Source organism: Mucilaginibacter defluvii, assembly GCF_039543225.1.
In the GTDB taxonomy this organism is placed as follows: Bacteria; Bacteroidota; Bacteroidia; order Sphingobacteriales; family Sphingobacteriaceae; genus Mucilaginibacter; species Mucilaginibacter defluvii.
Genome location: NZ_BAABJI010000002.1, coordinates 57,672 through 114,216, shown reverse-complemented (window position 1 = coordinate 114,216; position 56,545 = coordinate 57,672). Strand labels below are relative to the sequence as shown.

The window sequence follows — 56,545 nt, the reverse complement described above, 5'->3', positions numbered from 1 at the left end:
GATGGCTTGGCCTTGCATTTAAACGCCGTTGCAGTGCATCGGCATCGGTGTGGTCAAATGCGGTTATAAGATACTGGATCATGGCAAATATTTTTGCGCAATGTAGGCATGTTTAGCCTGATGTGCAAGTGAGCCGCATCTGATAGATTATTGTTTATACTGACTGATTTGATAACTTTGGCCATGCGTAAATTAAAGCTTGATGAGCTAAACCGGGCCACCGTTGATGAGTTTAAAGAACAGGAAAAGCTACCCATAGCTGTATTGCTTGATAATGTGCGCAGTATGCATAATATCGGTTCTATATTTCGCACGTCTGATGGCTTCGCGGTAAAAAAGGTGGTATTGTGTGGAATAACTGCCTGCCCGCCCCACCGCGAGATAGAAAAGACCGCCCTTGGCGCCACCACGTCAATGGAATGGGAATATTATCAAACACCGCTTGAAGCCGTTGAAAAACTGCGCAGCGAAGGTTATAAAATAATAGCTATTGAACAGGCCGAAAACAGCCTGATGCTGGATACCTACCAACCTGCCCCAAATGAAAAGTATGCCCTCATATTCGGCAACGAAGTAAATGGTGTTAGCGATGAAGTAATGCAGGTGATTGATGCTTGTATTGAGATACCGCAGTTTGGCACCAAGCATTCATTCAACATTGTGGTATCGGCCGGCATTGTTTTGTGGGATTTTTTCAGCAAGCTCAACAAAAGATGATCAGCGCATTAGCTAAAAAACTACAGATGAAAGCCGGCCAGCGCTGGGTGTTGCTTAATGCGCCGGATGGTTATCTTACACTTTTGGAGGGTAACAATGAGATCATGATTAACTATGGATTGAATGAAAGCTTCGACGGCATTCAATTATTTGTTAAGAGCAATGCTGAATTGGCACGTGATATCGGCATCTTATCTCAAAAACTACAACCACAAACAACACTATGGATTATATACCCAAAGAAAACCAGCAATATCAGCACCGATCTGGAAATGATGGGCAGTTGGGATATAATGGCCAACTTTGGTTTACGGCCGGTAAGCTCCGCGGCGATTGACAAAACCTGGACTGCCCTAAGATTTAAACCGGAATCTTTAGTGAACAAATCAGCCTCCAGAAACGGAGCCATTCCACAAAACTATTACGCGCAGTACATCAATCCTGAGAAAAGATTAGTAACACTGCCCTTGGATGTACAGCAAACATTAAATGCACATCCTGCAGCTATAGAATACTTTAACAAATTAGCGTATACGCACAAAAAAGAATATGTAGTTTGGATAGTAAGCGCCAAACAAGAAAAAACGAGGAACGCCCGCATTATCAAAATGCTGCAAATGCTGCTCGATAATAAAAAGCATCCCGGAGATAAATAACAGGATAAAATCACTGTTCATCGTTTTGTAATATTATAAAAGCAACGAGTTAGTGTATTATTTACACCAATTAAAATTGTAATTTTGCATTATATTTTGGATTGGAGATGAACGATATAGCCATAACAGTTAACGCCCCGGTAAAAAGTGTGTCGCGCCTTGCGCACAGGGTTGCAGTAAGCGCGTTATTTTTTACGCAAGGTTTATGTTTTGCCAGTTGGGCCTCACGTATACCTACATTTCAGCAAAAGTTCCATCTCAATGAAGCCGAAGTTGGCGGGTTGCTTTTAGCACTACCGGCAGGTTTGATGGTAGCCCTACCCTTTTCAGGCTGGTTCACCGCAAAGTTTGGCAGCCGTAAAATAGTACTGGCAGCTACGGTAGTATACGCTTTAACGCTGGTTGTTATAGGCCTTTCGCCATCGGTATATGCGTTGTTGGGCGGCCTGTTTGCGTTCGGTTTTAGCGGCAATATGGTAAACATCGCGGTAAATACACAGGCTGTACAGGTTGAAGCCATGTACCGTAAACCAATAATGGCCTCATTCCATGGATTATGGAGCCTGGCGGGTTTTACCGGTGCATCCATCGGTACCATGATGATAGGTTTTGGGTTGATCCCATTTTGGCACTATGTAATCATTACATCCGCGGCGTTGCTGATAGCGGCTATCAGCTCGGGCTTTGTTATTAAAGATGAGGGCACGGTAGCAGTTGATCAGCCTGTATTTGCCAAACCCGATAAAGCGTTGATGCTACTGGGTGTCATAGCGTTCTCAGGCCTTATGTGCGAAGGTGCCATGGTTGATTGGGGCGGCATCTACTTTAAAGAAATTGTACACGCCGAAAAAGCCTGGATTGGTGCTGGGTATACGGCTTATATGTGTACTATGGCCGGTGGCCGTTTTGTAGCCGATTGGTTTACCGCACGTTTCGGCATGAAAACCATGCTGCAAATAAGCGGAAGCTTGATAGCTGCAGGATTATTGCTTTCAGTTATATTTCCTCACTTATACACCGCCATAGCGGGTTTCTTTATTGTCGGTTTCGGGGTATCATCCATCATACCACTTGTGTACGGCGAGGCAGGTAAATCAACCACTATGTCGGCCGGAGTAGCGTTAGCGGCGGTATCAACCGTGGGTTTCTTAGGATTTTTATTAGGGCCGCCAATTATTGGTTTTGCTGCCGCGGCAACAAATCTCCGGGTATCATATACTATTATAGCCGTGATGGGTTTGACGGTTACGCTGTTATCATCAAGGTTGAAACAATAAAAGCGAATCTTTAAGAATAAAAACCCAGTCGGAGATTAAAAGTTAATGCTATTATCATCGACAGTCTGCTCTTGGCCGCAGAGGCCAGTTATTTTGTCTTAGATACAAAGTAACCAAAAGTCAAGCCTGAAAAACCTTCCACCCACAGGCCATACTCCCTGGCCCGGTTTTCCGGCAGGCCTACGCACCTTTTTTTTGATTTAATTATTCAACATATAAATCGCGTCATTGCGAGGTACGAAGCAATCTCTTTAAGCTAATCACATCAGAATGTCCTTAAGAGATTGCCTCGTACCTCGCAATGACGTGATTTTTTAAGTCCTTACTTTCAGGTAGGACCTAGGAGAAGTTCGCCGGGTTATGGACGTAGATTTCTCGCTATCACTCGAAATGACAGGGCGGGAATTACAACAAAAAGCCGGACGTATAAAACGCCCGGCTACTCTTAATAAAATTTTGAAAGAGGCATTAACTGATCATCATTCACAAATAACTGATGACAAATGCCCGATGCCTAATAAGCCTGTTCAAATTCGTTAACGCCGTCTTTGCTCTCCAATATAGAGTGTCCCATCAGGAACTCATCAACCTTGCGGGCTGCTTCGCGGCCTTCAGATATTGCCCATACTACCAGGGATTGGCCTCGGCGCATATCGCCCGCGGCAAAAACCTTGCTTACGTTGGTACGGTAAACGCCTTCGGTAGCTTTAACATTCTTACGTTCATCAAGTTCAACGCCTAAGGTTTCAAGGGCACCTTCAAACTGCGGATGCACAAATCCCATAGCTAAAAACACGCGTTGGCAAGGCAGCTCACGCTCGGTACCGGCAACCTCGGTAAATTTAACCGGGCGGCCTAAAAAGTCAACTTCCCATTCCAGGTCAACCACTTTTACAGCACGCAGGTTACCATTTTCGTCACCTAAAAACTCTTTGGTATTAATGCTCCAGTAACGGTCGGCACCTTCTTCGTGCGAGCTGGTTATTTTAAGCACTGCCGGGCCGGGGAAACTTGGCCATGGCGTACTGCTTGGGCGTGAATCAGCCGGTTTGAACATTACCTCAAACTGCTTGATTGAACGCGCACCCTGGCGGTTTGATGTACCCACACAGTCTGACCCAGTATCGCCACCACCAATAACAATCACGTCTTTATCGGTCGCCAGGATATCTTCGGCAGTAAACGGACTATTGCCTACACGTTTGTTTTGCTGTTTCAGGAAGTCCATAGCGAAGTGAATGCCTTTCAGCTCACGGCCCGGTATTTTCAGATCGCGCGGAATGGTTGAGCCCCCGGCTAACACCACCGCGTCAAAACTACGGGTAATCTCGTCAGCAGCGATATCCTTACCTACCTCAGTATTGTATTTAAAAACCACGCCATCCTCTTCCATTACCTTTACACGACGATCAATCACCCATTTCTCTAACTTGAAATCGGGAATACCGTAGCGTAGCAAACCACCGGCACGGTCGTCGCGTTCAAAAACGGTTACACTGTGGCCAGCCTTTGCCAATTGAGCAGCGGCAGCTAAACCTGCAGGACCAGAACCTACAACCGCCACAGTTTTACCTGTTTTAATTAACGGCGCGGTAGGCTTAACTAAACTTTTTGAGTAAGCAATCTCGATAATGTGCTTCTCGATCTCCTCAATAGCTACTGCTGGTTTATTAATGCCCAACACGCAGGCCGACTCGCACGGAGCCGGGCAAATACGCCCTGTAAACTCCGGGAAGTTATTTGTTGATGATAAAATATTATATGCCTCTTCCCAGTTTTTTCGGTAAACGGCATCGTTAAATTCAGGGATGATGTTGCCCAGCGGACAACCTGAATGGCAGAATGGTATACCGCAGTTCATGCAGCGTGCCGATTGCTGGTTCAGCTTCTCATCACTATACAATCCTACAAACTCGTTATAATTCTTAACACGTTCGGCAACGGGTGTTTTAGCGGGAAGCTCCCTGTTAAATTCCTGAAATCCTGTTGGTTTTCCCATCTTATAATTATGCTGTAGTTTGGTATTTTGATTGTTCGATAACTTTTTTGTACTCTTTAGGATAAACCTTAACAAACTGGGTTGATACCTCGTTCCAGTTATCCAGTAATCCTTGTGCCAGCTTGCTGCCGGTAAGTTGTATATGCTTGCGCAGCAGGGTCAGTATCTCTTCCTCGTCGCTAACTGATAGTGGGTCAAGATCAACCATTTCGGTGTTGCACTTTTCGGCAAAGTCATTCTCCGGATTGTACACCCAGGCTAAACCGCCGCTCATACCCGCCGCGAAGTTGCGGCCTGTTGAACCGAGTATCAGCGCGCGGCCACCGGTCATGTACTCGCAACCGTGATCGCCCACACCTTCAACTACCGTTGTAGCACCTGAGTTACGCACCGCGAAACGCTCGCCAGCCATACCGCCTACAAACAACTCGCCTGAGGTAGCGCCATACAGTGCCACGTTACCGATTATGATATTCTCTGAAGGTTTAAAGGTGGCGTTTGCCGCCGGATAGATAGCCAGTTGCGCGCCTGAAAGCCCTTTACCGACATAATCGTTAGCCTCGCCTTCCAGCTCGAATGATACACCTTTGGTAGCAAATGCGCCAAAGCTCTGCCCTGCCGAGCCTTTGAACTTAAAGTTAATGGTATTGGCAGGTAAACCTGCTGAACCGTACACTTTGGATATTTCGTTTGACAGCATGGTACCGATGGTACGGTCAACGTTAACTACATTGAAAGATGCGTAAACCGGGGTTTTATCCTCTAATGCTGGTTTGGCGGCTTCAAGCAATTTCCAGTCGATGATGTTGCTCATGCCGTGATCCTGGCTTTCGCTGTTGTACAGGGTAGCGCCTTTAGCGTTAGTAACCGGGTGTAATATGCCCGACAGGTCGATAGTGCGGGCTTTCCAGCTCTTTACATTATCTTTTACTTTCAGGAATTGTACACGGCCAACCATCTCGTTAACGGTACGGAAACCTAACTCTGCCATTACCTCGCGGAACTCCTGTACCAGGAATTTGAAAAGGTTAACCACATGCTCCGGATCACCTGAGAACAGCTTGCGCAGTTCCGGGTCCTGCGTAGCCACACCTACCGGGCAGGTATTTAAATGGCATTTACGCATCATGATACAGCCGCCAGCAACCAGGGCAGCGGTGGCTACGCCCCACTCCTCGGCACCCAAAAGGGTAGCAATGGCAATATCACGACCGGTTTTTAGCTGACCATCTGTTTGTAGTACCACACGGCTACGCAGTTTGTTGCGTACAAGTGTCTGGTGGGCTTCGCTTAAGCCAAGTTCCCACGGTAAACCCGCGTGTTTTATCGAGCTTATTGGCGAAGCACCGGTACCGCCATCGTAGCCTGCTACCAGGATAACATCGGCATGGGCTTTTGCAACGCCCGCCGCGATAGTACCTACACCTGCTTTTGATACCAGCTTAACGTTGATACGCGCGGCACGGTTAGCATTCTTCAAATCAAAGATCAGCTGTGCCAAATCCTCGATGGAATAAATATCGTGGTGCGGCGGCGGCGAGATCAAACCTACACCTGGTGTTGAGTGGCGGGTTTTAGCAATCCAGTCGTCAACCTTATGGCCGGGTAGCTGACCACCCTCGCCCGGTTTAGCGCCTTGCGCCATTTTTATCTGTAATTCATCAGCGTTTGTAAGGTAATTCGAAGTTACCCCAAAACGTGCTGATGCCACTTGTTTAATTGCTGAACGCATGGAATCGCCGTTTGGCAGTTTCTCGTAACGCATTTCGTCCTCACCACCCTCGCCGGTGTTGCTTTTGCCGCCAATGCGGTTCATGGCGATGGCCAGGGTGCTGTGTGCCTCGTGCGAGATGGAACCGAACGACATGGCTCCTGTAGCAAAACGTTTCAGGATGCTTTCTGCCGGTTCAACTTCATTAATGCTGATTGGTTCGCGGTGATGGGCAAAGTCAAACAAACCACGAATGGTGTAATGCTTTTCGCCCTGCTCGTTAATCAGTTTTGAGTAATTTTTATAAACCTCGTAATTGTTGGTACGGGTAGCGTGCTGCAACAGGTGAACCGTTTGCGGGTTGAACAAGTGCGCCTCGCCCCTGCGTTTCCACTGATATATACCACCCTCGGGCAACAAGTGGGCGTTATCTTCCTTATTAATATTGAAACCGGCGCGGTGCTTGGTAAGTGATTCGCGGGCTATTTCATCCAAACCTAAACCACCTATGCGGCTAACAGCGCCAACAAAGTAACGGTCAACTACATCCTGGTTTATACCCAGTATTTCAAACACCTGTGAGCCGTGGTACGATTGCAGCGTGGAGATACCCATTTTTGAGAATATCTTCAGCAAGCCATCGTTAACCGATTTTACATAGTTTTTGTGCAGCTGGCGCAGATCAAGGCTGGTTTCCAGGCTGCCGTTGCCATGCATGGTTTCGATGGTTGACAAGGCCAGGTAAGGGTTAATTGCCGTTGCACCAAATGCCAGCAAGCAGGCAAAATGGTGTACTTCCCAAACATCACCGCTCTCAACAACGATACCTACCGCGCCACGACGGCCTTTTTTAATCAGGTGGTGATGCACGGCTGATACAGCTAATAACGACGGGATCGGCGCGTGCTCTGAATCCACAGCACGGTCTGACAGGATCAATACCTCAAAGCCATCGTCCACCGCGTCCTCCGCGTAGCGGCAAAGCCTAGCTATACCTTTTTCCAGCGAACCCGGCAGGCCATCAGCCTTAAAGTAGGTTTGCAGCGTTTTAGCGTGGAACAAACCAGTATCAATACTACGCAGTTTCTCCAGCTGGTGATTTTTTAATATCGGGTGCTTAAGCATTACGCAGTGGCAATGCATTTTATCTTCGTCCAGCAGGTTACCGTTGTTACCAATAAAGGTGGCAAGGCTCATTACTAAACGCTCACGGATCGGGTCGATAGGCGGATTGGTTACCTGCGCAAAGAATTGCTTAAAATAACTCGACAGGTGTTGAGGCTTGTCTGACAATATAGCCAGCGGTACATCTGTACCCATTGAGCCAATAGGCTCCTTGCCGTCCAACGCCATCGATTTGATGATCAGATCGGTATCCTCACGTGTATAACCGAACACTTTTTGGTAACGGTAAACCGAATCGGCACTTAATGAGGCAAAGGCTAACCGGGGCTCGGTAAGCTCGTTAAGGCGTATCTTATAATTCTCCAGCCAGCGGCCATAAGGCTGGCGCGATGCTACCTGGTGTTTTATTTCTTCATCAGTGATGATCTTACCTTTCTCGGTATCGATCAGGAACATCTTACCTGGTTGCAGGCGGCCTTTTTTAACGATGGTACTTTCATCAATAATCAATACACCCGCTTCCGAACCGGCTACTACCCTGCCATCGCTGGTGATGGCATAACGTAGCGGGCGCAGGCCATTACGATCTAACACCGCGCCTACCAGTTTACCATCGGTAAAGCTGATGGCGGCCGGGCCATCCCATGGCTCCATCAGGGTAGCATGGTACTCGTAGAAAGCCTTTTTTATCGGGTCCATCTGCTCGTTACCATCCCATGCCTCCGGTATCAGCATCATCATAACATGTGGTAATGAACGGCCAGTGTGCAGCAATATCTCGATGATATTATCCAGGCAAGCCGAGTCAGACTGGTTATTATCAATAACCGGCAACAGCATCTCCATCTCCTCATTAGTAAAGTATGATGATGCCAATGATTGCAGGCCTGAATAGAACCAGTTAAGATTACCTGTCAGGGTATTAATTTCTCCGTTATGCGCTATCAGGCGGAATGGCTGCGCCAGCTTCCATGACGGAAAGGTATTGGTTGAGAAACGGGAGTGTATCAAGGCAAAACCTGATGACACACGCGGATCAGACAGATCAGAGAAATACTTACGCAACTGGTACGTAGTTAGCTGGCCTTTATAAATAATGGTTTTGGCAGAGAACGAAGTAAAATAAAAGCTTTCGGCAGCTTTCGGAAACTGTTCTGTAACCGATTTATTAATATAACGGCGCAACACATACAACTTACGCTCAAAATCGTCAATATTTAATATATGGTGCGGCTTGGAAACAAATATCTGTTCAGTATCCGGTTCTACGCTGCGGGCGGTTTCGCCAATCACGCTATTATCGGTAGCCAGCTTACGGTAGCCCAGCTTATGCAGGCCAAGCTTTTCAACAGCCTTATCAATAATAGTACGGCAGGCTTTTTTCAGTGTCGAGTCCTTAGGAAAAAATATCATACCTACGCCGTAGTCTCCCGGTTCAGGCAGGCTAATCTCGAGGTTTGAGCACTCTTCCATCAATAATTCGTGCGGCAGCTGTATCAGTATACCGGCACCATCGCCCGATTCGGGATCGCATCCGCAGGCGCCGCGGTGCTCCATATTTTCCAGCATGGTAAGCGCGTCGCTTACTATCCTGTGCTCCTTATGGCCGTTTATATTAGTTATAAATCCGGTTCCGCACGAGTCGTGTTCAAATTCAGGCCGGTAAAGGCCCTGGTGGCTATCAGTTTGATTCATAATAAAAATTAAACCGTTTCAATTAGGGTGTAATTACGAAGATAATTAAATTGACAAACACTAAAAATAAGCGCATTATTTTTGCGACTTTCTTAATATAGCCAAGATAATATGATGTTAATTTAATAATTTTTTAATGAAAACTATTATTTATTACATATTTAAGCGAATATAGAATCATTCTAAAATCAGAATTTAATTTTGAAAATTAGAATATCGTAATATAGTATTCCGATTATCTCTACCTGAGGGCAGGTTTATACCGCTTACAGCAAAATTGCTGGTGCTTTATTGGGTCAGTTAAAATTTAATATTTGCTAATTTTGCAAAAAATACAAACAAATGCAAGAAAAGAATAAAGCAGTGTTCCTTGACCGCGACGGTGTGCTTAACCGTGAGATGGGCGATTATGTGTGCCGATTAGAAGATTTCCAGGTGTTGGACAATTTTGAGGCGCTAAAAACCCTGCAGGATAAAGGCTACCTGCTTATTGTGGCTACCAACCAGGGTGGCCTGGCTAAAGGCTGGTATACTGAGGACGAACTCGGCAAAATGCACCAACACCTGAGCGAAGTTTACCGTGAATATGGCGTAAAGTTTACTGACTTTTACTACTGCCCGCACCACCCCAACTTTACTGGTGAGTGCGATTGCCGCAAACCAAAACCTGGCATGTTGCTAAGAGGCATCGAGAAGTATAATATCGATCCGTCAAAATCATACTTTATTGGCGACCGAGAGCGCGACGTTGAGGCAGGCACACTGGCAGGCGTTACCGGTATATTAATTGATAGCGACCAGCCGATAAGCACCGTGTTACATTTGATAAACTAATTGCAGTTATTAATACATGCCGATAACCCGCTATTTAAAACATCTTGACACTTTACTATTCGCCATCGCGGGTTATTTTGCGGTTTACTTTTTTACAAAATACAGCGGAGTCGGCATATCGCCCGACTCCATTATGTATGCCAGCACAGCCGAAAGTATTTACAAGCACGGCAACCTGATCACCTTTAACGGCTCTCCCCTCACCTTTTTCCCGGTATTTTACCCGGCAGCGCTAAGCAGTAGCTTTTTGTTCGGGGTTGACGCGGTTGCCGCCGGGCCGGTAATTAACGGGCTGCTGTTTGCCGTGGTGATACTACTGAGCGGCTATTGCATCAGCCGCTTTAAATCTGCATCCATAATATATAAATGGCTGGCGCTTGCTGCTATATTGCTTAGCCCCGCCCTGCTGGAAATTTATACTTACCTGTGGTCGGAAACTTTATTCATCTTCCTGACCATCCTTTTTCTACCTTTTTTTAAGCGATACTTAGATTCACCGGGGGTAAAACAATTATTGCTTGCGGCGCAGATTGCCGGGTTAGGCTGTATCACCCGCTACGCGGGTATTACGGTGATAGCTACCGGGTGCCTGATGATATTCGCGAATCTAAAGCTTGATATAAAAAAGCGTATTATACACGCCGCGATATTTGGATTTGCGAGCGTATTGCCGTTGTTGGTTAACCTGCTGATTAATTATTTCTCTTCCGGCTATTCTACGGGCACGAGAAAACCATCCGTAACCATGTTTAGCGAAAACCTGCATTATTTTGGCGTTACCATTTGCGATTGGCTTGGGCTTACCGAAGCAGCTCACCCTTACGGCGCCACGTTAAGCGCGATAATATTAATAGCATTAATTACATGCTTTATTTGGCGGGTTATGCAAAAGGGCTTGAACCGGTACGAAAGTATTTTTTTAAGCTTTGCCGTAGTTTACGCAGTTTTTATTCTGCTGATCGCGACCTTCTCAAGGTTTGAGCAACTGAACTCAAGGCTGCTTTCGCCCATATATGTGCCTCTATTAATTGCCAGTACCAGTTGGGTACCTAATGTTATTAACTCGGTTAAAGCCGGCTACAAAAAATGGTTTGCCGCAGCAGCCATCGTTATCATGGTAGGCTTTCTGTACAACCTAACCCTTATAGATCTGAAACGCTACGACGATGAATTTGAATACGGCGTGCCGGGTTATAGCGATGACGACTGGAACACCTCCCCTTTTATCAACTTTTTGAAAAAGAACAGGCATATTTACAAACCCGGCATAACCGTTTACTCGGATGCCGACGAGGCCGTTTACTTTTTTACCGGCGGACATGCCAAACTCGTTCCGCAAAAATTTTTCAGGGATGATGTAGCTAAATTTGGTCAGCAAAAAAAGTTCTACCTGGTATGGTTTAACGCCATGGCCAATGCCGAACTGATCAGTCTTTCCGACATTGAAAAACAATTTCGTACAAAAAAACTTTATGGGTTTGATGATGGCGCAATCTACTTTGTAGAGAAGCCCTAAACTAAAAATAAAGTATTGGTTATTAATAAAATAACTAACTTTACAAAAATTTTCACACATGAAAAAAACCTTTTACCTTTTTGCATTAATAGGGCTTGCTGTGCTCTCTTGTAAAAAAGACGGCAAAAGCCCATCGAAACCTGTTCCGGAACCGGATAATAAGGAATACACAGTTAATTTTAACGTGGGCATTGATGCGGACAGCCAAAAAGTAGCAGGTGTTGCAGGTAAAAACGGCTTAACAACCAATGCTCTTGTTGATATTAAGTCGATAGCTACTTACCTGCAATACCGTGTGTACGATGCTTCAGGAAAAATTTTGGGATCATTGATACAACTTAGTAATCAACCCAACTTTGGCAAACTTGCAGACAGCTTCAAGACTGGTGAATACACCGTTGTAGTTTGGGCTGCAAGCGCCGAGCCTGATATAAAAGATGATAAAATAATGGGTGGTGGGCGCGATGTATTCTATAAAAGATTTACGCTAAAGGTTGATGCTACAACCGCAGTAAATCAAGAAGTGAATCTGCAACGAATTGTAGGCCAGTTGCAGGTTAAAATACTTGACACTATACCAAATAAAGTGTCGCACATCACATTAAACATAACCAATGACTATGGTTTTGACATACCTACCGGTGTATTATCCAATACACCAAGCTCATTCACACAAAGCTATTCAGCTACAGATTATAAAGGCAAGCCAGATTTTGTGGCCACAACTTATGTATTAAATACAGTCAGTCGGGTAAATGTTAAAATAACCAGCTATAGAGGCAATGACGTATTTACAAACACTACGGTTAACGGCGTAAAGTGCCTGCCAAACAAGCGTACTATATTATCCGGAAAGATATTTTCTAACCCAAGCGGCGTATTTAATTTCACATTTAACGACTGGGAACCTGTTGCCGACACTGTTGGCTTTTAATTTTACACTCACCTTAAACACATTGTAATGAAAAATATATTTAAAATGGCCGCATTACTATTGCTGGCATTTTCATCGTGCAAAAAGGATAAACCGGCTGCACCTGTAGCTGATGGCAAACTTCATAACGTGAACTTTACTTTTAACGCGTTTAGTGTTGAATATGCCAACACTCAAACTAATGATTTGAAAAATAACGCACTCGCTATACAAGCAATAGAAATAAATGAAATTCAAGTATTTATATATGACAGTAAGGGTAAACTTTACCGTGAATCAAATCTTAGAAGAGGTACTGATGGAAGCTACGCGAATATATCATACCAGCTACCTTCAGGCACATACACCTTTGTATTCATTAACCCAAATCCAATCAACGGTCGATATTATCTAAACAAAGACCAATTGAATACTGGTTATTTTTATTATGGTGGCACAAACGTTGACAGAGGCGAGTTTCGGGAAACATTTTACAAGCAATTATCAGTTACGGTAAATAACACTGATGTGTCAAACACTGTTGACCTGACGCGGGTGGTTGCCGGTTTAAAAATTATTATAAAGGATGCAATACCGGCAAATGTAACTAGCCTTATTTTAACTATTGATACCGTTTACACCGCGATGCAGATAAAAGATGGTTTGCCTTTTAAGTCAGATAAATATGTTGATGTTGCCTTTTGGGACCGTTACTATTTATCAGCAGGCGTTTCAAACTATACAATTACAAGGCAGCTTTTAAGTGGCCCCAATAACACCATCAGTGTAAGCTTAAAGGCGCAGAATACACGCCAGGAAATAATTGCAACAAAAGCGATCAGGAACATCACCATCAATCCAAACAAAGTCACTGTACTATCGGGCAATCTATTTGGCGGTAATGGCACAAACAACAACGCCGTTGACGTGAAGGCCGATACAACCTGGAGTTCCGATATTCTTTATCAATCATTCTAACTAAGGCTATGAAAAAGGTAATATATATATGCGCATTGCTTGGTATTGCTCTGGCGTCTTGCAAAAAAGACGGCAAAAGCCCGTCAAAACCTGATCCGGATAATAACGGCAAAAAATACAATGTAAGTTTTAATGTTGGCATTGATGTTAGCAGTACCGGCGAATTGAGCGTTACGCCTTCGGGTAAATTGCGCAATAACGAAGCCGTTGACCTGGCTAAAGCTGCATCCTTTTTAAGTTATTACATTTACAACAGCAGCAACCAGCTGGTAAGTGAGGTAACACAAAACAGCACAACGCCGAATTTTGGCTTAATAAACCACGAATTCAGCAATGGTACTTACACCCTAATTGTATTTGCCACAAAGAGTGCACCCACCTTTTTTGATGCCACAAAGGTTAGAGCAGTGGGGCAACAATTATTTTACGCCAAATATACCTTTACTATTTCTGATACCGGGGTTACCCGTAACCTGGATTTGAAACGCGTAAACGGGCAATTACAAGTGAAAGTCGTTGATAAAATTACGCCGGATATAAGGGTTATAAAATTCGATATACATAATGATCGTGAATTGCTCTTACCTACCGGTTTACCGAATATGCAATCATCATACACACATAATTACATTAAAGGCGTAACCAACCGTATAGATTTTACCTTTGGCACATATATTACCAATACCACGGACCCTGTCAGCGTAACCATCACTACGTTAAACGAAGCTAATACGCCTGTTAAAATTATTACTGTTGATAATGTTATTATAAAGCCTAACACCCGCACCATACTCTCGGGCAAATTATCTGAACCTTTAGGTACAGGCAATTTTGGAGTTGGCTACGCGCCTTATGCCGATACCACTCAAATTGATTTTTAACCTTTGGACCTACAATCATGAAAAAAATATTTTTTAGCTTAACCCTGGCATGTATAATTATATCGGCCTGTAAAAAGGATAATAAACCTACGCCACAAAGTACCGACGGTAAAAAATACCAGGTAGCGTTTAACGTTAGCGGCTTTACGCAGCAATACCAAAATATTAAAACACATGCGTTAGATGATTCGCTTGTTTATCCAACCTACAATGAATATCCTACCATTAGACGGGTTTATGTAGACGTATGCAATGATGCCGGATATCGAGTCGCGGGTAAAAGCGTAAATACATCCACAGGCAACGTATCGCTCGAATTGAACGCAGGCCACTATACAGCCTACTTTTTTAGTTATCTGAATGACGACATAAGCGGGTATAACGACCCTAGATATACGCAGGATGCCGTTGGCGCTTACACATCTGTAGACGGTCCTAATGAAGGATCCTTTTATTATGGAGGAATGGCAATGGAACCATTGACACGCGAATCTTTTTTTAAGAAGGTGGACTTTACAGTTTCATCTACCGGTACAACACCTATTGCCGTACAATTAACAAGTATAGTTGCCAAAGTTATAGTTGAGGTTAAGGACGCCATACCTGATAACGTCAGTAGAATTACTATTGGTGTGGATTCACTTTTTGAAGAGTTTATTTTTAAAGGTAGTACGGCGCGTGAAAAAACTGGCTCGAGTTGCAAATATGATATACCCAGCACATTGTATTCCCAAAAAGCCCGCAAGTTTGTATCATATTTTTTAGTTGAGCCTAATACTTTAAGGGATGTAAAAATAGGCTACAGCCTTAAAGGAACAAACGATGGCAAGGTAAAAACCATACAGAATGTACCTTTGAGCCCTAACAGCATAACCGTGCTTTCCGGTAAATTATTTAATAACTTGGGTTTAAAGGTTGATACCACATGGAATACAAACGTGATCAATCAATCATTCTAATTTATCAACTATGAAAAAGGTTTATTTAGTTTTTTCCTTACTCATCCTGCTTTTTGCCTCATGCAAAAAGGATAGCAAAAGCCCGTCGAAACCTGACTCTGATACCGATGGCAAAAAATATGAGGTGAACTTTAATATTGGTATTGATGCCGATGAACAAAACCTCCAAAGCTCATCAAAAAGCAAAAAAATAACAAGCAATGCCGACCTATCAACTATGGCTACCTTTTTAGCGTATTACGTTTTTAATAGCGATGATAAGTTGGTAACCTCGCTAATACAAACCAGTACCACGCCAAATTTCGGAAAGATAACAGATGGCTTTGCGGCCGGGACTTATACTGTGGTACTGGTAGCTACTAAAAATAAGCCTACGGAATATGACTCTAAACATATAGTAGCTTGGGGTAGCGACATCTTCTATCAAAAATTTGAACTTACTGTAACGGCATCTACTGTAACCCAAAACATTAACCTTCAACGTGTAAACGGCCAGTTGGAAGTGAAGTTACTTGATGCTATTGATGACGAAACCTTGTCAATACAATATAGTTTGGAAAACGATTACAGCCTTCTGTTAAACAACGGAACGCCCGATATTAGTAAGCCCTACCCTCGTGGTGAAACAAAAAACATAGCGCCTGCATTATTCGGCACCACTAACTACACTTACAAAACTTATGTTACCAACACTGTAAAACCAATGAAAGTAAGAGTGACGGTAAGTAACAAAATATTTGGAACATACGGCAAGGTGATAGATAGCGTGATGATTTATCCTAACACGCGTACCGTACTGTCGGGCAATGTATTTAAAGGTGCTTATGGAGAACAAGGCTTCACAGTTACTTACAATGAGTTGTATGGTAGCGACACTACCGTGGTAGAATACTAATGATAACCTACAATTTTAAAAACATGAAAGCAATTTACAACACTATAGCCATTGCCATATTAACCACCATTGCATCCTGTAAAAAAGATGCAAAGCCCACACCATCTGATAATAACAAGGAGTACGAAGTGAATTTTACAGTATCCGGTTTTACAAAAGAGTATTCGGGTGTAAAAACAAATGCGGTTGGAGATACAGCTATTCGAGAGGATAATGACTATAAATTTTACCGTGTATTTCACCGGTTGATATTAAACAGCGCCGGAGCAGCGGTAGGCAATTATGTAACCACTACTGACGGTAGTATTAAAGTGAAGTTGCAACCCGGCAATTATACTATTTATTGTGCAGCCGGCTTAAATGATGATACGAGGGGGCTTAGCAGGCAAGAAAAAGAAGGGGCAGTGTACGGCACACTTGTCCATTCCGGAAAATCAAGCATTGCTTTTTATTATGACACCAGTTTTTATCCTTCAATATTCAGAGAAACATTTGCCAAAAGCATCGCATTTACGGTAGGCCAATCAAACCAGGCGCTTAATATAGTACTTGAACGTGTAGTAGCCCAAGTACAATTAAATATTAAAGATGCTATACCAAGCAATGTTAAATACATATACACGCGTGTGTCACCGGCAAAGCATGTTTATAATTGGGGTTCAGAACCTTATGTGGTGAATGATGACCTGGATAGTGCTGACGCAGGTGCACGTTTTACTATTACCAGCGGTTTATCCGGAAAAAGCAATCTGCGTTTTGCCACCTATGCATTGGTTGACGCCAATAGCAAGCATAACGTTACCATTGAAGCGGTTGACGCCAACGATAAGGTAATAGCATCAAAAGCGCTTACCGGCGTAACTTGTAACCCTAACCAGATTACACTTTTAACTGGAAATTTATTTGGCGGAAATGGTACCGCGACAGGTACGAATGTTAAGGTTGACAGCACATGGAACAGCAATATTGTTTACAAATCATTTTAGTTTATTAACTATGAAAAAAATCTATTTAGTTTTTTCCTTGCTCATGCTGCTTTTTGCGTCATGCAAAAAGGATGGCAAAAGCCCGTCAAAGCCTGATCCGCAACAGCCGGATACCACCGGCAAAACATACTCAGTTAGCTTTAATGTGGGTATTGACGCAGATAGCAGGCTTGGAACAGGCTTAAAAAAAAATAGTGCAAAAATAGATATTCAGGCAACCGAAGATATTAAATCAGTGGCCTCCTATCTTGAATATTATGTGTACAATGCTGATGGTAAAATAGTTTCAACTATAATTCAGAAGGCTCAAACGCCTAATTTCGGCAAAATAAGCGATACTTTTAGCGCCGGCGAATATACCATGATCGTTTGGGCGTCAAACACCCAACCTACCCAGGTATCGGGAGATGTTGTTTATCCGCAAGGGCGCGACGTTTTTTACAAGAAGGTTAAATTTACCGTATCATCTACCTCCGCCAATACACAGCAAATTTTGTTAAATAGGTTAGTTGGTCAGCTTCAGGTTAAAGTGTTAGATACTATCCCGGCTAACGCTAAACGATTAACGGTGTCTGTACTATATGATTACGGTTTTTCTGTACAGAACGGAATTGTTGACGGCAATCCTTACAAGCTTGATTACAATTATGATCTGAAAACCGAAGATATTGGTAAGCCTAATTATATAGCTACTACCAACGTAACCAACACAAGAACATCAGGCTTTAGCGTTCAAATTGTATGCACTACTGCTGACGGAACAAAGCTTTCAAATATGACTGTTAACAAAGTAACATGCCAGCCTAACAAGCGCACCATTCTGTCGGGAAAGATATTTGCAAACCCAACCGGTTCCTTTGAGCCTGTTTTCAATGAAAATTGGGATCCCGCAGGTAGTACAATAGAGTTTTAAGCTATTTAAAATAATCAGCAGTCACAAATGAAAAACATAATCAAACTTACTATTTTAGCCTTTGTTGTGTTATCATCCTGCAAAAAGGATAAAACTTCAGCGCCTGTAAATAACGGCGAAGAAAAAACAGTAACCTTCTCTATCAATAATTTCGGAATAGAGCATGGGGATATAAAGATTAACAGCTTACGCGATGCAGTTGTAAATCAGACAAATTCAAACATAAAAGAAATCAGGATAGGGATTTACAATAAACAAGGTATATTATATCAGAACATTAGCAGAACTGATACCGGCAATGGCTTTGGCAACATTGCCTTAAAAATACCAGTAGGAGAATACACCGTAATATTTGCAGGTTCTGTTCATTTACCCGACGAAGTCTTCCCCGTAAAAATGACATCGCCTTTATCAACAGCAAATATCGACTACGCTTATTCGAGACAGCTAGAAGACTTTTATAAAAAGATAACCTTGAATGTTGTTAATGAGGATATTACACAGCCGATAACGCTCGATAGAGTTGTTGCACAGCTACAGGTTACAATTAAAGATGCTATCCCACCAGGCACAGATCATATAGCCTTAACGGTTGATACTACCTACGATAAACTTCAATTAATTGATGGAAAACCAGTGACTTCAAGTATTCGAACAGGTATTACATATTATTATAATGTTGAAAATGCAATTGGGCAATCCAATTTTGTTATGTCGAGGTATTTATATCCAATGAATAATAATCCGATTGGGATAAGCATTAAAAGCTATGACAGAAAAAATGTGCTGATTTCATCAAAAGCTATTAGGACCGCTACAATTGCACGTAACAAAATTACTCAATTGGCTGGCAACCTTTTTGGCGGTAACGGCTCAGGAAATAACGGAACTTCAGTGGTGGTAGATAGCGGTTGGAGCAGTGATGTAATAGAAAAGCAGTTTTAAGTAACCATATTTTAATAACAAAGCCCTTTCATCACCGGAAGGGCTTTTTCATTTTCGTAAAAATTCACATATAATTTTGATTTTATGATCTACTGCATATATTTGCAGCACTTCAAAATCTATAGTACTACTATATATTAAAAATGAACGGCTACAAACTACATCATCTGCATCTGCACCATCGCCGCCATGGCGATATTAGATAATGTATGTTTCTACGTGAAATAACAGCACCCCCGTTTATTTATTTACCCTTAATTTTATTTTGTGAAAACACTAAAAATAGCGATCCAAAAATCGGGTCGGCTAAATGAAAAGTCTGTTGAGCTGCTTAAAAACTGCGGCCTTAACTTTGAGAATTATAAAAGCTCTTTAATATCACCGGTATCAAATTTTCCGTTAGAGATACTTTTTTTGCGCGATGACGATATCCCCGAATACGTACAGGATGGCATTGCCGACCTGGGCATAGTTGGCGAAAACGTGATACAGGAAACCGAGGTTGAGGTAGCCTACCTACAGCGCCTGGGCTTTGGCCGTTGCTCCCTGAAGATTGCCATCCCAAATAACAGTGACATCAACAGCCTGGCAGCCTTAAATGGTAAGGCCATTGCTACCACCTACCCTGTCATCCTGAACAAATACCTGCAAAGCAACAGTATCGAGGCGGATATACGCACGATCTCCGGTTCAGTTGAGATATCACCGGGTTTAGGTTTGAGCGACGCCATCTGCGACCTGGTATCAACCGGCGGAACTTTAAAAAGCAACGGCTTGAAACCCTTTGCCGATGTAATGAGCAGCGAGGCGGTATTGATTGGCCGTAAAGGCGAAGAGAACAGCGACCTGATACAGGAACTGATCCAGCGTGTACAATCAGTACTGCGCGCCAAGGAAACCAAGTATGTGGTGCTTAACGCGCCAAAAGCAAACCTGGATGCCATTACAGCGTTGTTACCTGGAGTAAAAAGCCCTTCGGTAGTGGCACTTGCAGAGAGCGACTGGGTAGCAGTACACACCGTAATACCAGAGCGTGATTTCTGGGACCGCATAAGCCAGCTTAAACAAGCCGGCGCCCAGGGCATTGTGGTATTACCAATTGAGAAGATAATAATTTAGAGCCCCCTGCCCCCTAAAGGGGGAAACAAAAAGGATGCGGCATGTTTAATACTTTAGGACGTAACACCCCTTCAGGGGGTTTGGGGGAATGAAAACTTACAACTATTCAGACTTAACAAAACAGGATATAGCCCAACTGGTGCAACGCAATGTTGACCCGGCTAACGAGATACGCGCCATTGTTGAAGAGGTGATTAGCAACGTACAACAGCACGGCGACCGCGCCCTGTATGATTACGCTAATCGCTTTGATATGGTAGTGCTCGATAAGCTATACCTCGACAAAGAGGAACTGGAGGAAATAGCCGCCACGGTGCTACCTGAACAAAAGGTGGTGTTGGATATAGCCTATCAAAATATTTATAAATTTCACCAATCGCAATTAAAAACTGAGGACAAGGTGGAAACCACGCCGGGCGTTACCTGCTGGCGCGAATTGAGGCCGATCGAAAAAGTGGGTTTGTATATCCCTGGTGGGTCTGCTGTGTTGCCAAGCACTTTTTTGATGCTGGGCATCCCCGCTAAAATTGCCGGGTGCCATGAAATTATAGTGTGTTCGCCGCCGCAAAAAAATGGTAAGGTGAATGCCTTTGTCGCTCATGTGGCTTTGATGTTAGGAATCGACAGGATTTTCCTGGCCGGCGGTTCACAGGCCATTGCCGCTATGGCTTATGGTACCGAAAGCATTACGAAGGTCGATAAGATTTTTGGACCGGGAAACCAATTTGTTACCAAGGCAAAAACCATTATACAATCAACCACCACAACGGCTATTGACATGCCCGCCGGACCGTCGGAAGTGTTGGTGATAGCGGATGAAACAGCAAATCCGAGATTTATCGCTGCCGACCTTTTGGCCCAGGCTGAGCATGGAATTGACAGCCAGGCGGTTTTGGTTTGCACATCAAATGAGATAGCAGCAGCAGCAGAAGAAGAAGTGGAGAAACAACTGGCGGTTTTGCCACGTGCTGAAATAGCCCGTCATGCTATTGACAACTCTTACATTGTGGTTACCCGCAGCCTTGGCGAAGCCATGAACTTCAGCAATCAATACGCGCCGGAACACCTGATTTTAGCCACCGAAAAATGGCAGGAGATTACGGGTAGCATAATTAACGCGGGTTCCGTGTTTTTAGGCAACCTGACACCTGAAAGCGCAGGCGATTATGCATCTGGCACCAACCATACGCTACCCACAAGTAGCTATGCGAAAGCTTATTCGGGTGTTTCAGTTGATTCCTTTGTTAAGAAGATAACCTTTCAGCATATTACTGCTGATGGTTTGCAAAACATTGGTCCGGCGGTACAAACGCTGGCCGAGTTAGAGGGCTTGCATGCCCATGCGAATGCGGTGGGTGTAAGGTATAACCCCTCCTAAATCCTCCCCACAAGAGAGGACTTTGATTATAAAGATGAATAAATACATTATCTATATTTTGAGCTTGATATTGCTTGCCGCCTGCAAGGGCAAGCAAACAAGTGCGCCGTCGGATAGCTTATTGTCTGATACCGCATTGGCACAATCGAAAATAGATACGGTTAAAACTACTGTTTTCAGAGATACTGTTTTTAAACCTTACACACTGGTTGATGATTTTATAGTTACCGATACCGGTTACTTTGATTTCGGACTGGGAGATGGCACATACGCTGTGGTAAGAAAAGATAATAAGTTGTTAGACACCATTGACCAGCAATACGGAGTACAAAAAATCTCTAAAAATATTTATTTGTATTTAGTGATTGATGGTAAAGATATTCTGACTGAAAAAGAAAATGAATTCGGAGCTGTTGCTAATAACCGTTATAAAAAATCGATCTCTGCTAATATCGGCGATTTTATTATTCTAAAGCAAGGGAATAAGGTCAGCCTCAACAGTAAAGCCGAAGATTTTGGTTGGTTTGCCAATCCTTCAATCATTAATCAAAAAATCTATTACTGGAAGGTATCAGAAGCGGGTACAGACAATCGTGTTTTCGCGGCCATGTTTGACCCGCAGACGCTAAAAACAACAAGCCATTATTTATTTAACGATTTGATCGAAACCGATGATGGAGGTTATTTCGAATCACCCAAATCATCTAATGGGCAAATTATTTTTCAATTTAAAGGAAAGAAATACTATTTCTCTTCCGATTTTACCCTTAAATAACATGTTCGATATAAATAAAATACTTCGTCCTAATATAAAAAAGCTGGTGCCTTACTCCTCCGCGCGAGACGAGTTTAAGGGTGAGGCCAGCGTGTACCTGGACGCTAACGAAAACGCTTTCGGCTCTCCGCTGAATACTGCTTACAACCGATATCCCGATCCGTTGCAATATAAGGTTAAAACGCGCCTGAGCGAGATCAAAGGCGTGCCGCCACGTAACATATTTTTAGGCAACGGCAGCGATGAGGCCATTGATGTGCTGTTTCGCAGCTTTTGTAATCCGGGGGTCGATAATGTAATACTGGTTCCGCCTACCTATGGCATGTACGAGGTATCGGCCAACATTAATGATGTGGAAACCCGCAAGGTGCTGCTCACCGAGGATTATCAGCTTAACCTGGAAGGTATTGCTGAAGCTATCGATGAGCGTACCAAGATGATCTTTATCTGCTCACCCAACAACCCTACAGGTAACTCCATCAACCGTGAGGATGTGGAAACCTTATTGGCTAACTTTAGCGGGTTGGTAATAGTGGATGAGGCGTACATTAATTTCAGTCGCCAGAAAACCTTTATACAGGAACTCACCGAATACGCTAACCTGGTGGTGCTGCAAACGCTATCCAAAGCATGGGGTTTAGCGGGCCTGCGTGTAGGTATGGCCTTTGCCAGCGAGGAGATCATCGAGGTAATGAATAAGGTAAAGCCACCTTACAACATTAACGAAGCGTCGCAGCAATTAGCATTAGAGGCATTAAACAATATTGACACCGTAAATAATTGGATTAAAGAAGCTTTAGCACAACGGGATAAACTTGTACTTCAGTTAAAGAACTTTGATTTCGTGCTGGATATTTATCCGTCCGACGCCAATTTTATCTTGGTTAAAACTAACGGTGCAAGGGATATATATAACCATTTGGTGCAGCAGGGTATTATCATCCGCGATCGCTCAAAGGTGGAGCTTTGCGAGGGTTGCCTGCGCATCACCATCGGTACTCCAACGGAAAATGAAACATTGATCAACGCTTTACAAAACTATAAATGAGCCTTAAAAAAGTACTTTTTATTGATCGCGACGGCACCCTGATCAACGAACCCGCTGATGAACAGATAGACTCGTTTGCTAAGCTGGAGTTTTTTCCGGGTGCGCTGCAATGGCTGCCTAAAATAGCCGGACTGGGTTTTGAGCTGGTGATGGTTACCAATCAGGATGGCCTGGGTACATCATCGCACCCCGAAGCTAACTTTTACCCGGTACATGATTTTATTTTAAAAACATTTAAGAACGAAGGCGTAACCTTCGATGCCATATTTATTGACCGCACCTTTGCGCGAGATAATGCACCAACCCGTAAGCCCGGTACCGCTCTGTTAACTCAATATCTTGATGTTGAAGTTTACGATATGAAAGGTTCATTTGTTATCGGCGACCGTAAAAACGATGTGTTATTGGCTAAAAATCTGGGCGCTAAGGCCATTTGGTTAAACAACGACACAAACCTTGGCGGCGCTGAGTTTGATACCGATAAATGGCCGGAAACTATTAAAGAGAGCATCGCTATCGAAACCACCGACTGGAAAGAAATATACGAGTACCTTAAATTGGGGCAGCGCGTGGTTGAACACCGCCGCACCACTAAGGAAACCGACATCTACATAAAACTCAACCTTGATGGTACGGGCGAAGGCAGGATTTCAACTGGTTTGCATTTTTTTGACCACATGCTTGATCAGATAGCCCGCCATGGCAGCATTGATCTGGAAGTAAATGCTAAAGGCGACCTGCATATTGACGAGCACCACACTATTGAGGATACCGGCATTGCTTTAGGAGAGGTTTTTGCTGAAGCATTAGGCAATAAAAAAGGGATTGAGCGTTATGGTTTTTGCCTACCGATGGATGACTGCCTGGCGCAGGCTGCTATTGATTTTGGCGGCCGTAACTGGATTGTTTGGGATGCCGATTTTAAACGCGAAAAAGTAGGCGATGTTCCTACCGAAATGTTCTACCATTTCTTTAAATCATTTAGTGATGCAGCTAAATGTAACCTGAATATAAAAGCTGAGGGTGTTAACGAGCATCACAAAATTGAAGCTATATTTAAAGCCTTTGCCAAAGCCATTAAAATGGCCGTAAAGCGCGATGTGGATAAGATGGTTTTACCAAGCACTAAGGGAGTATTGTAGGAGCCCCTTAACCCCCTAATGGGAAATTAAAGTGAATAGCATGGATGAAATGAACGCTAACAATACCCAGCCTTCGCCAACAGGTGAAGCTACTCCCCCTTCAGGGGGCGGGGGGATCGGAATTATCAGATATGGAGCCGGCAATATTTTCTCGCTCACTGCCGCTTTAGACAGGCTGGGCATTGCCTACGGAATGATACATAATGAAGCCGATTTTGAACAGTTTGACCGTTACATTATTCCGGGTGTAGGCCATGCCGGCGCTGCTATGCAAAAATTACAAAACACCGGCCTGGTGCCTAAAATACGCTCGCTTACCAAACCAGTGCTGGGTATTTGCGTTGGTATGCAATTACTTACTGAACATTCTGAAGAAGGTGATGCCAGCCTGCTGAACCTTGTGCCGGTTAAAACCATGCGCTTTACTGACAGTGCAGAATGCAAGGTACCACACACCGGCTGGAACCGCGTTTACCCCGAAAAGGAGAATAAACTTTTTGCAAATATTCCGCAAGGTTCGCACTTTTACTTTGTACATTCATATTTTATTGAACACAATGGTGCATATACTTTGTCGTCAACCACTTATAACAACAAATTTTCGGCATCAATTTGGCTTGATAACTTTTACGGAGTGCAGTTTCACCCCGAGAAATCAGGCACATATGGTGAAACCCTCTTAACTAACTTTTCAAAAATTTAAAAAGCATGTATATTATTCCCGCTATAGATATTCTGGACAAAAAAGTGGTACGCCTGCGCGAGGGCGACTATAAACAGGTTACAGAATATGATGTATCATTGGAAGAGATGATCGAGCGTTACCAGTCAAACGGAACAAACTTTATCCACATTATCGATCTTAACGGCGCTAAAAACGATTTCTCTAACCAGGAATACCTCTTCAACGTGATTCGTAAAACGGACATGAAGATACAATATGGCGGTGGCGTGCGAAGCATTGAAAAGGTAAAAGAATTAATTGATGCCGGCGTACATCGTGTTATTGTAGGTACACAAGCTCTGACTAACCCAAACTTTTTGGTTGACCTGAGCAAATCTATCTGCGGTAATTATAAATGTTCTGACCAGGTGGTTATCGCCATCGACGTATTGGATGAAGTGATCAAATACTCCGGATGGATGGAAAGCTCACCCATTAAACTAATGGATTACGTAGATAAGTGCCTGGCACTGGGCTTCTTCCGATTTTTATGTACAGATATTAATAAAGATGGAAAACTGGGCGGTGCAGGCATCGAACTATATGAAAAACTGCTTGACCACTCACCATTCATCAAACTGATCGCTTCAGGCGGCGTTAGCTCTATGCAGGATATCGAAAAGCTGAGCCGTATCAAGGTAGAATCATGCGTGGTAGGTAAAGCCATTTATGAAGGCCATATTTCTATCGAGGATGTTAAGAACTGGAACCTGGAAGCGTTAATATCGATATAGAGCCCCCAGCCCCTAAAGGGAAGCTTTTATCTGTGATATGAAAAAGAAGATGTTTCTTGGTGCGGGTAGTTTAATTTTTAAGAACGCGCATCAACTAAGAAACAATATGACAGATGCCGAAACGCTGCTGTGGGGGCATATTAAAGGCAATCAGCTTGGGGTTAAATTCAGGCGGCAACATCCATTAGGTATTTACATTGCCGATTTTTATTGTCATCAGCATAAATTAGTTATTGAATTAGATGGCAGCATTCACAATCTGCCCGATGTAGCTCTTAACGATGTCAAACGGCAACTGGATATTGAAGCGGATGGAATGACAGTTCTACGTTTCACAAACGATGAGATATTTAATCAAATACATATAGTATTGAACACGATACAACAAGCTATTGCCTCCCCCTTTAGGGGGCCGGGGGGCCTTAGCAAACGAATTATCCCCTGCCTTGACGTTAAGGACGGGCGTACGGTTAAAGGTGTGAACTTTGTTGACCTGCGCGATGCCGGTGACCCGGTGGAACTGGCCTGGAACTACTCTAACCAGGGTGCTGATGAACTGGTATTCCTCGATATTACCGCTACGGTTGAACGCCGTAAAACCATGGTTGAGCTGGTAAAATCAGTAGCCAGGCAAATCAATATACCCTTTACTATCGGCGGTGGTATCAACGAGATTGCCGATGCCGATGCCTTGCTGAATGCGGGAGCTGATAAGATATCCATCAACTCTGCCGCGGTGCGCAACCCGGCGCTGATAGATGAATTGGCAAGAGCCTTCGGGGTACAGTTTGTGGTGATAGCGGTTGATACCCGCAGCATTGGCGATAAAAACATTGTTCACCTGAATGGCGGGCGCCTACCTACCGAACGCGAAACGCTGGAGTGGATATTAGAGGCTGAAAGCCGCGGTGCTGGCGAAATACTGCTTACCTCAATGGATCATGACGGTACTAAAGCCGGTTTTGATAACGGTTTACTTAAAACCGTTAACGATGCCGTACACATACCTGTAATAGCCTCGGGCGGCGCGGGTTCGGTACAGCACTTTGTGGATGTATTTGAAAAAACCAATGTGGATGCCGCGCTTGCTGCCTCGGTGTTTCATTATGGCGAGATACTGATACCCGACCTGAAAAACACTTTACGACAACATAGCATTGAAGTGCGGATGGTTTAATAGCTTTGCTGACCCATCATTCCCTATCAAAAAACTTATATAAATGAATATCGATTTCGATAAAAGCGACGGCCTGGTGCCGGTTATCATACAGGACGAGCAAACCCTCGAGGTGCTGATGCTCGGCTACATGGACAAAGAGGCTTACGATAAAACCGTTCAGGAAAACGTAGTTACCTTTTTCTCCCGCTCAAAAAACCGTCTCTGGAAAAAGGGTGAAACCAGTGGCAACTACCTGCACGTAAAAAGCATGGATATTGATTGCGACAATGATACTCTGCTGATCAAGGTGAAAGCCGACGGCCCTACCTGTCATACCGGTTCACGCAGTTGTTTTCAAACAGAATACAACCAAAACTTCATCCACGAGTTGGAACGCATTATTGCTGATCGTTACGAAAACCCGCAGGAAGGTTCGTACGTGAACAAGCTGCATAGAAAGGGTTTAAACAAGATCAGTCAAAAAGTTGGTGAAGAAGCTGTTGAAACTGTAATAGCCGCACTTAACGAAACCGAGCACGACTTTATCAACGAGTCATCAGACCTGATGTTCCACCTGCTGGTGCTGCTCCGCGAAAAAGGCATCAGCCTGGAAACAATCGCTAAAAATTTAGAGGAGAGGCATAAATAGACCATGGTCAATTGTCAATGGTCAATAGCGAGAAAAATCTTTTCATACCATGGACTATGGACCATCAACAATTGACTAATTTATGATCGAAGTACAAAAAATAGCGGAACTTACAGGGCACGGGAACCCGATATTTACAGCGGAACTATCGCAAAAGCCCGGTATACTGTTCACCGGCGGCAATGATAAGGGTGTGGTTGAATGGAGCCTGAAGGATAATACTTTTATCAGGGTGATGTTTCCGGTACCCGCCTCTGTTTATGCCATTCATTGTCCGGAAGGTTATCCTTATATGTTTGTAGGCCTGCGTACCGGCGATGTGGCTGTGTTTGATTTTATACAACAAAAAATCATCAAACTGCTTAAGCATCACGTTAAGCCTGTGTTTGATATTAAGGGCATAACCCCGAAAAAAGAATTGTTAGTGGCCAGCGAAGACGGTTCGGTTACCGTTTGGAGCCTCGAAACACTCGAAATACTGCACACCATCCAGGTATCAGCCGATACGGTTCGCTGCATTGCCGTTTCTATACCCAAAAAACATATCGCATTCGGCTGCCGCGACAGCAGCGTAAAAGTGTATGACATGGATGATTACGGCTTTATTACCTCCCTAAACGAGCATACCATGGCTGTATTTTCAGCACAGTATTCGCCTGATGGAAGTTACCTGCTTACCGGCTCGCGCGATGCGCAATTAAAGGTTTGGGATACCAACAGCTCTACGTTGCTGCAAAATATACCGGCACATTTATTTGCTATTAATAACATCGCCTTTCACCCTACGCGTCCGTATTTTGCTACGGCGAGCATGGATAAAAGCATTAAAATTTGGGATGCGCAAAATTTTAAGCTCCGCAAGATCATCAGTCGCGAAAAAGGCCTGCCATCGCATATGCTGTCCGTGAACAAACTGGTATGGGATGGTGATCACTTAATTTCCGTGAGCGATGATAAAGCTGTGCTGGTATGGGATGTTAGCTTTGGCGATTAAAGTAGCGTTTAATAAGGGCTAACTGGTGCGTATACTTCCCCTGCTCTTCTGAATAAATCCCTTTTTCGTCAATCTGCTCAATTTTTACCCTTCCGGATGCATGAATGATGTTACCATCGCCCAATAAGATACCTACGTGAGTAATGCGTCCTTCGGCATTGGCAAAAAAAGCCAGGTCGCCTTCTTTCGCATCTTCGATACGGGTAACTAATTCGCCTTGCAACGCCTGTTGCGAAGCATCGCGGTCTATTTTGATACCATGCAATTTAAACACGGCCTGCGTTAACCCCGAGCAATCAATACCAAAATGTGTACGCCCACCCCACAAATAAGGCGCGTTTAAAAACTGCATAGCGGTTTCAATCAACGTATCTTCCAGTTCCTCATCCACTTCAGGTACGGCATAATAATCGTCGCCAACACGGCATTCATCACCCTCTAAAAACGGCAGCGAGCTGCCAAAGGGCAAATACAGCAAAGCCATTTCGGGCTTTTTAAAGGCCCACGTTACAGCCGAATTGGTAATAGCGGGTGGCGTTTGTTTGATATGATTGTAATCAGCTTCATCTAAATTGGTGAACAACAGCTTACCTATCCAGCCAGTATAATTATCGTACGCGGTTGTAATTTTAACCCAATGCTCCTGCCATTCCAATATTTCAAAGGCCTCTCCAAATAAAACCTGTGTCATGATCTCGCTGCGCTCGGATGCTTCAGCCTTTAGCGGCGCAAGGGCCATATTACAAATACCGTATTCCATATAAATATTTGCATCAAATGTAAACATTCAACAACATATAATATATTTGTAAGTACTTACGTAACTATATACGTAAATACTTACATAAATTAATATGTCAATAATTGATGATTTGCAGGAACTTGCCGTTGGTGCGCGCATGAAGCGCTTGTATGATATTTTTGCCGAGAGCGTTGAGCAGATTTATAAAGATGAAGGCCTTACCTTTGAACCTAAATATTTTACGTTGTACTATCTCATCAGCAGGCGCGAAGAGATTGGTATTACCGAAATTTCTGAGGAATTGGCCCTTACCCATCCCGGTGTAATACATTTAGCTAAAGAGCTGGAGGCGCTGGGCTATATTGAGTCGGTTAAGTTAAAAGCCGACAGCCGCAAACGAAATCTTCGCCTGTCCGAAAAAGGTAAAAAGTCGCTGGTTAAGTTTGAGAATGTCTGGGCGAAAATAATCAGCTTAAATAAATCATTATTCGGCAGCCAAAAACACAACTTATTGCTGGCCCTTATTGAAGTTGAGGAACAATTAGCCGAAAAAAATTACTACCAGCGCTTTAAAGAAATGTTTAGTTACTCGGAGCCTACTGACGTTAAAATACTGGATTACAAGCCTGAGCTTGCCCCTTATTTTAAATCGCTCAACGTGGAGTGGATCAATACCTATTTCACTGTAGAGGCGCACGATCTGGAACAGCTTGATCATCCGGAGCATATATTGAATAACGGAGGCCGTATAATTTTTGCCGAAGTTGATGGCGACATTGCCGGCACCTGCGCCCTGATAAAAACCGGTTACCTGGAGTATGAGATAGCCAAAATGGGCGTAAGTCCAAAATACCAGGGCCGTAAAATCGGCCAGGCATTAATGACCTCTATCGTTGATATCGCCCGTAACCTGGGCGCTAAACGTGTGTGGCTGGGCTCAAACAGCAAACTCGCCCCTGCCCTCGCCATATACCGTAAGTTCGGGTTCAAGGATATCCCGGTTGGCGACTCGCCTTATAAACGGGCTGATGTGAAGATGGAAATGTATTTGTAGTTTTGATAATAGCTTTTATACGAAGGAAACGAGAGCAGGCCTGCCGGAAACCGGGCCAGGGAGTATGGCCAGTGCGGATGAAGGTTTTTTCCGGCTTGATGTTTGGTTACTTTGCATCTAAGGTAGAGAAACTTGCCTCTGAGGCAAAGAGCAGACTGACGATAACTAAAAAAAACACAAACCCTTAATTAAGGCACTGCACTAAATCGCTTTATTACCTGTCCTGAATTTCTTTTGAGCGATCAAAAGAAACAAAACTCGCCGGCTGTTTAATTTTCTATGAAAGGTAGTGCATTTTCAGTGCTACCCGAAAATTAAGAGGCCGGAAGATTAGGTTATGATTGGGCTGTACTTTTATTTTTTTCTATGAATTTCCAACTTTGTCATATCGAGCGGCAGCGAGATATCTGCACACGTTCATAATCAAGCGACAGATTTCTCCTCGTACCTCGAAATGACAAAAAATTCAAACAGAGCTGAGCAAAGTCCTCCCCCTCGGGGTGGATTTAGGAGGGATAAACAAAAAAGGAGCATCAATTGGTGCTCCTTTTCAATATTTCTTAAAAAGATGATTTAATTACTCACCCATGTGCAGCCAATCTTTCTTGGCCAGCAGCTCCTCTTCGGTTTCGCGGATGTCTTCATCGTCAACACAACAATCTACCGGGCAAACGGCAGCACACTGTGGTTCATCGTGAAAACCAACACATTCGGTACACTTATCAGGTACTATATAATATATATCATCAGATAATGCAGCCTGAGCTTCTTCAGCATTCAGGGTATTGCCATCGCCAAAATCGATTAGCCCCTTTAAACCTGTACCATCAGAAAAACGCCAGGCGGCACCTGCATCATAAATAGCGTTATTAGGGCATTCCGGTTCGCAGGCCCCGCAGTTTATGCATTCGTCGGTGATTTTGATCGCCATATTTTATTATTCTATATTCTAAATTAACTTTGCAAGCTGCAAATATAACAAAAAAAGGGTTTCAGGGTTTACACTGATACCACATTTAATATGTCAAATTACAATCCGGATACATATATACAGGCTTTTGCCGCGCTGGGCGAATACCTGCGCCAGCCTGATGAGCAACTGCAAAACATCATCCAAACGGAGAAACAACAGAACGCCTGGTTCACGCCCGAGAACATTCAATCGGCTATTGATTCCATAGCCAACAACCTAACTATATTTAACCTGAATGAATGGTTAGCTGGTTACGACATAAATGCCAACAGACAGCCCAAAAACGTAGGCCTGGTACTGGCGGGCAATATTCCGCTGGTGGGTTTTCACGACGTGTTGTGCGTAATTTTGTCGGGCAATAAGGCGCTCATCAAAGCCTCAACGCAGGATAGCCGCCTGATACGCTTTCTGCTTAATAAACTGGTGGAGATCAACAGTACAATCGTGGGCAGCTTTGCTTTTGTTGACAGGCTACAGGATTTTAACGCGGTGATAGCTACCGGCAGTGATAATACCTCGCGCTATTTTGAGTACTATTTTGGTAAGGTGCCTCACATCATCCGCAAAAACCGTAACAGCATAGCGCTGCTTACCGGTAACGAAACACGCGAAGAACTACATGCACTCGGCCATGATATTTTTGGTTATTATGGGCTGGGCTGCCGCAACGTGTCAAAAGTACTGGTACCTGCTGGTTATGATTTTAGGAACTTTTTTGAGTCGATTGAGAGCTACAGCGAGGTTAACAATCACCATAAGTATCACAACAATTACGATTACAATAAATCAATATACCTGGTAAACCGCGACAAGCATTACGATAACGGCTTTTTGCTGGTAAAGCAGGATGAAAGGTTGGCCTCGCCCCTGGCGGTTCTGTTCTATGAGGAATATGATAGCCTGGAAGCCGCTCAACAACAAATCATCAGCAATACTGATAAAATTCAATGCGTGGTAAGCGAAGCAGGCTTGCAGGTAAATAACCAGGTGGTGAAATTTGGGCAAAGCCAGCAACCCGGCCTTGCTGATTATGCCGATGGAATTGATACCATGAAATTTTTGGCTGATCTTTAAAATAACGATAACTTTGGAGGAGGCCACAGTCGATAGACCATAGTCAATGGTAAAGGCCTTTTTTGATAATTTAAATAAAATATGGACTATCGACTATAGACCATCGACTAAATGTATATTATAAAAGTAAAGGGCGTTGCCAAAATACCGGATTATGTGCAACTGCGTGACGACAAGTTTACGCTGCTTGCCTATTTCAGGGTTGACAGGCCCGATAAATCGCTTGACAAAGTGGGGCTCGGTGATAAATCCGAGCAGATTATGAACATTATTAAAGACCTGCCTTTCGGGCAGATTTTAAAATTAGAGCTGTAAAACTACCATGATTGGAAATTCTATTATAAAACTTACCGGCGTTGATATATTTCAGCAAAAACACCTGGTGCTGTCAAACGTAAACCTGCATATTGATAAAAATGATTTTGTTTGGCTGATCGGCCAAACCGGATCGGGCAAGAGCAGCTTGTTGAAAATATTATACGGCGATTTGAGCATTGCCAGTGGCAGCGGTTACGCCTGCGGATATGACCTGGGCAAACTGGCCGATCGTGATGTGCCCTTTCTGCGCCGCAAACTCGGGATAGTTTTTCAGGATTTTCAGTTACTTACAGATCGTACTATCGAACAAAACCTGCACTTTGTACTTAACGCCACCGGTTGGACAGATAAGAAACTGGTAACAGACCGCACGCTCGATGTGCTGGAAAAAGTTGGCCTGCGCTCAAAACTTAAAAAAATGCCGCACGAACTATCGGGCGGCGAGCAGCAGCGTGTAGTTATTGCCCGTGCCTTGCTTAACGATCCGGAGATTATCCTGGCCGATGAGCCTACCGGTAACCTCGACCCTGATACATCCGAAGAAATTGTAATGCTGCTTAAACAAATAAGCCAGCAGATGGGTACTGCTGTTGTTGTAGCCACGCACGATTACCATATTATCCGCACTTTTCCATCGCGTATCATCAAATGCGAAAATGGTAAAGTATTAGAGGATGTGCAGATAGCGTGAGTTTAATTTAGGTAGCAGTGGCAGTCTGCATTTTTTAAGGCAGTTGCATTGGCGTTGGCAGTCAAAAAAGTAAAAGCCACAACAACTGCTACTGCCACTATTTTATAACTGCTACCGCAACTGACACCCCTGTCAAACACTGTCATCACTTCTTAAAAAATCGCGGCGCTACTGTCAGCTTGGCTGTTTTTAGGCTATGGCAAGGCATTTGTTTGGCTCTATTTAGCTATGAAATTTACTGATATGTTGAAGAAAAAAAAGAAAGAACATACCAATATGCAAGAGAATAACGACGAGCTGAACGAACAAACAGCTGCCGAACAAGATACCATTCAGCAAACAGCCGAAGAAACTACACAGGAGCCTACTGCTGAGCAAAAACTAAAAGAGGAACTGGCACAGGCTAACGACAAATATTTACGCCTTTATGCCGAGTTTGACAACTTTAGAAGACGCACTACCAAAGAACGTGTTGAATTGTTGCAAACCGCAGGTAAAGAGATCATTGTATCATTATTACCAGTATTGGACGACTTTGAGCGCGCCTTTAAATCAATGGACCAAGCGACTGACGTAGTTGCGGTTAAGGCTGGTGTTGAGCTTATACATAGCAAACTGAATAACATCCTGGCACAAAAAGGTTTAAAACCGATGGAAGCCGTTGGGGAGCCTTTTGATGCTGACCTGCACGAGGCCATCACCAATGTACCCGCGCCAACGGAGGAGCTGAAGGGTAAAGTGATAGACCAAATGGAAAAAGGCTACTACCTTGGCGATAAGGTGGTGCGCTTTGCAAAAGTTATTGTAGGGAATTAATTATTGAGTTATTGAATTACCGATTTATTGAGATTTGAGAACGTCAATAATTCTGTAATTCAATAATTGAACATAAAGAGAGATGTCAAAAAGAGATTATTACGACGTACTTGGGGTTTCGCGTAATGCCGATGCCGATGAGATAAAGAAGGCCTACCGCAAGATGGCCATCAAGTATCACCCTGACAAAAACCAGGGCGATAAGGAGGCAGAGGAAAAATTTAAGGAAGCGGCCGAAGCGTACGAGGTATTAAGCAACCCCGAAAAGCGCCAGCGCTACAACCAGTTCGGCCATGCGGCCAATGCGCAATCAGCAGCCGGTGGTGGCGGCTACGGTGGTGGCGGCATGAATATGGAAGACATATTCAGCCAGTTTGGCGATATATTTGGCGGCGGTAGTCCGTTTGAGGGTTTCTTTGGCGGCGGTGGCCGTCAAGGTGGCGGCGGCAGGCGTGTAGCCCGCGGCAGCAACCTGCGCATTAAGGTAAAGCTTACCCTTGAAGAGATTGCCAACGGTGCCGAAAAGAAAATCAAAGTAAACAAACAGGTAGTTTGTAAAACCTGTGACGGTAGCGGCGCTAAGGATAAATCATCCTTTCAAACCTGTAAAACCTGTGGCGGCAGCGGCGCGGTACGCAGGGTAACCAACACCATTTTAGGCCAGATGCAAACCACCAGCACCTGCCCTACCTGTAATGGCGAAGGCTCAATTATCACCTCAAAATGTAATGTTTGCCACGGCGACGGCGTTGTGCGCGGTGAGGAAACAATCACTATTAACGTACCTGCCGGTGTTAGCGAAGGTATGCAATTGAGTATGAGCGGTAAAGGTAACGCAGCGCCACGCGGCGGCGTACCAGGTGATCTGATCATCCTTATTGAGGAAGTACCTCACGAAACGCTTAAACGCGATGGCAACAATATAATTTACGATCTGCACATCAGTTTTATTGATGCGGCCTTAGGCACCAGTGTTGAGGTGCCAACCATTGACGGTAAAGCGAAGATCAAAATTGATGCAGGCACACAGGGCGGTAAAATACTTCGCCTTAAAGGCAAGGGTGTGCCGGAGGTAAATTCCTATCATCGTGGCGACCAACTGGTACACATCAACATCTGGACTCCAAAAGCACTAAGTCGCGAAGAACGCGACTTACTTGAAAAGCTGCAAAGCTCGCCCAACTTTAAACCCAACCCCGGCAAAAACGAGAAAAGCTTTTTTGAACGGATGAAGGAATATTTTGAGTAAAAAAGTAAACACAAAGTAATATACAGCCCGGTTATTCCGGGCTGTTTTGTTTATGTACTATATTTACCGGCAAATCCGTTCGCATGAAGATCAACTTAAAATCTGCCCAACTGGCTTTTTTACTGAATATAATATATATAGTTAGCCGGGGTATTTCGGCATCGGTAAAAATTATCCCCTTAATTATACCACAGGGCTTGCAGTACTTTTTAATATTTTTGGCAGAGTTGAGCTTTGTGGCGGTTATCATATTTTTGATTGGCGCGCTAAGGCACTGGCAGGCAAAATCGACTGCTTTATGGCTAACCATCTACCTGGTGCTAGGCATCGTTAGCTTTTTTATACCGATTGCCTACCATACCGGCTTGCTCACCTTAACGGCGTCTACCAGCTTTATACCCGCCATACCGGTGTTTGCAACTTTCGCGGCGATAGTTGTGATGATGATGACCTCTTTCCGCATTACTCCTACAGCTTTGGGTACAGCTTTCAGAGCCTTTTTTATTGTGGTAATACTGTCGGCCTTGATAAGTCATTATCTACCCACTTTAATGCCTGCTGTACAAACACCAACCATGAATAAGCTGTTTGTTGCCGCGGTTGAATTGGTTAGTTTGCTGCCCGGCTTCGCTATCTTCTTCATCCTGCAAAAAATTTGGCTGCTGCTTAACGAAGGCGTAGTTATTAACAAAAATGTTTAGGCAAACCATTCATCGGCTTTAAGGTTGTATGGCTACTATGAATAAACGAGTCGCGGTGATGGACCTTGGTACCAATACTTTTCATTTGCTTATTACCCAGGGGGGCATTAACGATTATACCGTTTTAGAGCACGAGCACATCGCGGTCAGGATTGGAGAGGGCGGCATTAATAAAGGCACCATACAGCCCGAAGCCTTTGCAAGGGGCTTGGCTACCATGCAGCAGTTCAGCCGATTGATTGACAAGCATCATGTTGACCGTGTGCGTGCCATCGCTACTTCAGCGTTGCGCAATGCGGGCAACGGACAGGATTTTATCAGCCAGGTAAAAGAACTTACCGGGATACAGATCGAGATCATTAATGGCGATACCGAGGCGGGTTTAATCTATGAGGGTATTAAGGCATCCGGCTGCCTATCTGCCAATAATACGCTGATTATGGATATTGGCGGCGGAAGCGTAGAGTTTATTTTGGGTAATAACGAAGGCATCATCTGGAAACAAAGTTTTGAGATAGGTGCCGCCCGGCTGATGGACAAATTTCACAAAACCGACCCGATACCGCAAGCATCCATTGTCGAATTAAATGCTTATCTGGAGGAAAAACTGCAACCCTTGTTTGATGCCGTCGATCAACATAAAGTTGATACGCTGATAGGCTCATCGGGGGCATTTGAAACTTTTACGGAGCTGATAGAAAAACCAAAGAAAAAGGATTTCAGGTTAAAAGATATCCGCAATTATTCATTCAGCACAGGTGAATTGATCAGCGTTACTGACGCGGTGATAGCATCATCTCACCGGGACAGGGCATCAAACCAAGCCATTATCCCTGTCAGGGTTGACATGATCGTAGTGGCATCGCTTATTACCCGCTTTGTAATGCAAAAGTTAAACATTAACAATGTAGCCATGTCAACCTACTCACTTAAAGAAGGAGTTTTGGCGACGGAATTGGCTGTTTAATGATTAATATGCAACCCGCCCTGCAACTCCAGCAAACCAAAACAACTGGACACTCCTATTATCAATACCAAAAGTCCGGCGAGTACCCACTCCCATTTACGCGCGAAGGGTGCAACAAGCACACACACAGCAGCATGTATAACCACCATAAATATTTGAACTATCAGCCCTTCTTCACCGGCTAAACCACACAAAAGCGTATAGCCAAACATCACCATTAAATTGATACCGGTGATGCCCATGTAAACCGGGCGTTTATTTGGTTGGGGCGTTGGCTCTGTCATTATACAGGTATTTCGTTACGTAATTGGTTCAGGTATTCTATCTTGTCATCGCGGTAAAAAAGGTTCATGGTTTCAAAGGGGATGATCTTCATGTCCTTATTAACGATATGCACACACGATTTTTTGATGGCGCGTACATCAAAGTTCCGCGCGTCAATAAAATTCATGATAATAACCCTGAACAGGTTATCATACCCCAGGTTTGGCGCATCAATTTCGGGCAGGCAGCACATGATGGATTTTAGATGCTCCTTTGCCTTATCAACCGAATTACCGGTGCTAAACATATTGAGCAAGTGCAGTTTCAATTGCTCGTCCTGCTCATAAACAATGGTATTTTTTGAGTTATCTAACAGATCATCCGGGTTGATCATCCGCGTTAGCGGGAATACCTGATTGCCCAGTTTCAGCGCATAACCCATTACCAGCGCATCCGGGTTGCAGGGTACCGGTATCAGATCGTTATGATTAAAGATGCTGGTTTGCTCCAATATGGCGCTGCGCACCTCGGTCATGGTATAACGCTCGGTAGCTTCATCATAATTTTCGAGCCTGCCCGCCTGCTGGGTTGGCTGAAAGGTTACGCCACGCACACAACGCTGCTTTAACGCGTATTCAATTATCTTGCCTATTTCGTGCGTGTTTACCCCCTTTTGCAGGGTTACCACCAGCGTGGTCGATAGGTTATACTTATTCAGATGCTCAATAGCTTTTTCCCTCACCCAACGTAAGTCCTCTCCGCGCAGCTTTTCAAGTGCCTGCTGCTCAAACGAGTCGAATTGCAGATATATCTCGAAATCGGGCATGTAGGTGGCTAATCGTTCTACAAAGGCTTCATCCTTGGCTATGCGGATGCCGTTTGTATTCAGCATCAGGTGTTTTATAGGCTTGGTTTTGGCAATATCCAGTATCTCAAAAAACTGGGGGTGTACAGTAGGTTCACCGCCGCTCAGTTGTATAACGTCAGGCTGCCCCTCGTTACGTACCACCACATCCAGCATCTGCTCAATCTCCTCCAGGGTACGGTGCCGCCCGTAGTGCGGCGATGACATGGCATAGCAGGTCGGGCAGGTAAGGTTACATCGGTCGGTTACTTCTATAACCGTAAGGCATGAGTGCTGCTCGTGGTCGGCACACAGGCCGCAGTCATACGGGCAGCCGTAGTGCGTAGCAGTATTGAACCGCAAAGGCATCTCGCTGCGCTTGGCATAGTTGCGGCAGTTTTTATAGTATTCAATGTCTGTGGCTATCAAAACTTTTTCGCGGCCATGCCTGGGGCATACCTTTAGCATGTATACCTTTTCATCCTCAAAAACTATTTTGGCATCAACGCGACGCAGGCAGGTTGAGCAAATGCTGAGGGTAAAATCATAATAAATGTACGGACGTTCAGGCATGTGCAATCAGTTTTGAAGGTTTGACGAATACCCTGTAATAATACAATAATCCACCTAAACAAACCAATTGTATTACCGAAAGGCCGAAACTAAAGAAATAAGCGGGTTTTATAAACTCGATGAAAAACCGGAACAACAGGTAGCTCGCCATGAATAATTTGAACTTAGCCCCATCAGCAAAGGTGTATTTTGTACTTAGGGACAGTAAAGCCATCCACAGCATCAGCCAGAAAAAGATCTCATATAAATTGGTGGGATGCCGGTGTATCCCATCGCCAAAGTTAATGGCCCAGGGTAAGGTGGATGCAATGCCATAAGTGCCATCTTCCAACCCGGCGAAAAAACAGCCGGTGCGGCCGATGATCATGGCGACGATCAAGGGGTAAACCATCAGATCGCCGGAAGAAGCATTTACCCCGATGGCTTTTTTAACCAGCTCAACCCCTATCAACCCGCCGAGCAAACCACCTACTATGGTTTTATTGGCCATGATGTTATAAAGGCTTAAATGCTTTAAATATTCAGGATTTTCAAGAATGCCGACCAAATGTGAGCCTAAAAAAGCCCCGGCAGCGGCGCCAACAAAAATAACCAGGCGGTTATAATCAGTTATTTTATCAGTTACATGCTTGCGCAGATAACTGTAATACCGGTAGCCGATGAAATAAGATAGTGTTTCGCAGATGAAGTGTATGGGTAGCGAAAGTTTGCCGATATGTAAGTCTACAGGAAAATGCAAAGCCGGTTTTTACGGCAAAATACAAATTTCCGGCAGGTTTAAACCAATCGTAATAATTGCTGGTAAACCTTTTCGGTAGGCAGGCCAACCACGTTGGTGTATGAGCCATTGATGCGCTCGATGCCGATCAGGCCAATACGCTCCTGAATACCGTATGATCCGGCTTTGTCCAGTGGCTGATAGTCGTCTACATAACTTTGTATCTCGTCATCAGTCAGCTTGCGGAAGAAAACCTCGCTTACATCAAAAAATTTGTTGTACTCTCCTTTGTAAAACAGGCACACACCCGTAACCACGCGGTGTACCCTGCCCGATAGTTTTTTAAGCATCTCCACTGCCTGCTCGGCCGATTCAGGTTTACCTATTATCTCACCGTCAAGTGTTACAATAGTATCTGCGGTGAGTACTACCTCGTCGGTAACATCTTCGTCAAAGGCTTCGGCTTTTTGGGTAGCGATGTATACGGCAACTTCCTCAGGTGTTAGCCCTTCAGGAAAACTCTCGTCCACTTCTTTCAACACCACACGAAAATCAACATCCATCAGTTGCAACAACTGTTGTCTGCGAGGTGATTTGGAAGCCAATATTACGGGAGGAAATTTGCTCATACTTTTAGTTGATGGACGATGGACCATAGTCCATGGTGATTTGTTGGCCTATAATCAACAGACCATAGTCGATGGTATTTTAATTTATCTAAATAAACGTCCCGCGTTTCTCTTACTATGATCTATCGACCATGAACCATGGACTAAATTACCAGCTATACGCTTCGGCGTTCATCCATTTGCCTTGTACTTTGAGTACTTTTTCTATCACGTCGCGGGCGCATCCTTTGCCGCCTGGTATAGGCGAAACATAATCGCACACGGCCTTAATCTCTTCAACAGCATCAGCTGGGCAAACACGCAACCCGGCCAATTGTATCACCGTCAAATCCGGAATATCATCGCCTACATAAATTACGTTGGTCGCTTTTATGCGTTTCTCTTCCAGGTATAGCTTAAAGCGCTCATCCTTGTTACGGGCACCGATGTAAACGTCAGTTATACCCAAACTATTTAGACGGTGGATAATACTTTTTGAACGACTACCGGATATAGCGCATACATTATAACCCAGCTTAACCGCTAATTGTAGGGCATAACCATCCTTAATATTAAAGGCACGGGTTTGCTCACCGTTATCGGCAACAAATACGGAGCCGTCGGTCAGTACACCGTCAACATCAAAAATAAAGGTGGTAATATCTTTAAGCCTGGTTAAAAAACTCTCCATGCCGTGTGCTTATTGGTTATCGCGCCATTCGTACACCCAGGCCGACTGAATCTGCTCCAGGTGGCCTTCGTTAGCTTCTTCGCGGGTACCGGCAAAGTTTGGCAGGGTTAATACCCACTCCAGCAAATCGGTAAAACGTATTCGGTAAATTTTCGCCTCGGTGAAATCATCGCCAAACTTTTCGTAAAGTCCCATGGCTATGTCTTCATATTCGTTCCAGTTAATAGGCAAAGCAAATTTATCTTGTGTCATATCGGTATAGTGGGTACTATTAGTGTCCTAAAAATTGTGATTGATCGGGCAGGGTAACTTCAATATCGCCATCAATAATAACGCATTGGCAGCCCAGGCGTGAGTTGATGCGTGGGTTTACCGCGCGGTCAATAAAATCCTCTTCCTTGTCTGATATTTCCTGCACGTTATCCATGCCTTTGTTTACGTATATGTGGCAGGTACTGCACCCGCAAACGCCGCCGCAGTTATGCTGAAGCTCAATCCCGTTCTCCAAACAAACATCCAGTACCGATTCGCCTTCGGCTATCGGGAGTTCGATGGTCTGATGGTCCTTCTCCTCAAAGTTTATCTTTACTTTAAAAACATTCATTTGGGCAAAAGTAACAAAATTAGCGGTGTAGTTATTCTGATTTATCCATTTTGATAATGGCCTGACTTAGCATGCGGTAAACGGCCTGTAAGTCAGCATTATTATCTAACAGCTCCAAATGCGCCTGCATGGTTTTTTGATCGCCGCGTACCGCCGGGCCGGTTTGTACTTTTGCAGGCGATGTATGCTGCACCTTTTCCGCCGTTTCATCAATTAACGGCCTGATGATATCAAAATCCAATTGATTTTGGTTGAGCAACTGTTCGGCAACGTGGTATAGATAGTTAGGGAAATTACAAGCGAACACGGCTGCCAGATGCAATATTTTGCGCTGACCCGTACTTACTTTGTAGACCTTGTTGCTAATGGTTTGGGCAAGCTGTTGCAGTTGTTTGGTTATATCATCATCCGCCCCCTCGATGCATAGCGGCACGTTCAAAAAATTGAGTTCGCGGATCTTGCTGAAGGTTTGCAGTGGGTAAAACACGCCGCAGTTATTGGTAAATATTTCCAGTGCCGAAATACTGGTAGCACCCGAGGTATGCACCATGAGCTTATTATACGGAGCCAGTTGCTTGGCCACATCCATAATGGCATCATCCTTTACAGCGATTATAAACAGATCTGTTTCGGTGTTGATGGCGGCCATATCATCAATAGCCTCCGCCCCTACATGGTAAGCCAATAGGGCGGCGTTCTGCATGGTTGGGCTATAAACCTGCACAATACGGTGGCCCGCGTTTTTAAAAGCCGCGGCCATGTGTGTAGCCACATTGCCCGACCCGGTAATGGTAATACGCATGCTACAAAGCTAAGGGTTTGGTTTTGCAGGATGATATTTTAATTGGATATTTAGAGAATGAAGAACCTGCTTATCATAATAATCGCGCTACTACCCGCCTACTTTGCCGCAGGGCAAACTAAGGCTAAAAAGAAACATAAAGGTTATAAATACCCTGCCATCGGGCGTTCATTACCCGACAATAAACGATACTATGATGATTGTAAGTTTATAAATAAATATACCGTAGCGCAAAGGCGTAAGTTTTATCCGTACTCAAAAGCGACAAAAATACTAGCTGTTTCATACGAAATGCCCATCAACTTGCCTGTCACAATAGATAGCGCTGACGTTGATACCAGCATAAGGTATGAAGATACACGTACAGGGCTATTTGTTAAAAACGGCAAATTGGACCATACCGCACTTAGAGAGGAAAAAGTATTAACTCAATCTCAAATCGACTCCCTAACTTCTATATTTTATAACTACCGCACGAGAGTAATACACAATTATGCTTTCTTAGGCCATTCGTGTTTCAATCCGAGAAATGCCTTAGTTTTTTTTGATAAGAATGGCAAAGTGTTCGATTATCTTCAAATATGTTTTGAATGTTTGCAAGACAGATCTCAGTCTGAAAAATTTGGCACCGGCGCTTATTGCAACCAAAAGTATGAAATGCTACGAAGGTATTTTGCTGAGTTAGGATTTAAAACCGGCACTCAAATAAGGAAAAGTGAATAAGCTATGAAGAACCTGCTTACCGCCACACTGATATTTATTGCTCTTTCTGTTGCCTGCCAGGCACAATCGAAGAGAACGTCTAAGCAAACAAAAAAGCGTAACCTTACAACTTTAGAACAATTAAATAATTGGAGGCCGGAGCATGACGATTGCCTGCTACGTAACCGTTATACCCTAACTAAGCGACTAGGCATGTATCCTTTTGATAAAGCGGCGAAGGTATTGGCTATATCCTACCACTACTATAATAATGTGGATGCAGACATCAATTACGACACGCCGGATAGTGTTTCGCATAAACCTAAAACAAAAAAAGAAACAACAGGGAATGGCATAAGAATAGTTAATGGCGTTTTAGATACAACTCACCTTGTTGAGATCAAAAAGCTAACTTCTAAACAAATTGATAAGCTGACGGATCTTTTGTACAATACCGGCTATAAAGTAGAAGGCCTTAATGAGTTTTCTGAAGGCGGCTGTTTTTCGCCCAGAAACGCCTTTGTATTTATCAACAAACAAGGCAAGATATATGATTGCCTGGAAATATGCTTTGAGTGCAACAACTATGCTTCTCAATCAGACAAGATCAGTATTGGTGATATATGTACACAAAAATACGAGCTGTTAAAAAAGTACTTCATCAGCCTTGGAATAAAAACAGGAACTATCGCTAAATAACTTCTATCCGTTCAGCCCATTGCAATTCATCCGGCAATGTCAAACTGCTGAATTCAATGTGTATCACCCGGCGGTTGTTGTTATTTGTTGTACGGTTGGAGGCATGGAGTAACAGCGGCTTCATGATCATTACGCCTCCCGCGGGTACTTCGCAAATATATTCGCGGTCGTTCTCCCAATCAATATTTTCTGGGCGACAAATGCCTTTAATGTGCGAGGCGGCGATCACTTTAAGCGCGCCATTATCCGCATCTGTATCATCAAGATGAATGCGTACAGTGAAGATATTTTCGAGTACCTCAATTGGAGGCTGCACAGCATATTGGCCCTGCTTAACGGTCCAGTTAGTATAACCATCCGTCGGCTGCTTTTCTTTAACCGCGATGGTCAGATCCTGATGATAGGCTACGAACCAGTTGGAATTGCCGGGCTTATCAAAATAAATACTTTTAACAACGAAATAATCGCTGCCGAAAAGTTTCCGAACTATGGCTTTTAGCTTATCGTTCACCACCAATGGCAATACGTCAGGCACCTCGCTAAAAAAGCGACGTATAGCGAACAGGTCAGCCGTTTTACGAAAGTTTACTCCCGAATTATCAGCATTAGCAATACATCGCTCAATAGCTTTTACTTCATCGGTTGTAAAAACCAAAGGCAGCATGGTAAAACCATCCTGCCTTAAATTATACTTGTGCTCGTCGGCGTCAAAAAACATTTAGGTTGTTTTAAGCTCCTTATTTCTGCGGAAGATAGACATCAGGAAACCGATAACCATTATGACCACACCAGCCCATAAAAAGTTAATGTACGGGAATTGTATCGCCTTCAGCACAATGAATTTCTTTTTGCTTTCAGGTTGCTGATATACGGTTATCTCAAACTTCTGTTTCTCCGGCAATATTTTGGTAACGCGGAGTTTCAGGCCTGCATCCTCCAACTTTTTCGGGAAATCGAATGCGCTGCCGTTTTTGATCAGGTAAATAGGTTCCGCATTGATGGTGCGCCCGTGGGTAAGTACTTCCAGTTGCGCGCCTATGGCAACATCCTTATCCGTAATCGGGATGTTTTGCAACTTAGCATCCTTGTTTACCCCTTTAAACACGATAACGCCGTCGCGGTAGCGGATGGTATCGCCAATGCTTACCTCGTGCGCCATTGGTGCATCGTAATTTTTATCCTCATCCTGCTGCTCCTCATGTCCGGCTTTTTCTTCTTCCGGCTTGCTTTGCAACACGTTGGTCATCGTAACGTGGGTGTACAGGTCATACGTCAGGTAGTGTTTAGTGTCTGGAGACGACGACATACCATCCTGCGACTGTATTACGTTAGGGCGAAGCACAAATTTCTCTACCAGCTTACCGTCTTTATCCTTACGCTCATACAATATATTGAACAGGTGCTGCGCGCCTTCAATGGTATCGCCCAAAAACGTTACCGAGTAGCCATTCATCTCAATAGGCTCGTTGCGGTAAAGTAATACATTTTCTCGCGGGTTTTCCTCTTTGGCAAACTCGGCGCTGTATTGTTCGCCGGTATTGTTTTCAGATACCACCTTACTGGTTCCGGCTGCTATTACCGCCCCTACCAGCATCAACCCGAAACCAATATGCGCCACTGCCGAACCGGCCAGCTTAAATTTACCTTTCGCAGCTTCTGCTAATATTTTACCATTAGCCATAATGCTGTATAGCGATGTAAATATTACTACCAGATAAAGATATTCCAGCTTACTTAAACCGGCAACAAAATACAACAGAACAGTAAGCAACGCGGCAAAACCGAGGTATATAAAATTGGCTACCACAAACGTGTTTGAAGCAGTTTTTTTGTACTTTAAAAACTGCGTTAGTCCTGTAAAAAACATAATTACCACGGCAAACGCTGCCTGTATAATGTTATAATGTTTTACTACGTTGGTAGGCGGGGCAAGTTCAGTACCAAACATTTTATTCCATACCGGGAACGATGTAACAACGATCAGGTGAAAGCAAGCCAGCGCCAAGAATACCGCACCCACAAACATCCAGAACTCGCGAGAATAGGTATCTTCATCTTTTTTCGTGATCGGCAGTTCCTTCCAGCGCACCACCAAAAAGTAAACCGACAGCACCAGGAATATAATGATGGCCAGCACCAGGTGCCAGAACATACCCAGATCAGTAAATGAGTGTACTGATGATTCGCCCAGTATGCCACTACGCGCCAGGAATGATGAATACCATACCAGCACAAAGCTTATCAGCACTAAAAACGTAGCGGTAAAGTAGGAATGACCGGTATTTTTAAACACGATCATAACGTGCAGGGCAGCTACCAGGGTTAACCATGGGAATACCGAGGCGTTTTCCACCGGGTCCCATGCCCAAAAGCCACCAAAGTTCAATGATTCATACGCCCAAAAAGCACCCATGATGATCCCTGTACCTAATATCATGGCTGAAAATAAGCCATAAGATAAGGCTGGTTTCACCCAATCTTTATATCGCTTTTGCCATAAACCGGCAATAGCATAAGCAAACGGTACTACTACCGATGCAAAGCCTAAAAACAGCGTTGGCGGGTGTATTACCATCCAGTAGTTTTGCAGCGTAGGGTTCATGCCGCGGCCATCTTTTATAAACGACAGATAATCCGGGTTCTGGAATATCGGCCCCTCCATCGCATTACGCAGTAGCAAAAATGGTGAGCTGCCAATACGTGCGCCAAACAGATCAATACCCAGCACCATGGTACCCAGTATGGCTTGCGAAAGGGCAATCACCGTCATCACCGGCTTTTCCCATGAACCAGCCTTACGTATCAGGATGTTGCCCAATACCGCCTGCCAGAACATCCATAACAAAAAGCCGCCCTCCTGCCCGTTCCAAAAACCTGATATTAAATAGTATACCGGCAGCGAGCGTGAGGTGTACGACCATGCGTAGTGATACTCAAAGTAATGGTTATACAATATCATGAAAAGGCATACACCCATGCCCACAATAGCCAGCGAGTTAAGCCAAAAGCCCACACGCGCCAGTTTGTACCATGATGTATCCTTGTTCAAGCCCTCTTCTCGGGCTGCAAAAAAGTAACTGATGAAAGATATAAGCGCACCGCCGAATGCCAGCGCAACAAATAAACGTCCTAAATCGCCAACAAATAAATGTTCATTCTTAAAAGCAATATCCATTAAACTATAGCGTCAAAAAAAATTAGAGGGTAGCGGTTTTTGGTGTAGCCTCGGCCACATTCAGTTTATTGTCGTTATACTTCGACGGGCATTTCATCAAAATTTTTGAGGCATGAAACTCGTTACCCTGCATTTTGCCGGTAAGTACCAACTGCTCCGAACGCTCAAAATCCTGCGGTTTGGTTCCGGTGAAGATCACCTTACATTCCTTACCGTCCTTATCCTTCATAAAAAACGAAAAATAGTTGGCATCCTTGGTGGCATCGTAATACAGCTCCTTGCCTTTATTAAGCTGGCCCACCACATGCAGTTCGGCCTTGGTTTCGGTAGCCTCAGTAAAGGTACCGTATGTACTTGAATTTGAATAAGTACTGATAACCACTGCAATGGCAATGGCTATAATGATTATTCCGAAAATTGAACTTTTTTTCATTTGCGGTTTACACTTTGTAATTCGAGGTTACAAAAATACGAAACGGGCGGCTAATAAAGTTTATTGTAGGGGATATATGCTATTTAGAATCATTATTAATAAAACCAACTATAATACAATGTGTAAAAAGCATGACTACCGCTGCTTTCAGCTTTCGGCCTAAAACCCTAATTTCGCCCTGGTAAAAAAGAGAGGGTTAGCATTGGATTATTTAGCGGGATTAAACAGGGAACAACGTGCGGCGGTTGAGCAAACCGAGGGGCCGGTAATGATTATAGCGGGTGCCGGCTCAGGCAAAACCCGTGTAATTACTTTCAGGGTGGCACACCTTATCAATAAGGGCGTTGATGCCTTTAATATATTGGTGTTAACCTTTACCAATAAGGCTGCCAAGGAGATGCGCGAGCGTATCAACAACCTGGTTGGCCCTGATGCCAAAAACATCTGGATGGGTACCTTCCACTCGGTGTTCGCTAAAATTTTACGGGTTGAGGCCGACAAAATCGGCTATCCTAACAACTTTACCATTTACGATACCGACGACAGTAAGAGCGTTTTGCGTGCCATCCTGAAAGAGATGAACCTTGACGATAAGCTGTATAATGCAAATTTTGTATACAACCGCATATCAGCAGCCAAAAACAACCTGGTATCGTGGATGGATTACCAGCAGAACGCGCAGATACAGGCTGATGATTTTAGCAGTGGCCGCGGTCATTTGGGCAAAGTGTATGAAAATTATGCTAAAAGATGCTTCCGTGCAGGGGCGATGGATTTTGATGATCTTTTGTTTAAAACCAATGAACTGCTGCGCGATCATGCTGACGTGCTGAACAAGTATCAGCATAAATTTAAATACCTGATGGTGGATGAGTATCAGGATACCAACTTTTCGCAGTACCTGATCGTGAAAAAACTGGCCGCTGTTAACGAGAACCTGTGTGTTGTAGGTGATGATGCGCAAAGTATCTACGCCTTTCGGGGTGCAAATATCCAGAACATCCTCAACTTTGAAAAGGATTATCCGGATCTGAAAGTATTTAAGCTGGAGCAAAACTACCGCTCTACACAAAATATAGTAAACGTTGCCAATAGCATTATCGCCAACAATAAAGAGCAATTAAAGAAAAACGTATTCTCTGAAAAAGAAACCGGCGATAAGATAAAGGTGATACGCGCTTTCAGCGATAACGAGGAAGGCAAAATCATTGCTGAAGAAATTATGCAGCGCCGCACCACCAATGGGCTTAAATGGAATGATTTTGCTATACTTTACCGCACCAACGCGCAATCGCGCTCGATGGAGGAAGGTTTGCGCAAACTGAATATACCTTACAAGATATATGGCGGCCTGTCGTTCTATCAGCGTAAAGAGATAAAGGACCTGATCGCTTATTTCAGGCTAACCTTTAACCCAAACGATGAGGAAGCGCTAAAACGCGTGATTAACTACCCTAAACGTGGCATTGGTGATACCACCGTGGATAAGATCATATTGGCCGCCGACAAAAACCAGATTACGCCATGGGAAGTGATCCTCGCCCCTACCCAATACATCGACAAAACACCTGCATCGCTGGCCAACTTCGCTACCATGATCCAGAGTTTCCAGGTAATTGCTAAAAACCAACTGGCTTATGATGCCGCCCTGCACATCGCGCAGCATTCGGGTGTGTTAAAGGATTTGTATGAAGATAAATCGGTAGAAGGATTAAACCGTTACGAGAACATTCAGGAATTATTGAATGGCATCAAGGAGTTCCAGGAGCGGGAGGATATAGAAGAGCGCGGGCTTGACGTATTTATGCAGGATGTGGCCTTGCTTACCAATGATGATAACGATAAGAACAAGGATGCCGATACCGTTTCGCTCATGACTATCCACTCGTCAAAGGGGCTTGAATTCCAGAACGTGCATGTAGTGGGGTTGGAAGAAAACCTGTTCCCTTCGCAAATGTCTCTCAACTCGCGCAGCGATTTGGAAGAGGAACGCCGCCTGTTTTACGTTGCCATTACGCGTGCTGAGCATAAACTCACCATCAGTTACGCAACTTCGCGTTTTAAATTCGGCACACTGATTAATTGCGAGCCGAGCCGCTTTTTGGATGAAATTGATGCAAAATATCTGGAGCTGGATTTTACAGCCAAACCGCAACCGTCACCTGGATCATTCGGTAATGAACGCGCAGCCTGGAGCCGTGGCGGAGGCGATACTTTCTCAAAGCCTAAACCGGCTTCAGCACCGGTTAAAACCACTTCGGTTTTGGCGAAGGCGCACGTGCCATCACCAGATTTTAAACCTTCGGACACATCAAACCTGCAAGTAGGCATGGAAGTTGAGCATGAACGCTTTGGTTTTGGTAAAGTGATTAGCCTTGAAGGTAATAAGCCCGACGTAAAAGCCACAATATTTTTTAAAGAAGTTGGCCAAAAGCAGCTTTTACTAAAATTCGCAAAACTACACGTTTTAAACTAAAGAAAAATATATCTCATATTTCCCATATTTGTAGAATAATATCTACAATTGGGGAACAACAGCTTAAGCAAGAGTTACATTTTAGTTAAATAATGCCTCTTTTTTAATATGGCATTGCGTTTGAACTATAATAATATATAAGTAAAATCACCATTTCCCCTATTAACTGTTGAGATATATTAGGTATGATCGAGAAAAAGAAAACAAACAAGTCAATCGGAAAAAACATCCGTATACTGCGTCATCAGCGTGGCTGGAGTCAGGAAGACGTAGCCAATAGGCTGGGCATATCAATACCTGCCTTTTCAAAAATTGAAACAGGCGTTACCGATATTAACCTTTCGCGCCTTGAACAAATTGCCAATATATTTGAGGTAGCGGTAGTTTACCTGCTGGCGAGTGATATTGAAGAAACGGAACCTGAACCATCAAATCTCAGCGTAGCGCAAAAAAAGTTGCTCGAACGCGAAACAGAGATAGCTACGTTGCAACGTAAAGTAATCCTTCTATATGAGGAATTGCGCGCCAAAGCCTGATATTGTTTATAAATGTCTACAAAATGCCCTGTTTTTAAACGAAGCAGGGCATTTTGCTTTTTAAGCCCAGGTTAATTCATATGCTAAAACGAACAAAAATTAATTCGTATTGCTTATAAGCGGGTAAAAACTGTTTGTATAATTAGTTTTGGTTTGAATATTGTATCGATTTACCAAAATTACGATAACGATGTCAAACTACCTTATATCAATAGCTAACCACGAAACCGTAGACGGTGGAATTATTCACGATCCGGCGAGTAAGTTAAAAGTAAGGGTATTCGATGTGCTGAAATCGAAATTCAAACCCAGCAAAGGCGAAATGCGTTTTTTTGTTACCGCGAATGACGAGGTTTTAGCCTTTGAAACCAAGGGCTATAAAAAGCACCGTGAACTGCTGATTTTGCAGATGATATCCTGGTATTGCAGTTATCTGGGGTTATTTGAAGCGCGCATTTACCCTAACTGGCCTTAATCGAGCGCATCCTTAGCCGGGTTATGCAGCATATCGCTCATCTCGATAATCCTTGAATCAATATCCGTTACACATTTATCCATCATTCTGATACATTCGTCTTGCGCCACCAGCCCTTCACGCTCCAGGTTCATCAGTCCTTTAAGCGTAGCTATGGGCCCGCGTATCTGATGTGATAAATAGGATGAATATTCGGAAAGCTTGCGGTTTTTAACTTGTAAATCTTTCGTGCGCTCGTCAATAATTTCTTCCAGGTGATGGTTTATCCTGTCTAGGTTGTCTTTTTGTTTAGACACCTCTGCATTCAACTCTGTAAGCTGCGTATTGGTTTTGGCTTTACGCTTAACGTTACCAACCAGCAAGCCCACTACTACAAGTAATAGTATGGCCACTATAGTAACTCCAAAAAAACGTTGTTTATCATACGCCTGCCTTTGTAACAACAAGGCTGCTTTACGCTCTGTTTCGGCTTGTTCAAACTGCTTTTGTATCAGGTTGATTTTGGTCGACTCGTTAGACTTGTGCAGAGTACTGTCCTGACGATAGATAGCCTGAAGATAACGTAAGGCTTTTTCATAATTTCGGCGCTTATACTCTAACTGGTAATTGGTGTATTCGTAATCATAAATCAGTTTTTGATCCTTAATGATATTGGAATAGGTTTTTCCCTCTTCTACTACCCTTACCGCATCTGCGAATTTATCCTTAGCTATATATAACGAAGCAAGCGTAAGGTTAATACTGGCAACGGTCTGGTTCAGATCATGCCGCTTGGCGGCCTCATTGGCCTGTAGCAGCAATTTCTCGGACCTTGCATAATCATTTAAATAAAAATAGATTACACCCTTGTTTTGTATGCACTTGATGATGTTAACCGTGTCCTGCAGCTCAGAGAAAATAACACTGCTGCGGTTATAATAGTCGAGCGCCTGGTTAAAGCTTTTTTGCCTGTATTTAATGTTACCGATATTGAGGTATAACGAAGCAATCAGTTCCCTATCCTTAAGTTTTAAAGCTATAGCCAGCGATTTATTCAGGTAATTGAGCGACTGATCGTAGTCATTATCCCTAAACAAGTTACCGATGTTATTGTAAACCTTTGCTTCGCTCTGCAAGTCGTTTATACGCTTGAAATATTCAAGTGCCTTCAGGTAGTTATCGATTGATTTTTCAGCCTCATTTAAATAATAGTATCCGATACCAAGTACCCGGTATGATTCGCCCATACCACGTACATAATTCAGTTTTTTTGAGAGATCGAGCGCGCGGTTGGCATTGGCCAAAGTTTGCTCGGGATCGGTAAGCCGGCTATCATAACCCTGCTTATTGAATTTGATTACCTCACTGGTATCCTGAAGCATAACATTTGACGAGCTGAATGCGTAAACGTTAAAGCCAAAAGTAAACAGGAATAGAAAGAGTAGGTATTTATTCATCAAACACTCTTATACGGCCTTTAATACCGAAGGTTATAAAAATAGCAATAAAAGCCTTGTTGAAAACTTTTTTTTAAAATTCTTCTGCATTGCGTAAACATAGGTATATTTGCCACTGTTAAATAATTGACTAACAACACATTATATGATAAAATAATATTTAGAAAAATATGCAGCCATATCAGCGGTTTGTTTAAATGAAACATCTCCGCGGGGTAAGCAAGTTGTTCGTTTAATCTGAACCGAAAAAACGAAAAGGTACTTACATAAATATTATATTAACTATAGATTAAAATATAAATTATATGAAATTTTTATTTTTTATTACAGCAATTTTATTAGTTATTGGTTCATTTTCTTTAAACGCCAATTCTAAAATCGCTCAAAAAGATGAGCATATAGGTGCTTCGCTAAGCAAACTGAGCGGGTTCAAAAAGGACATCAGCGTAGCTGACTAATATTTAGTTATACATATTTCAATAAGCAACAATATGAAAAGGGTCGCATTAGCAATAGCTATAGCCGTAGTAAGCACTACATCGCTTACATCTTGCAAAAAAGAGACTAAACTGCGTATAGAAGCGCCGGCTAAAACGCTCGCAGGCTTTAAAAAGGATATAAGCGTTGCCGACTAAAATACTGAATTACAATTTTTTAAATAAACTATTGTCATGAAAAAGTTAGCATGGGTAGTATTGATAGCGGTAGGTGGATCTTTAGCATCATGCCAAAAAAAGCAAGAGCCTAAACCCCAGGCGCCTCTTCATGTACTGATTGGATTTAAGAATGATATCAGTTCAGCCGATTGAAATATAAGATATTATCATATATAAAATAATTACAACATAAAAGACCATAAATTTTAAAAATACAAACATGAAAAAGATATTCTTAGCAAGCGCACTGGCTTTAGTAACAGTATTTACTTCAGTATCAGCCAACAACAACAATGCTGGTGATAAAAAAGATGTATCCTCAGCAGATTACAAAGCGGGCGACAAGAAAGACGTTAGCAGTGCCGACGCTAAAGCAGGTGACAAAAAAGATGTGTCTTCAGCAGACTAATTAAAAAATGCAAGTAACAGATAATCAACACACAACAACAAATAACTCCAATAAATACAGATCATGAAAAAGTCAATCATAGCAGCAGCATTAGTTCTTTCAACCATATTCTCTTCAGTAGCAGCAACCGAAAATAAAGCAGGCGATAAAAAAGATGTGTCTTCAGCAGATGCTAAAGCGGGCGACAAAAAGGATGTAAGCTCAGCAGATTTCACTAACGCGGGTGATAAAAAAGATGTGTCTTCAGCAGACTAATTACACCATACAATTAACAGATAATCAATACACAACAGCAACAAAAACTCCATAAAATACAGATCATGAAAAAGTCAATCATAGCAGCAGCATTAGTGCTTTCAACCGTATTCTCTTCAGTAGCAGCAACAGAAAATAAAGCAGGCGATAAAAAAGATGTGTCATCAGCAGATGCTAAAGCAGGCGACAAAAAGGATGTAAGCTCAGCAGATTTCACTAAAGCAGGTGATAAAAAAGACGTGTCTTCAGCAGACTAATTACAGTATACAAATAACAGATAATCAACACACAACAACAAATAACTCCAATAAATACAGATCATGAAAAAGTCAATCATAGCAGCAGCATTAGTGCTTTCAACCGTATTCTCTTCAGTAGCATCAACCGAAAATAAAGCAGGTGATAAAAAAGATGTGTCATCAGCAGACGCTAAAGCAGGCGACAAAAAGGATGTAAGCTCAGCCGATTTCACTAAAGCAGGTGATAAAAAAGATGTGTCTTCAGCAGACTAATTACAGTATACAAATAACAGATAATCAACACACAACAACAAATAACTCCAATAAATACAGATCATGAAAAAGTCAATCATAGCAGCAGCATTAGTTCTTTCAACCGTATTTTCTTCAGTAGCAGCAACAGGCGTTAAAGCAGGCGATAAAAAAGATGTGTCATCAGCAGACGCTAAAGCAGGCGACAAAAAGGATGTAAGCTCAGCAGATTTCACTAAAGCAGGTGATAAAAAAGACGTGTCTTCAGCAGACTAATTACAATTCACAATTAACAGTAATCAACAAACAACAACAAATAACTCCAATAAATACAGATCATGAAAAAGTCAATCATAGCAGCAGCATTAGTTCTTTCAACCGTATTCTCTTCAGTAGCAGCTACAGAAAACAAAGCTGGCGATAAAAAAGATGTGTCTTCAGCAGATGGTAAAGCAGGCGACAAAAAGGATGTAAGCTCAGCAGATTTCACTAAAGCAGGTGACAAAAAAGATGTGTCTTCAGCAGACTAATTACAGCATATAGAGTTAGTAAATATTCAATATTACAGAACTATGAAAAAGTACATTATAGCAGCCGCCATTATATTAACTTCAGGTATAACTGCATGGTCATTCAACACGAAAAACGACGTACCGGCCGAGCAGATCATTAAAACAGAAAAGGCGCACTTGAACGAAAATGCTCCAGGCAGTACCTTACATGATATTTCAACTGCTGATTAACATCAGTAACTATATAAATTAATTGTACCTCCGGCAGCGCAACGCTTTCCGGTTATTGAAAAACAGGATGGTTTAAAAGCAAACTACGCTATATTTGCTGCAAATACATTTATTTATGTCAGCCATAAAAAATTATGTTGCGCAGCATGAGCAGCGAATGCTTGATGAACTGTTTGATTTACTGCGCTACCCGTCTGTAAGCGCAGACCCGAAATATAAAGCCGACGTTTTAAAAACAGCTGACTTTGTTGCAAAGAAGCTGATAGAAGCCGGCGCCGATAACGTAGAAGTATGCCAAACAGCCGGCTACCCTATTGTTTACGGAGAAAAAATTATTGATGCCAACAAACCAACGGTTTTGGTTTACGGGCATTATGATGTACAACCGCCGGACCCGCTTGAATTGTGGGAAACTCCGCCGTTTGAACCCACCATACGCGACGGTAAAATATTTGCCCGTGGCGCATGTGATGATAAAGGTCAGTTTTATATGCATGTAAAGGCCTTTGAGCTGATGATGCAAACTGACAGCCTGCCCTGCAACGTTAAGTTTATGATTGAGGGCGAGGAAGAAGTAGGCTCAGACAACCTGGGCGATTTTGTTAAGCAGAATAAAAACAGGCTTAAAGCCGACGTTATATTAATATCCGACACGGCCATGATCAGCATGGAACACCCGTCTCTTGAAACCGGTTTACGTGGCCTCTCCTATCTTGAGGTTGAAGTTACCGGTCCTAACCGCGATCTGCACTCCGGCGTTTACGGCGGTGCGGTTGCCAACCCGGCCACTATACTGGCTAAAATGATTGCCTCACTGCACGATGAGAACAACCGAATAACCATCCCCGGATTTTACGATGATGTAATAAACCTGAGAGATGCCGAACGCGACGCCCTAAATAGTGCACCTTATGATGATGCTGAATATAAAGCCGACCTGGGCGTTAACGAGCTTTGGGGCGAAAACGGCTACTCCACTTTTGAGCGTACCGGCACCCGCCCTACCCTCGAGGTAAACGGCATTTGGGGTGGTTATATTGGCGAGGGTGCCAAAACCGTACTTCCATCTAAAGCAAGCGCTAAAATATCAATGCGTTTGGTGCCTAACCAGGGTTCAGCCAAAATTACGACACTATTTACTGATCATTTTTTGAGCATAGCGCCACCATCGGTAAACGTAAAAGTAACCCCGCACCACGGCGGCGAACCTGTGGTTACGCCTACAGATAGTATAGCTTATAAAGCGGCGCAACAAGCTATTGCCGAATCATTCGGTAAAGAGCCTATACCAACCCGCGGCGGCGGCAGCATACCTATTGTTGCTTTATTTGAGGCTGAACTGCGCATTAAAACCGTATTGATGGGTTTTGGCCTGGATAGCGACAACCTGCACTCGCCAAACGAAAAGTATGATATTGCCAACTACTTTAAGGGCATTGAAACTATACCGTTATTTTACAAACATTTTGCTGAATTGAGCAAATAAGTTTCAAATAATAAAGGCGATTCAGTTATCTTGTATCGCCTTTATTAATTATATAAATACGATGAAACCCCTTATCACTCCTGTTATTGTAAAATATTCGGGTTTACTATTTGCAGCATATCTTACCGCTTACCTTTAGATTGCTATCATATTATTCCTTAT

The 56,545-nt window shown here is 43.4% G+C and carries 65 protein-coding genes and 1 pseudogene (1 of these 66 running past the window's edge); 49 read left to right on the top strand and 17 right to left on the bottom strand.

The window, feature by feature from the left end; genetic code table 11:
• Positions 1 to 82, bottom strand: partial view of a YciI family protein gene (locus ABD960_RS06830; protein WP_345330191.1) — the 5' portion only. It extends 209 nt beyond the left edge of the window; only the first 82 of its 291 coding nucleotides appear in the window; the start codon lies at positions 80 to 82; its stop codon lies off the left edge, out of view.
• Positions 83 to 183: 101 nt separating this feature from the next.
• On the opposite strand from ABD960_RS06830, the gene ABD960_RS06825 reads away from it, so the two are divergent.
• The 4 genes from ABD960_RS06825 to ABD960_RS06810 all read left to right on the top strand — a co-directional run bounded on the left by ABD960_RS06825 (position 184) and on the right by ABD960_RS06810 (position 3,190).
• Positions 184 to 717, top strand: a complete 534-nt coding sequence (locus tag ABD960_RS06825) for an RNA methyltransferase (protein ID WP_345330190.1) — start codon at positions 184 to 186, stop codon at positions 715 to 717.
• Positions 714 to 1,373, top strand: coding sequence for a YdeI/OmpD-associated family protein (locus ABD960_RS06820; protein ID WP_345330189.1), 660 nt, complete (start codon positions 714 to 716; stop codon positions 1,371 to 1,373). Before ABD960_RS06825 ends, ABD960_RS06820 begins: the two co-directional genes overlap by 4 nt.
• Before the next feature lie 107 nt (positions 1,374 to 1,480).
• On the top strand, positions 1,481 to 2,650 hold the full coding sequence (locus ABD960_RS06815) for an MFS transporter (protein ID WP_345330188.1): 1,170 nt from the start codon (positions 1,481 to 1,483) through the stop codon (positions 2,648 to 2,650).
• A gap of 360 nt (positions 2,651 to 3,010) precedes the next feature.
• Positions 3,011 to 3,190: a hypothetical protein gene (locus tag ABD960_RS06810; protein ID WP_345330187.1), complete on the top strand. Its 180-nt coding sequence runs from the start codon at positions 3,011 to 3,013 to the stop codon at positions 3,188 to 3,190.
• Here ABD960_RS06810 and ABD960_RS06805 read toward each other — a convergent pair.
• A complete protein-coding gene (locus ABD960_RS06805) occupies positions 3,165 to 4,649 on the bottom strand; it encodes a glutamate synthase subunit beta (protein ID WP_345330186.1) in 1,485 nt (494 codons plus the stop codon). The two genes, ABD960_RS06810 and ABD960_RS06805, sit on opposite strands and share 26 nt — an antisense overlap.
• Before the next feature lie 7 nt (positions 4,650 to 4,656).
• Positions 4,657 to 9,180 (bottom strand): glutamate synthase large subunit, encoded by a 4,524-nt coding sequence (gltB, locus tag ABD960_RS06800; RefSeq protein ID WP_345330184.1) that lies wholly within the window; start codon positions 9,178 to 9,180, stop codon positions 4,657 to 4,659.
• Positions 9,181 to 9,522: 342 nt separating this feature from the next.
• Here gltB and ABD960_RS06795 point away from each other — a divergent pair, with 342 nt between their 5' ends.
• From ABD960_RS06795 to ABD960_RS06695, 21 genes and pseudogenes are all read left to right on the top strand, one after another.
• On the top strand, positions 9,523 to 10,014 hold the full coding sequence (locus tag ABD960_RS06795; protein ID WP_345330183.1) for a D-glycero-alpha-D-manno-heptose-1,7-bisphosphate 7-phosphatase: 492 nt from the start codon (positions 9,523 to 9,525) through the stop codon (positions 10,012 to 10,014).
• Positions 10,015 to 10,030: 16 nt separating this feature from the next.
• Positions 10,031 to 11,530 carry a hypothetical protein gene (locus ABD960_RS06790; protein ID WP_345330182.1) on the top strand — a complete coding sequence of 500 codons (1,500 nt, stop codon included), beginning with the start codon at positions 10,031 to 10,033 and terminating at the stop codon, positions 11,528 to 11,530.
• 58 nt (positions 11,531 to 11,588) lie between these two features.
• Positions 11,589 to 12,464, top strand: coding sequence for a hypothetical protein (locus ABD960_RS06785; protein WP_345330181.1), 876 nt, complete (start codon positions 11,589 to 11,591; stop codon positions 12,462 to 12,464).
• A 27-nt stretch (positions 12,465 to 12,491) separates the two neighbouring features.
• Positions 12,492 to 13,421: a FimB/Mfa2 family fimbrial subunit gene (locus ABD960_RS06780; RefSeq protein WP_345330180.1), complete on the top strand. Its 930-nt coding sequence runs from the start codon at positions 12,492 to 12,494 to the stop codon at positions 13,419 to 13,421.
• Between the two features lie 8 nt (positions 13,422 to 13,429).
• Positions 13,430 to 14,302 carry a hypothetical protein gene (locus ABD960_RS06775; RefSeq protein WP_345330179.1) on the top strand — a complete coding sequence of 291 codons (873 nt, stop codon included), beginning with the start codon at positions 13,430 to 13,432 and terminating at the stop codon, positions 14,300 to 14,302.
• A 17-nt stretch (positions 14,303 to 14,319) separates the two neighbouring features.
• Positions 14,320 to 15,261, top strand: coding sequence for a hypothetical protein (locus ABD960_RS06770; RefSeq protein ID WP_345330178.1), 942 nt, complete (start codon positions 14,320 to 14,322; stop codon positions 15,259 to 15,261).
• Positions 15,262 to 15,271: 10 nt separating this feature from the next.
• Positions 15,272 to 16,156, top strand: coding sequence for a hypothetical protein (locus tag ABD960_RS06765; RefSeq protein WP_345330177.1), 885 nt, complete (start codon positions 15,272 to 15,274; stop codon positions 16,154 to 16,156).
• A gap of 23 nt (positions 16,157 to 16,179) precedes the next feature.
• Positions 16,180 to 17,142 (top strand): hypothetical protein, encoded by a 963-nt coding sequence (locus ABD960_RS06760; RefSeq protein WP_345330176.1) that lies wholly within the window; start codon positions 16,180 to 16,182, stop codon positions 17,140 to 17,142.
• 10 nt (positions 17,143 to 17,152) lie between these two features.
• Positions 17,153 to 18,055: a FimB/Mfa2 family fimbrial subunit gene (locus ABD960_RS06755; protein WP_345330175.1), complete on the top strand. Its 903-nt coding sequence runs from the start codon at positions 17,153 to 17,155 to the stop codon at positions 18,053 to 18,055.
• Positions 18,056 to 18,082: 27 nt separating this feature from the next.
• A complete protein-coding gene (locus tag ABD960_RS06750; protein WP_345330174.1) occupies positions 18,083 to 19,000 on the top strand; it encodes a hypothetical protein in 918 nt (305 codons plus the stop codon).
• 267 nt (positions 19,001 to 19,267) lie between these two features.
• Entirely contained in the window at positions 19,268 to 20,119 is an 852-nt protein-coding gene (gene hisG, locus ABD960_RS06745) for an ATP phosphoribosyltransferase (RefSeq protein ID WP_345330173.1), read from the top strand.
• Between the two features lie 88 nt (positions 20,120 to 20,207).
• Positions 20,208 to 21,497: a histidinol dehydrogenase gene (hisD, locus tag ABD960_RS06740; RefSeq protein WP_345330172.1), complete on the top strand. Its 1,290-nt coding sequence runs from the start codon at positions 20,208 to 20,210 to the stop codon at positions 21,495 to 21,497.
• 136 nt (positions 21,498 to 21,633) lie between these two features.
• Positions 21,634 to 22,272, top strand: coding sequence for a hypothetical protein (locus ABD960_RS06735; RefSeq protein ID WP_345330171.1), 639 nt, complete (start codon positions 21,634 to 21,636; stop codon positions 22,270 to 22,272).
• 1 nt (position 22,273) lies between these two features.
• Entirely contained in the window at positions 22,274 to 23,320 is a 1,047-nt protein-coding gene (hisC, locus tag ABD960_RS06730; protein WP_345330170.1) for a histidinol-phosphate transaminase, read from the top strand.
• A complete protein-coding gene (gene hisB, locus ABD960_RS06725) occupies positions 23,317 to 24,462 on the top strand; it encodes a bifunctional histidinol-phosphatase/imidazoleglycerol-phosphate dehydratase HisB (protein WP_345330169.1) in 1,146 nt (381 codons plus the stop codon). Before hisC ends, hisB begins: the two co-directional genes overlap by 4 nt.
• Positions 24,463 to 24,511: 49 nt before the next feature.
• Positions 24,512 to 25,165, top strand: coding sequence for an imidazole glycerol phosphate synthase subunit HisH (hisH, locus tag ABD960_RS06720; RefSeq protein ID WP_345332792.1), 654 nt, complete (start codon positions 24,512 to 24,514; stop codon positions 25,163 to 25,165).
• 5 nt (positions 25,166 to 25,170) lie between these two features.
• Positions 25,171 to 25,920 (top strand): 1-(5-phosphoribosyl)-5-[(5-phosphoribosylamino)methylideneamino]imidazole-4-carboxamide isomerase, encoded by a 750-nt coding sequence (locus ABD960_RS06715; protein ID WP_345330167.1) that lies wholly within the window; start codon positions 25,171 to 25,173, stop codon positions 25,918 to 25,920.
• A 37-nt stretch (positions 25,921 to 25,957) separates the two neighbouring features.
• Positions 25,958 to 26,302, top strand: a pseudogene (locus ABD960_RS06710) (endonuclease domain-containing protein); the annotation flags it as partial.
• 9 nt (positions 26,303 to 26,311) lie between these two features.
• Entirely contained in the window at positions 26,312 to 27,097 is a 786-nt protein-coding gene (gene hisF / locus ABD960_RS06705) for an imidazole glycerol phosphate synthase subunit HisF (protein WP_345332789.1), read from the top strand.
• 43 nt (positions 27,098 to 27,140) lie between these two features.
• Positions 27,141 to 27,728, top strand: coding sequence for a bifunctional phosphoribosyl-AMP cyclohydrolase/phosphoribosyl-ATP diphosphatase HisIE (hisIE, locus tag ABD960_RS06700; RefSeq protein WP_345330166.1), 588 nt, complete (start codon positions 27,141 to 27,143; stop codon positions 27,726 to 27,728).
• A gap of 82 nt (positions 27,729 to 27,810) precedes the next feature.
• Complete coding sequence (locus ABD960_RS06695) at positions 27,811 to 28,722, top strand: WD40 repeat domain-containing protein (RefSeq protein ID WP_345330165.1); 912 nt, start codon at positions 27,811 to 27,813, stop codon at positions 28,720 to 28,722.
• Here ABD960_RS06695 and ABD960_RS06690 read toward each other — a convergent pair.
• Positions 28,706 to 29,482 (bottom strand): C40 family peptidase, encoded by a 777-nt coding sequence (locus ABD960_RS06690; RefSeq protein WP_345330164.1) that lies wholly within the window; start codon positions 29,480 to 29,482, stop codon positions 28,706 to 28,708. The two genes, ABD960_RS06695 and ABD960_RS06690, sit on opposite strands and share 17 nt — an antisense overlap.
• 94 nt (positions 29,483 to 29,576) lie before the next feature.
• On the opposite strand from ABD960_RS06690, the gene ABD960_RS06685 reads away from it, so the two are divergent.
• Positions 29,577 to 30,518, top strand: a complete 942-nt coding sequence (locus ABD960_RS06685; protein WP_345330162.1) for a bifunctional helix-turn-helix transcriptional regulator/GNAT family N-acetyltransferase — start codon at positions 29,577 to 29,579, stop codon at positions 30,516 to 30,518.
• Between the two features lie 577 nt (positions 30,519 to 31,095).
• Here the strand turns inward: ABD960_RS06685 and ABD960_RS06680 are convergent.
• Positions 31,096 to 31,449: a 4Fe-4S dicluster domain-containing protein gene (locus ABD960_RS06680; RefSeq protein ID WP_232175323.1), complete on the bottom strand. Its 354-nt coding sequence runs from the start codon at positions 31,447 to 31,449 to the stop codon at positions 31,096 to 31,098.
• Between the two features lie 90 nt (positions 31,450 to 31,539).
• Here ABD960_RS06680 and ABD960_RS06675 point away from each other — a divergent pair, with 90 nt between their 5' ends.
• The 7 genes from ABD960_RS06675 (at position 31,540) to ABD960_RS06645 (ending at position 37,307) form a co-directional block, all read left to right on the top strand.
• Positions 31,540 to 32,565: an acyl-CoA reductase gene (locus ABD960_RS06675; protein WP_345330161.1), complete on the top strand. Its 1,026-nt coding sequence runs from the start codon at positions 31,540 to 31,542 to the stop codon at positions 32,563 to 32,565.
• Positions 32,566 to 32,676: 111 nt separating this feature from the next.
• Complete coding sequence (locus tag ABD960_RS06670; RefSeq protein ID WP_345330160.1) at positions 32,677 to 32,880, top strand: fructose-6-phosphate aldolase; 204 nt, start codon at positions 32,677 to 32,679, stop codon at positions 32,878 to 32,880.
• 7 nt (positions 32,881 to 32,887) lie between these two features.
• Complete coding sequence (locus tag ABD960_RS06665) at positions 32,888 to 33,574, top strand: cell division ATP-binding protein FtsE (RefSeq protein ID WP_345330159.1); 687 nt, start codon at positions 32,888 to 32,890, stop codon at positions 33,572 to 33,574.
• A 228-nt stretch (positions 33,575 to 33,802) separates the two neighbouring features.
• On the top strand, positions 33,803 to 34,390 hold the full coding sequence (locus ABD960_RS06660) for a nucleotide exchange factor GrpE (protein ID WP_345330158.1): 588 nt from the start codon (positions 33,803 to 33,805) through the stop codon (positions 34,388 to 34,390).
• Positions 34,391 to 34,472: 82 nt separating this feature from the next.
• The gene (dnaJ, locus tag ABD960_RS06655) at positions 34,473 to 35,639 is read left to right on the top strand and encodes a molecular chaperone DnaJ (protein ID WP_345330157.1); all 1,167 of its coding nucleotides are present in this window, start codon (positions 34,473 to 34,475) and stop codon (positions 35,637 to 35,639) included.
• Positions 35,640 to 35,722: 83 nt separating this feature from the next.
• The gene (locus tag ABD960_RS06650; RefSeq protein ID WP_345330156.1) at positions 35,723 to 36,340 is read left to right on the top strand and encodes a hypothetical protein; all 618 of its coding nucleotides are present in this window, start codon (positions 35,723 to 35,725) and stop codon (positions 36,338 to 36,340) included.
• Between the two features lie 37 nt (positions 36,341 to 36,377).
• Positions 36,378 to 37,307, top strand: a complete 930-nt coding sequence (locus tag ABD960_RS06645) for a Ppx/GppA phosphatase family protein (RefSeq protein ID WP_345330155.1) — start codon at positions 36,378 to 36,380, stop codon at positions 37,305 to 37,307.
• On the opposite strand, the gene ABD960_RS06640 is transcribed toward ABD960_RS06645, so the two are convergent.
• From ABD960_RS06640 to ABD960_RS06605, 8 genes are all read right to left on the bottom strand, one after another.
• On the bottom strand, positions 37,304 to 37,591 hold the full coding sequence (locus ABD960_RS06640) for a hypothetical protein (protein WP_345330154.1): 288 nt from the start codon (positions 37,589 to 37,591) through the stop codon (positions 37,304 to 37,306). The two genes, ABD960_RS06645 and ABD960_RS06640, sit on opposite strands and share 4 nt — an antisense overlap.
• Positions 37,591 to 38,988: a radical SAM protein gene (locus ABD960_RS06635; protein ID WP_345330153.1), complete on the bottom strand. Its 1,398-nt coding sequence runs from the start codon at positions 38,986 to 38,988 to the stop codon at positions 37,591 to 37,593. The genes ABD960_RS06640 and ABD960_RS06635 overlap by 1 nt, the downstream gene beginning before the upstream one ends.
• Positions 38,981 to 39,727, bottom strand: coding sequence for a prolipoprotein diacylglyceryl transferase (locus ABD960_RS06630; protein ID WP_345330152.1), 747 nt, complete (start codon positions 39,725 to 39,727; stop codon positions 38,981 to 38,983). Before ABD960_RS06630 ends, ABD960_RS06635 begins: the two co-directional genes overlap by 8 nt.
• Positions 39,728 to 39,765: 38 nt before the next feature.
• Entirely contained in the window at positions 39,766 to 40,335 is a 570-nt protein-coding gene (locus tag ABD960_RS06625) for a Maf family nucleotide pyrophosphatase (protein WP_345330151.1), read from the bottom strand.
• Positions 40,336 to 40,483: 148 nt separating this feature from the next.
• Positions 40,484 to 41,005 (bottom strand): KdsC family phosphatase, encoded by a 522-nt coding sequence (locus ABD960_RS06620; RefSeq protein WP_345330150.1) that lies wholly within the window; start codon positions 41,003 to 41,005, stop codon positions 40,484 to 40,486.
• 9 nt (positions 41,006 to 41,014) lie between these two features.
• The gene (gene iscX, locus ABD960_RS06615; RefSeq protein WP_345330149.1) at positions 41,015 to 41,257 is read right to left on the bottom strand and encodes a Fe-S cluster assembly protein IscX; all 243 of its coding nucleotides are present in this window, start codon (positions 41,255 to 41,257) and stop codon (positions 41,015 to 41,017) included.
• 19 nt (positions 41,258 to 41,276) lie between these two features.
• On the bottom strand, positions 41,277 to 41,609 hold the full coding sequence (locus ABD960_RS06610; protein WP_345330148.1) for a 2Fe-2S iron-sulfur cluster-binding protein: 333 nt from the start codon (positions 41,607 to 41,609) through the stop codon (positions 41,277 to 41,279).
• A gap of 31 nt (positions 41,610 to 41,640) precedes the next feature.
• Positions 41,641 to 42,411 (bottom strand): Rossmann-like and DUF2520 domain-containing protein, encoded by a 771-nt coding sequence (locus ABD960_RS06605; protein WP_345330147.1) that lies wholly within the window; start codon positions 42,409 to 42,411, stop codon positions 41,641 to 41,643.
• Between the two features lie 57 nt (positions 42,412 to 42,468).
• Between ABD960_RS06605 and ABD960_RS06600 the strand changes: the two genes are divergently transcribed.
• Together ABD960_RS06600 and ABD960_RS06595 are read left to right on the top strand one after the other, a co-directional pair.
• Positions 42,469 to 43,134 carry a hypothetical protein gene (locus ABD960_RS06600; RefSeq protein WP_345330146.1) on the top strand — a complete coding sequence of 222 codons (666 nt, stop codon included), beginning with the start codon at positions 42,469 to 42,471 and terminating at the stop codon, positions 43,132 to 43,134.
• A gap of 3 nt (positions 43,135 to 43,137) precedes the next feature.
• On the top strand, positions 43,138 to 43,812 hold the full coding sequence (locus ABD960_RS06595; protein WP_345330145.1) for a hypothetical protein: 675 nt from the start codon (positions 43,138 to 43,140) through the stop codon (positions 43,810 to 43,812).
• On the opposite strand, the gene ABD960_RS06590 is transcribed toward ABD960_RS06595, so the two are convergent.
• The 3 genes from ABD960_RS06590 to ABD960_RS06580 are packed head-to-tail and all read right to left on the bottom strand — an operon-like array spanning position 43,805 to position 47,420.
• Complete coding sequence (locus tag ABD960_RS06590) at positions 43,805 to 44,530, bottom strand: phytanoyl-CoA dioxygenase family protein (protein ID WP_345330144.1); 726 nt, start codon at positions 44,528 to 44,530, stop codon at positions 43,805 to 43,807. The two genes, ABD960_RS06595 and ABD960_RS06590, sit on opposite strands and share 8 nt — an antisense overlap.
• Positions 44,531 to 46,987: a cytochrome c biogenesis protein CcsA gene (ccsA, locus tag ABD960_RS06585; RefSeq protein WP_345330143.1), complete on the bottom strand. Its 2,457-nt coding sequence runs from the start codon at positions 46,985 to 46,987 to the stop codon at positions 44,531 to 44,533.
• 22 nt (positions 46,988 to 47,009) lie between these two features.
• Entirely contained in the window at positions 47,010 to 47,420 is a 411-nt protein-coding gene (locus ABD960_RS06580; protein ID WP_345330142.1) for a cytochrome c maturation protein CcmE domain-containing protein, read from the bottom strand.
• Between the two features lie 202 nt (positions 47,421 to 47,622).
• Between ABD960_RS06580 and ABD960_RS06575 the strand changes: the two genes are divergently transcribed.
• The 3 genes from ABD960_RS06575 (at position 47,623) to ABD960_RS06565 (ending at position 50,907) form a co-directional block, all read left to right on the top strand.
• Positions 47,623 to 49,896, top strand: a complete 2,274-nt coding sequence (locus ABD960_RS06575; protein WP_345330141.1) for an ATP-dependent helicase — start codon at positions 47,623 to 47,625, stop codon at positions 49,894 to 49,896.
• Between the two features lie 185 nt (positions 49,897 to 50,081).
• Complete coding sequence (locus ABD960_RS06570; protein ID WP_345330140.1) at positions 50,082 to 50,432, top strand: helix-turn-helix domain-containing protein; 351 nt, start codon at positions 50,082 to 50,084, stop codon at positions 50,430 to 50,432.
• Between the two features lie 190 nt (positions 50,433 to 50,622).
• Complete coding sequence (locus ABD960_RS06565) at positions 50,623 to 50,907, top strand: hypothetical protein (protein ID WP_345330139.1); 285 nt, start codon at positions 50,623 to 50,625, stop codon at positions 50,905 to 50,907.
• Here the strand turns inward: ABD960_RS06565 and ABD960_RS06560 are convergent.
• Entirely contained in the window at positions 50,904 to 52,343 is a 1,440-nt protein-coding gene (locus ABD960_RS06560; RefSeq protein WP_345330138.1) for a tetratricopeptide repeat protein, read from the bottom strand. The two genes, ABD960_RS06565 and ABD960_RS06560, sit on opposite strands and share 4 nt — an antisense overlap.
• Before the next feature lie 305 nt (positions 52,344 to 52,648).
• Here ABD960_RS06560 and ABD960_RS06555 point away from each other — a divergent pair, with 305 nt between their 5' ends.
• The 11 genes from ABD960_RS06555 (at position 52,649) to ABD960_RS06505 (ending at position 56,383) form a co-directional block, all read left to right on the top strand.
• A complete protein-coding gene (locus ABD960_RS06555) occupies positions 52,649 to 52,801 on the top strand; it encodes a hypothetical protein (RefSeq protein WP_345330137.1) in 153 nt (50 codons plus the stop codon).
• Positions 52,802 to 52,834: 33 nt separating this feature from the next.
• Entirely contained in the window at positions 52,835 to 52,978 is a 144-nt protein-coding gene (locus tag ABD960_RS06550; RefSeq protein ID WP_345330136.1) for a hypothetical protein, read from the top strand.
• A gap of 36 nt (positions 52,979 to 53,014) precedes the next feature.
• A complete protein-coding gene (locus ABD960_RS06545; RefSeq protein ID WP_345330135.1) occupies positions 53,015 to 53,152 on the top strand; it encodes a hypothetical protein in 138 nt (45 codons plus the stop codon).
• A gap of 67 nt (positions 53,153 to 53,219) precedes the next feature.
• Complete coding sequence (locus tag ABD960_RS06540; RefSeq protein ID WP_345330134.1) at positions 53,220 to 53,408, top strand: hypothetical protein; 189 nt, start codon at positions 53,220 to 53,222, stop codon at positions 53,406 to 53,408.
• Between the two features lie 63 nt (positions 53,409 to 53,471).
• Positions 53,472 to 53,663 (top strand): hypothetical protein, encoded by a 192-nt coding sequence (locus ABD960_RS06535; RefSeq protein ID WP_345330133.1) that lies wholly within the window; start codon positions 53,472 to 53,474, stop codon positions 53,661 to 53,663.
• A gap of 65 nt (positions 53,664 to 53,728) precedes the next feature.
• Positions 53,729 to 53,920, top strand: coding sequence for a hypothetical protein (locus ABD960_RS06530; protein WP_232175291.1), 192 nt, complete (start codon positions 53,729 to 53,731; stop codon positions 53,918 to 53,920).
• 63 nt (positions 53,921 to 53,983) lie between these two features.
• Complete coding sequence (locus ABD960_RS06525) at positions 53,984 to 54,175, top strand: hypothetical protein (protein WP_345330132.1); 192 nt, start codon at positions 53,984 to 53,986, stop codon at positions 54,173 to 54,175.
• Between the two features lie 63 nt (positions 54,176 to 54,238).
• Positions 54,239 to 54,430: a hypothetical protein gene (locus ABD960_RS06520; protein ID WP_345330131.1), complete on the top strand. Its 192-nt coding sequence runs from the start codon at positions 54,239 to 54,241 to the stop codon at positions 54,428 to 54,430.
• 62 nt (positions 54,431 to 54,492) lie between these two features.
• Positions 54,493 to 54,684 carry a hypothetical protein gene (locus ABD960_RS06515; protein WP_345330130.1) on the top strand — a complete coding sequence of 64 codons (192 nt, stop codon included), beginning with the start codon at positions 54,493 to 54,495 and terminating at the stop codon, positions 54,682 to 54,684.
• 42 nt (positions 54,685 to 54,726) lie between these two features.
• Positions 54,727 to 54,897: a hypothetical protein gene (locus tag ABD960_RS06510; protein WP_345330129.1), complete on the top strand. Its 171-nt coding sequence runs from the start codon at positions 54,727 to 54,729 to the stop codon at positions 54,895 to 54,897.
• Between the two features lie 115 nt (positions 54,898 to 55,012).
• The gene (locus ABD960_RS06505; RefSeq protein WP_345330128.1) at positions 55,013 to 56,383 is read left to right on the top strand and encodes a dipeptidase; all 1,371 of its coding nucleotides are present in this window, start codon (positions 55,013 to 55,015) and stop codon (positions 56,381 to 56,383) included.
• Positions 56,384 to 56,545 lie beyond the last annotated feature (162 nt).

Coding starts and splice junctions, on each gene's coding strand:
- ABD960_RS06770 (WP_345330178.1), top strand. CDS start 14,320: ATGAAAAAAATATTTTTTAGCTTAACCCTGGCATGTATAATTATATCG.
- hisB (WP_345330169.1), top strand. CDS start 23,317: ATGAGCCTTAAAAAAGTACTTTTTATTGATCGCGACGGCACCCTGATC.
- ABD960_RS06650 (WP_345330156.1), top strand. CDS start 35,723: ATGAAGATCAACTTAAAATCTGCCCAACTGGCTTTTTTACTGAATATA.
- gltB (WP_345330184.1), bottom strand. CDS start 9,180: ATGAATCAAACTGATAGCCACCAGGGCCTTTACCGGCCTGAATTTGAA.
- ABD960_RS06560 (WP_345330138.1), bottom strand. CDS start 52,343: ATGAATAAATACCTACTCTTTCTATTCCTGTTTACTTTTGGCTTTAAC.
- ABD960_RS06550 (WP_345330136.1), top strand. CDS start 52,835: ATGAAAAGGGTCGCATTAGCAATAGCTATAGCCGTAGTAAGCACTACA.
- ABD960_RS06820 (WP_345330189.1), top strand. CDS start 714: ATGATCAGCGCATTAGCTAAAAAACTACAGATGAAAGCCGGCCAGCGC.
- hisIE (WP_345330166.1), top strand. CDS start 27,141: ATGAATATCGATTTCGATAAAAGCGACGGCCTGGTGCCGGTTATCATA.
- ABD960_RS06625 (WP_345330151.1), bottom strand. CDS start 40,335: ATGAGCAAATTTCCTCCCGTAATATTGGCTTCCAAATCACCTCGCAGA.
- ABD960_RS06535 (WP_345330133.1), top strand. CDS start 53,472: ATGAAAAAGTCAATCATAGCAGCAGCATTAGTTCTTTCAACCATATTC.
- ABD960_RS06515 (WP_345330130.1), top strand. CDS start 54,493: ATGAAAAAGTCAATCATAGCAGCAGCATTAGTTCTTTCAACCGTATTC.
- ABD960_RS06675 (WP_345330161.1), top strand. CDS start 31,540: ATGTCAAATTACAATCCGGATACATATATACAGGCTTTTGCCGCGCTG.
- ABD960_RS06680 (WP_232175323.1), bottom strand. CDS start 31,449: ATGGCGATCAAAATCACCGACGAATGCATAAACTGCGGGGCCTGCGAA.
- hisC (WP_345330170.1), top strand. CDS start 22,274: ATGTTCGATATAAATAAAATACTTCGTCCTAATATAAAAAAGCTGGTG.
- ABD960_RS06520 (WP_345330131.1), top strand. CDS start 54,239: ATGAAAAAGTCAATCATAGCAGCAGCATTAGTTCTTTCAACCGTATTT.
- ABD960_RS06780 (WP_345330180.1), top strand. CDS start 12,492: ATGAAAAATATATTTAAAATGGCCGCATTACTATTGCTGGCATTTTCA.
- ccsA (WP_345330143.1), bottom strand. CDS start 46,987: ATGGATATTGCTTTTAAGAATGAACATTTATTTGTTGGCGATTTAGGA.
- ABD960_RS06785 (WP_345330181.1), top strand. CDS start 11,589: ATGAAAAAAACCTTTTACCTTTTTGCATTAATAGGGCTTGCTGTGCTC.
- ABD960_RS06530 (WP_232175291.1), top strand. CDS start 53,729: ATGAAAAAGTCAATCATAGCAGCAGCATTAGTGCTTTCAACCGTATTC.
- ABD960_RS06815 (WP_345330188.1), top strand. CDS start 1,481: ATGAACGATATAGCCATAACAGTTAACGCCCCGGTAAAAAGTGTGTCG.
- ABD960_RS06665 (WP_345330159.1), top strand. CDS start 32,888: ATGATTGGAAATTCTATTATAAAACTTACCGGCGTTGATATATTTCAG.
- ABD960_RS06760 (WP_345330176.1), top strand. CDS start 16,180: ATGAAAGCAATTTACAACACTATAGCCATTGCCATATTAACCACCATT.
- ABD960_RS06595 (WP_345330145.1), top strand. CDS start 43,138: ATGAAGAACCTGCTTACCGCCACACTGATATTTATTGCTCTTTCTGTT.
- ABD960_RS06790 (WP_345330182.1), top strand. CDS start 10,031: ATGCCGATAACCCGCTATTTAAAACATCTTGACACTTTACTATTCGCC.
- ABD960_RS06590 (WP_345330144.1), bottom strand. CDS start 44,530: ATGTTTTTTGACGCCGACGAGCACAAGTATAATTTAAGGCAGGATGGT.
- iscX (WP_345330149.1), bottom strand. CDS start 41,257: ATGACACAAGATAAATTTGCTTTGCCTATTAACTGGAACGAATATGAA.
- ABD960_RS06525 (WP_345330132.1), top strand. CDS start 53,984: ATGAAAAAGTCAATCATAGCAGCAGCATTAGTGCTTTCAACCGTATTC.
- ABD960_RS06565 (WP_345330139.1), top strand. CDS start 50,623: ATGTCAAACTACCTTATATCAATAGCTAACCACGAAACCGTAGACGGT.
- ABD960_RS06795 (WP_345330183.1), top strand. CDS start 9,523: ATGCAAGAAAAGAATAAAGCAGTGTTCCTTGACCGCGACGGTGTGCTT.
- ABD960_RS06645 (WP_345330155.1), top strand. CDS start 36,378: ATGAATAAACGAGTCGCGGTGATGGACCTTGGTACCAATACTTTTCAT.
- ABD960_RS06825 (WP_345330190.1), top strand. CDS start 184: ATGCGTAAATTAAAGCTTGATGAGCTAAACCGGGCCACCGTTGATGAG.
- ABD960_RS06670 (WP_345330160.1), top strand. CDS start 32,677: ATGTATATTATAAAAGTAAAGGGCGTTGCCAAAATACCGGATTATGTG.
- ABD960_RS06690 (WP_345330164.1), bottom strand. CDS start 29,482: ATGGAATACGGTATTTGTAATATGGCCCTTGCGCCGCTAAAGGCTGAA.
- ABD960_RS06640 (WP_345330154.1), bottom strand. CDS start 37,591: ATGACAGAGCCAACGCCCCAACCAAATAAACGCCCGGTTTACATGGGC.
- ABD960_RS06545 (WP_345330135.1), top strand. CDS start 53,015: ATGAAAAAGTTAGCATGGGTAGTATTGATAGCGGTAGGTGGATCTTTA.
- ABD960_RS06570 (WP_345330140.1), top strand. CDS start 50,082: ATGATCGAGAAAAAGAAAACAAACAAGTCAATCGGAAAAAACATCCGT.
- ABD960_RS06510 (WP_345330129.1), top strand. CDS start 54,727: ATGAAAAAGTACATTATAGCAGCCGCCATTATATTAACTTCAGGTATA.
- ABD960_RS06715 (WP_345330167.1), top strand. CDS start 25,171: ATGTATATTATTCCCGCTATAGATATTCTGGACAAAAAAGTGGTACGC.
- ABD960_RS06505 (WP_345330128.1), top strand. CDS start 55,013: ATGTCAGCCATAAAAAATTATGTTGCGCAGCATGAGCAGCGAATGCTT.
- ABD960_RS06610 (WP_345330148.1), bottom strand. CDS start 41,609: ATGAATGTTTTTAAAGTAAAGATAAACTTTGAGGAGAAGGACCATCAG.
- ABD960_RS06635 (WP_345330153.1), bottom strand. CDS start 38,988: ATGCCTGAACGTCCGTACATTTATTATGATTTTACCCTCAGCATTTGC.
- ABD960_RS06540 (WP_345330134.1), top strand. CDS start 53,220: ATGAAAAAGATATTCTTAGCAAGCGCACTGGCTTTAGTAACAGTATTT.
- ABD960_RS06580 (WP_345330142.1), bottom strand. CDS start 47,420: ATGAAAAAAAGTTCAATTTTCGGAATAATCATTATAGCCATTGCCATT.
- ABD960_RS06555 (WP_345330137.1), top strand. CDS start 52,649: ATGAAATTTTTATTTTTTATTACAGCAATTTTATTAGTTATTGGTTCA.
- ABD960_RS06755 (WP_345330175.1), top strand. CDS start 17,153: ATGAAAAAAATCTATTTAGTTTTTTCCTTGCTCATGCTGCTTTTTGCG.
- ABD960_RS06605 (WP_345330147.1), bottom strand. CDS start 42,411: ATGCGTATTACCATTACCGGGTCGGGCAATGTGGCTACACACATGGCC.
- hisD (WP_345330172.1), top strand. CDS start 20,208: ATGAAAACTTACAACTATTCAGACTTAACAAAACAGGATATAGCCCAA.
- ABD960_RS06600 (WP_345330146.1), top strand. CDS start 42,469: ATGAAGAACCTGCTTATCATAATAATCGCGCTACTACCCGCCTACTTT.
- ABD960_RS06620 (WP_345330150.1), bottom strand. CDS start 41,005: ATGGAGAGTTTTTTAACCAGGCTTAAAGATATTACCACCTTTATTTTT.
- dnaJ (WP_345330157.1), top strand. CDS start 34,473: ATGTCAAAAAGAGATTATTACGACGTACTTGGGGTTTCGCGTAATGCC.
- hisH (WP_345332792.1), top strand. CDS start 24,512: ATGAACGCTAACAATACCCAGCCTTCGCCAACAGGTGAAGCTACTCCC.
- ABD960_RS06765 (WP_345330177.1), top strand. CDS start 15,272: ATGAAAAAGGTTTATTTAGTTTTTTCCTTACTCATCCTGCTTTTTGCC.
- ABD960_RS06695 (WP_345330165.1), top strand. CDS start 27,811: ATGATCGAAGTACAAAAAATAGCGGAACTTACAGGGCACGGGAACCCG.
- ABD960_RS06660 (WP_345330158.1), top strand. CDS start 33,803: ATGAAATTTACTGATATGTTGAAGAAAAAAAAGAAAGAACATACCAAT.
- ABD960_RS06750 (WP_345330174.1), top strand. CDS start 18,083: ATGAAAAACATAATCAAACTTACTATTTTAGCCTTTGTTGTGTTATCA.
- ABD960_RS06685 (WP_345330162.1), top strand. CDS start 29,577: ATGTCAATAATTGATGATTTGCAGGAACTTGCCGTTGGTGCGCGCATG.
- ABD960_RS06805 (WP_345330186.1), bottom strand. CDS start 4,649: ATGGGAAAACCAACAGGATTTCAGGAATTTAACAGGGAGCTTCCCGCT.
- ABD960_RS06775 (WP_345330179.1), top strand. CDS start 13,430: ATGAAAAAGGTAATATATATATGCGCATTGCTTGGTATTGCTCTGGCG.
- ABD960_RS06810 (WP_345330187.1), top strand. CDS start 3,011: ATGGACGTAGATTTCTCGCTATCACTCGAAATGACAGGGCGGGAATTA.